Origin of the sequence: uncultured Senegalimassilia sp. (assembly GCF_902464545.1) — a bacterium.
Lineage (GTDB): Bacteria > Actinomycetota > Coriobacteriia > Coriobacteriales > Eggerthellaceae > Senegalimassilia.
This window is the reverse complement of sequence record NZ_CABQJR010000019.1, coordinates 1-44,163: the sequence shown is the minus strand read 5'-3', so window position 1 is coordinate 44,163 and position 44,163 is coordinate 1. Positions and strand designations below refer to the sequence as shown.

Here is a 44,163-nt window from a genome sequence, read left to right as displayed (position 1 = left end):
CAGAAGGAGGGTCGCCCCTTTATTCCCTGCTTGACAAAAAAGCTCTCATATAAGCCGGTAGCTAACTCGTATTTCAAAATTACTTGCAACTAACCAAGGAAAGGGAGCCGGTATGGCAAAGGGAAAAGTGGGAATTGGAAAAGGTTGCCTATACGCGTTTCTAGCGTTAATCGTCATTTCCTTCGCAATCGCGGCCCTCGCGTTCGTCGCGTGCGTTGCCGCCGGCGTTGGCCTGTGGTTTCTCATACGCTATGGCTGGCGCAAGCTCGTTGCTTCGTCGCCCGACAGCAAGCTCGTCAAGGCCGGCATGTCCATGCCGCCTCTCGCGCGAAAAATCGCCGCCGGCGTGCTGTGCGCCTTCGTAAGCCTCTGTCTTATCGGAGCCGTCGGCGGCAGCAGCTCGACGAAGCAGTCCGATACGGTCGATGAGCCGCAAACACCCTCAGTCGAGCAGCCGGCAAACCCCGAACCTGATCAATCGCAATCCAAGCAGGAAACGCCCGAAAAGCAAACCGAACAGCCTGCCGCTGCGACGCCTGCGGCCGCGTCGTTCGACTACTCCCAGGTTCCCGCATTCGACGGCACCGCGTCGGTGCAGATGAACGGAAACGTTCCCTACTTCACCGCCGATGACGTCCAGTACGCCAAGGACAACCCGGGCTATGAGCACTACGGCGAGCAGGACCGTCTGGCCCGCTGCACGGTCGCTTCCGCATCGGTGGGCAAGGAGACCATGCCCGCCGAGGGGGAGGAGCGCGGCGAGATCGGCCAGATAAAGCCGACCGGCTGGCACACGGTTAAATACGAATCCGTTTCGGGCAAGTATCTTTACAATCGCTGCCACCTCATCGGTTGGCAGCTGACCGATGAGAACTCCAACATCAACAACCTCATCACGGGCACGCGATTCATGAACGTCGACGGCATGCTCAAGTACGAGGACGACGTGGCCGCATACGTCAAGTCAACCGGCAACCACGTCCTTTACCGCGTGACGCCGATGTTTCTCGACGACGACCTCGTCGCGCGCGGCGTGCTCATGGAGGCGCGCTCGGTAGAGGACGAGGGCGCGGGTCTGCAGTTCTGCGTGTGGGCGTACAATGCTCAGCCCGGCATCACTATCGATTACGTCGACGGCAACTCGGAGGAAACCCCGCTGCTCCCCGCAGCCGGCGAGTCATCGGCATCTGGGTCCGAAGGCTCGTCTAATGCCGGCTCTGCGGCATCAGACGCATCGTCTGCGCAGGTGAAATCGTACGTCCTCAACACCAACACGAAGAAGTTCCACGTTCCCGGCTGCTCTTCGGTCAACAAAATGAAGGCCGCCAACCGCCAAGACGTGGAGTCCACCCGCTCCGACCTCTTGGCCCAAGGTTACGAGCCGTGCCAAAAGTGCAATCCTTGATTCCTAGCCAATCTTTGCAACTCGCCTGGCGCGCAACCGTGATCGAGCACGCCGTCTTAATGAAATCATGACAAATCGACATGCTTGCGAAGGGGCTGGCTCGAGTCATCGAACCCCGCATAGCAATATGCAACGCGTCGATGGACCCATGCTTGCTGAAGCTGAGATCTTGCTTTAAGCCCAGTGAATACGGCTGGGGCCTTTTCGGCGCTGATTGGTATGCATGCAAAACGAGGAGGTGTGTCCATGGAGAACAACAAACTCGCTATCGACATCGTTGAGGATGCGCTTGAAAAGGCTCGCGGCCTTAAACAGCTGCTGGAGGCCGTCGTCTGTGGGGCGGATTGCTGCCCGCCTGGTCGGGAGGGCTTGACGGTGCTGCTCGCGGCAAGCGAGGCTATCGTTTCCGACCTCGAGGGCATCACCGATTTTGCTGGCCTAGACCTTGCTGACGACAATTCCGATAGCTAGCCGTTATCGGGCTAGCGCCCGATGCATTCGCTTCGCTTCATGCGTTGTCGGCCTTGCGTCCGACGCCCCGCCGCTTCTGGGCGGCGGGGCCCGCTCCGGCTCCATTCGAAGGCTCCCCATAGGTCGCCTTCATTGCGCCTGAGCTCTCGCTACGCGCTCCGTTCGATGCCTCCCATAGGTCGGCATCACTGCGTGCTCCGCTCACGCCGCCGGGCCCCGGCGAACGGCTCTGGTGACGTCGCCGTGTCGCCGGATACCCGGCTGCAACCGCGGGTCGGCGCGGCAACGCCCGAACGCTCCTTCGGGTCGCGTTCTCGCTCGCCGCGCCTCAGCCGCGGTTGCGATACCCTACGCCTTGCTTCGGGTATGCCAGGATCGACTTTGTACGTACAAAGTCACCTGGGTTTCGCCGCCGAGGGGCGGCGAAACGGGCCGAACGGTCGACTTCGCGACCGTTCGGGGAACACCCAGCAAAACGCCCCGGGGCCCTTACCCGGGGCGTTTTGCTGGGTGTTCGGAATCTTCTTGCGGCCGCTCCTGCACGCGTAGGACCCAACCCTTTGCGACCCCGGTGCACCCTCGACAGGCTATGCGCGTCAAGGCGGCGAACAACTTCCAGGAAACTTTTCCTCCATGCTGCGCATCTCGTAAAACTTTCCTGCAACTTCTTCGCCTTCGTCCTTGACCCGCGCTGCCGAGGGGGTGCGGCTCGGGCAAGCCGAGCGAAGCCGCGCAGGGCATGGCGCAAGTGCAGCGCCAAAGCCCAAGCGCAACTTGCTCGGGCAGGGCGGGAACGAGGAGAAAGGAAGCGGCACTATGTTGAGCAGGATCCAGCGTTTCGAGAAGGCTAAGCGCGAGAGGGGCATCAAGACCCGCAAGGACTTCGCAACGGCCTATGACTACATCGCTTGGTGGAACGCGAAGGCCGCGAAAGCCAGGGCGGACGGCTTCGCCGTTTTCGACGGCGAGGTTTGCACGAAGAAATTGCACCCGTGCGAGTTCAGCGAGTTCCTCTGCTACGTGGCGGAGTACGGCGAGGAATGGAAGCTAGGCGATGCGGCGTTGTCGCGCTGACGTCAAAACGCTGCGCCGCAAATTGCGGCGCAGCTCCTTCGGGGGGAGTTCGAAACGAAAAGGGACCCCAATCCGTTCTCCCGGGGAGGAGCGACGCTTTGCTTTAGTGGCCAAGGCCGCGCGTTTGCGTCTGCTCATCGATTGCTTGCCTTCCCAGGGATATCGACCTCCCGAGCGCATCGCGCGCGAACGCCTTGCCCAGGGTCGCACCCTTGAAGTAGAGCTTGCTCCCTTCGCGCGCGTACTTGAAATCTCCGTTGGCGGCGTGCGCCATGCGCACGCCGCGAGAGGCGAGCTCTTCCTTTAGCGTCGTGCCGTTTGCAGCCGCCGCGTCAGCCGACTCCTTCAGCGCCCTGCGTATCGCCGTCTTGTCGAGCTTGCGGCCTGACATGGCCTCGCGGTACTCCCTGTAGCCAAGCCCCTTCGCCGCTAGGCGCGAACGCTCGAAGGCCTTCAGGCGCTCGCGCTGGCGCTCGGCCGAAGGGGTTGACGTCTTGTAGCGTGCCGAGCGCTCGCGTGCGGGGCGTCGCTCGAAGTCGGTGCGCTTCGTGGTCAGCCTGTTCACCTTCTTCCCTTCGGTATCGTAATAACGCTGCTGCTCGTTCCAACCCCGCTGCTTGCACATGTCCTGTGCCACATCGTGGTTTCTGCGCACGTCCGCGTTCGCTAGTTTCATCTTCCTACCTGTTTCAAGGTTTGGCGCGTTCACGTAGACGTGGGCGTGAACTATCCCGTTTTCGCCGCGTGCGAGCCTTTCGGTGCTGTCATCGTGGACAATAATCGCCGCCTCGTGGTCGGGGAAGCACTTCGAAGCCCATTCGCGCCCGAATTTGAGCATCTGCTCGGGCGTCACGTTGTCTTCGGGCGACGGCGAAAGGACGAACTCCCTGGCAACGACGTCACCTCTGAGGTGGTAGCGGTCGGTGGTGCGGTCGAGCTCGTTCCACCACTTTGCCTCGTCGTTGACGTTTTGGGTGGCGACGCCGAGCTCTCGGCCGTCCTTCTGCAGGTACTCGGCCCTTTCCCGAGCGGTCGAGAACCTGCCGCCGCGCTTAAACGTCTGTGGCTTGACGATCACCTCGGCCCCCTCGCATCGTCGATCAGCTGCTCGAGGCCGCGCGCGGCTTCCTTGTGACGATTGAGCGCAGCCATGATCTCATCGCTTGATACGATGTCGCTCCTGTTCAGGCGGTACGCTATCTGGTTCATGTTCGTCCCCAGCTTCTTCACCTGGTGCAGGAGCTCGTTGAGCTGCTTCGCATCGACCTGCGGCGGATCGTAGCCGTTCCCGAGCGCGGCGGCGCGCACGTAGGCGGATGCGCTCATGCCAGCGTTCGCCGCCATGGCCTCAACAGTCCGCTTCTCCTTTTCGGTCAGGCGCGTTTCGAGCCGTTCGGTTTTCCGGGTGCTGCTTTGCTTGCGGGCACGCGGCTTTTTGCCGTCATCAAAAGCCGAAGAAGTCATCGAAATCCTCCTTGTGCTCTTTGCTGTCGGTTTCGGCGTTTGCGCTGAAGTCCGGCGTCCAGGCCGGCACGGGTTCCTCGCGGCGCGCATTCGCCGCCTTACGGTCGAGCTCGTCTGCATGCTCCTTGAATAGGCGTGCCTCGAAATCCCGCGAACCGAACGTTCCCAGCAGGTCCGCAAGCGGTGTGGCGCTCGGGTCGGGGCCGAGCTTGGGCTCGAAAAGCCCGCTTTCTGAAGGGTTGCCGGTCTTTTGCCACAGAAGCATGCCGTCCTTCTCCGGATCCCTGCGCATCACGTCGTTGACGGTCCACACGGGCACCCTCGACTCCGAGTAGCCTTCGCTGGCGGACCCGTTGCCGAACAGCCCGAACTGCTTGCTGGTTCCCTCGTTCCTGAACTTGGAGAGGCGCTCGCCCGACAGCTCGGACCACCATTTGGCGTCGTCCTTGTCGCCGCACGACACCATGAGTTTGCCCGTGCAGTTCGCTATGATCGCGCGCTTGCCGTCCTCGATGGGTGTCGAGTACTGGTCGAGCCCGTTCAGACCCTGCGCGTATATGCCCAGGTGAGCGCCGTACTTGCGTCCCTGCTCCGATATGAGCACCGCTGAAAAGCGGGGGATTGAGTGCATCTCGTCGATAAGGAAATACGTCTCCCTGCCGGTGCCGCGCCTCTCGCCGCTCTTCTCGAGCTGTGCGTAAACCATGTCGATGAGCAGGCTCGCTACCTTGTTGGCCGGCGCGCCTGGCTTAGCGGTACGGACGATGAGCGCGGCGTGCCTCGACGTCAACGTTGGTATGTTGGCATCGTCGCCGCTCAACAGGTAGCGCATGCCTTCTGTGACGAAGGGCCTGAGCCCGTTGTGCAGCGTGCCGAGGATGGACGATAGGTACTCCTTCTCAGCGGTCATGAAGGTGGCCGCTAGCGTGGTGGCCGGGTCGTCAGCTCCTCTGGCGAGCAGGTAGCGTTTAAGGGCCGCACCCTCGTTCTCAAGGGTGCCGTTGATCAGCGTCTTCGCAACCGACCAGAGGTTCTTCTCTTTTTCTGGGATGCCGTCATCTGTGGCAACGATGTAGCAGATCGCGGCGAAAAGGCCTGCGCACGGCTGGGTGAACGAGTCTTCCTTGCCGCCCGTAGACGGGTAGAAGGCTGTGCCGATTTCCGAGGCCTTGTCGGAGACCAGGTACGAGAGCCCTTCGGCGTTGAGGGCGAGCAGGGGTGCCAGCAGGTTGACCCGCGCCCCTCTGAAGGGGTTCACCAGGTCGACGTACAAGACTTCCATGCCGCAGCGTTCGAAAAATGGTGCCAGGTGGCAGTGCAGCTCGCCGCTGGGGTCGGTGATCACGAGATTCCCGCCGCCGGACGCGATGTTGGCGGCGGCGGCGCTTATCAGCCTCCTCGACTTGCCCGAACCGGTGAAGGCGCACGTGAGAAGGTGCGTGCACGGGCTTACGAGATACCTGCCCTTGCGGAACCCGACGACAAACCCCGGTTTACCGGGTCTGCCAGGTGTCCACGCAGGGCAGGCTTTCTCGATTTTTGCCTGGCTCTTCTCTGATTTCGCGTCCCATGCGTCGCCGCTCCCGTTCACCTCGCGCTTTGCATCAAAGCTATACGCAGCCGTGATGTAGAACATAACGACGAAAGTGACTGTCCCGTAGGCCGCAAGGTTGACGATTCCGCCCTGCGATGCTGTGGCTTGAAAGGCCTGTGCGGAATAGTAGACGATGGCAGCGCCCGGATCCGGGGGCGCGCATATCAGGAGCTTGACGGGGTTGGCGCCCGCCATGATCGGTCCCGCAATCGGATAGGTTGCTAATAGCCAAATTAGCGAAAAGACGAGAATCTTGCCACGGTTGCCTCGCCACAGTTCTGCGATTGACTCGATTAGGTTCATTGCCCCGCTTCCATCTCGTCATCGAGAAAGCCCAGGTAGTTCGAGGTGACCGGCAAGGCGGCAGACTCGAGATACCCTGCATAAACCTGGTAGGTGAAGCCTGCGCTGGCGTGCCCAAGGAGGCCGGAAAGGGTCTTGGCGTCCACGTTGAGGCGCGCGTTCATCGTGGCGAACGTATGGCGAAGCGAGTAAGGGCGTCGGTGCTCGATGCCTAGTTCTTTCAAAAACCTTCGCCATCTGGAAACGAGGGTGTTGCTGACGGTCTTCTGCCCGTCTTCGCAGCAGACGAGCCATGAGCCCGTGAAGACGAGCCCGTTATCCTTGGCAAGTTTTGCCCTGCTTTGCTTCCAAGATGCGAGCAGGGCCGCTGTTTCGGGGTCGAGGGGAATCGTCCGGTACCCGTTCGACGTTTTGGTCCTTTTGACGACGTGAAGCCAACCGCCGCCGTCTTTGATGGTGATGTCGTCGAACGTGAGCGAGAGAACCTCGCAAGGGCGCATGCCGCACATCATGAGCAATTGGAACTCGACCTTACGGCAGCTCAAGGGGAGCTTCGCGATATTTGTATGGATCAGCCGCGCCTCGTCCTCGGTCCAGTTGTCGATTTTCGGTTTGCTCCTGGGGTAGCTCTTCGCAAGGCGTTTGCTGGCGGCGGCGTTCGCCTTCACGAGCCCCATGTCCACACCGTAGTTGCCTGCTTCCCTCAGCAGGCACAGCGCCTTGTGCATCGTCGGCATGCCTGCGACTTTCACAGGCTTGAACTCCGGGTACTTGCCTACGTACGGGATCTTCCCGGCGGATCGGAGGGCCTCCTTCTGCGCCCTGTTCTCGATTTCTCGGGTGCGCTTCTGCTCGTTGAGCCTGCGGGAAAGCTCGGGGATGGAGTCGAGCGCATTCTGGATATCGGACAGCTCCAGGTCGTCGAACGGGATTTTGCCGATGGTGGGCTTTATGTAGCGCTCGAAAAGGTCCCTGCTGTCTTTCGCGTACTGCGACACCGTAACGGGCTCCCTTGATTTCAGGTAGGCTAGGACCAAGTGCTCGACGGTGACCGGTTGGCCGTCGATGGGGAGGCCCTTTTCGCTGGCCGCAGCCTCGATCTTCTTGCTTGTCGCCTGCTCGAACTCCGCGACTTGGCGTGCGAGGTCGTGCTTCTTGTTGACCGCGTAAACGACTTTGACGAACTTCCTTTTGCCGTCGAGGACCTCGCGCTGCGGCTCGCTTAGGCGAATCGTCAACTCGTAGGCCGTCGAGCGCGAGTCCTTCCTGCGTCTCCTCGGCTTGCCCCGCCTTTTGTCGGCGGCGTCGAGATCATACGGTTTGTCGCATCTAACTCTGGTATCGATATCGCCCTGCAAGGCTGCTCCTAGTTCTCGTTTTCCTTCAGAAACTTGATGAGGGCGAATTTGCTCACGCGCCAGGTCGACCCGCTTTTCACGCCGCGCAGGGTGCCTTCGCGCAGGAAGCCCGTCACCGCCTGCCTGGTCTGGCCGAGAAACTCGGCGACGTCGTCTGCCCTCATCATGTAGGGGTATGGGGCGAGCGCTTCAACATACTCGTTCTCGGGATCAAGCTTGTGCAGGGCTTCTACATCGACGACGGCCCGATTTTCCATCGCAAACTCCTTTGCTCGAAATTAACAAGGCTGTCATAAGGCCGATATAAGTATAGCAAGGACATTGACCAGCCACAAAATCAAAAGTTATAATAATTTCCAGGATGAAAGGACGGTGCCTGTGAATGTGAACAGGTTCATCGGGGCCAAGGGGCCGGTCGTGCAGATCAGGCTCTACCTGAGAAACAAGGCTTTCAAGCGCTTCGTCGACCGAAGGATCCTCGATCTTGCGGCGATGGACGGGATTACAGCTGCCGACGAGATGAACGAGCACCTCGCGCGTACGCTTTTGCCCGCTAACGAGAGGGCCGCCGAGTACGTGTACCGCATCTGCACGAGCGAGGACTACGGCGTCGTGCAGGCGATGGGCGAGATTTTCCGCGAGAACGTATCGAAGGGAAGCGGGGATAGAGCCGCGTACGCCGGGATGCGGGAACTTGTGGAGTTCTTTAGCAAGATAATCCTGTGGCAAGGGGCTCAGTGGCCGTCCCATCCGGTTGACAGGGCCGAATCTTGCAGGAGCTGGCGAGCGCTCGTCCAGCGCGTGGAGGATTCCGCGAAGGGAGCTCCCGTCGACATCAAGTTCGATGTGTTGGAGTCTGCCGGGGACATGGGGGAGCTCGTGCCCGTCATGGAAGGCGGCAGCCATCCAGGCACCCCGTATTATTTCGCAACGCTGATCCTGGACAACTGGCGTGTCCTCAGGGGTTTTCGACCTACCTACAGGTTCCTTGCCGGTCTTGTTGACGCGTGCAGTTTCCCGAGGTGCGACGAATCCCGTCATCGAATCGAGTTCCAAGAGGTCGCGGACCGCTTGCTTTCTCGCTGGGATGCGGGCATCGATGAAGACGAGCCCTCCGCTTCTCGCGCCAAGATGAGGCAGGTTGGGATTGCCGACGGCGGCTACGTGCGCGTACCCAGGGAGTTCGTGCTGGTCAACCAAGAAGATGCCGCTACGTGCAAAGACGCCGTGGTCGTTGAGACGATGGGGGCAGACGTTCCCCACTTCGTCTACTTCTGCGACGATGCTGCAGCCCTCGTCAAGGACAACGCGCTTCGCAGAAGCGTGGAACACAGGATCGCCTCCATCCAAGAGGGATTCGATAGGGTCCTGTCCGACGACACGTGCTGTGTGGGCTTCTTCTTGCTTCCGGATGCCGCGAAGTGCAAGGAGCGACCGCCGTATGGGGCTGCCCTGTACCGCCTCGGGTCCGAGGGCCCTTTGCTGGGCCGAGGCTGCTGAGGTCCCTTTGAGACCCGACGGGAGTTTACTCTCGATGGGTTTTTGGTATGCTGTTTCTTGAACTTTGAAATCAAGGCTCTGGGTCGTGGACGGGTTTAGCGGGGGTTTCCCGCTATCCGTCCCGTTGGGAAGCGGATCGAGCTTCCGAGAATACGAGAAACCCCAGTTCAGAATCTTTTCCTTACACAATCGAATAACTAGCTGTTGCAGGCGATGCAGACCGACCACCCCGGCTCGATGACCACCGTGCATGCCAACGACCCGGGCAATGCGCTGAGCCGTCTGCGCACCATGGTGGGTTACGCCAATGCCGATCTGGGCCGTGACGTCATCGTACAGCAGATCGCGGAGTCGCTTGCAGGGGGTTTGATCGTCCATGTGGAGCGCATGCGCGACGGAGGGCGGCGCGTTACCAGCATCGTGGCGGTCGACCAGATGCCCGAGGGCTCGACGGTCATCCCCCGCGCCGAGCTGTTCCGGTTCGAGCCGCGCGGGGTGGATGCGTTCGGCCGCATCACGGGAACTTGGCGCGCGTGCGGCGTCCAGCCGCAGCGCATCAAGCAGCGTATGCTCGCGGCAGGGGTGAGGTTCGATCCGTCTTGGTTTTTCGGGTCGTAGGAAGGCGATGGCTATGAAGGGATTCTTCTCCGGGGCGCTTGCCTTCGGCGTGCTTTTTGCGGCAGCGGCGGTGGCGTGCACCGCCCTGTCCTTGAGGTTGCGGCAAAGGGCCGAGGAAAGCGATGCCCGAGCGTCGGACCGGGCGTTGTACGAACTGGGCAGGCGCGATGCCGAGTCGGCGAAGGCGGATGCCGAAGGACCGCTCGGCAGGATGCTGCGCGATGCGGGCATCGAGGCGTCTCCGGTTTCATGGACGCTGTGCTTGGGCACCGTGGGCGCGTTCGCTGCATTTTTCGGCATACGGATAAGCGGCCCGCTCGGTGCGATGCTGGGTATGGGGCTGGTTGCCATCGCCGCGGCGCTGTACGTGCTGCGCGCGCGGGCGAAACGGCGCGAGCTGCTTTCCCGGCAGTTTGTGCGGCTCGTGCCTCAGCTGTCGGCCAGCGTGAAAAGCTCGCTGACCCTTGAGCGCGCGCTGCGGGTTTCGGCCGACCATGCTCCGGAGCCGCTGCGCTCGGAGCTGATGGCGGTGCTCGCGCGCGTTTCCTATGGCATGCCGTTGGTGCAGGCCCTTGCCCGTATGGCGCAGAGCACAGGCGACGCCGATGTTGCGGCGTTGGCGTCGGCCATGCGCATCCAGCAGCGTTTCGGCGGGTCGATGGGCGCGGTTCTCGATCTGATCGCGGAGCATGCCCAGGGCCGTGCCCTCATGCAACAGGAGCTGCGCAGCGAACTTGCAGGAACGCGTATGGCCACGGTGGTGGTGGCGTGCGCCATGCCCGCGATCTTCGCGTTCGTGTTCGCCACGAACCCGGCGTTCTCCCTGTTCTATCGGGAAAACCCGCTGGGGTGGGCCGTGCTTGCCGGTGCTGCGCTCATGGAGGTGGCGGGTATTGCGGCGTGCCGTCGGATCACAAGGTTCTCGTATTAGGCGCGCTCGCGCCGGTTAGGGGGTGATACATGCAGGGTCTGACGTTTTGCGCGATCTGCCTGCTGGCGATTGCTGCGGGGTTGGCGGTTTACGAGGCGCTCAACGCTTGGGCCGGGGTGAAAGCGCGCGGGCTTATGCCGGCGTGGGCAAGATCCGATCAAGCCGGCGGTCCGTCGAAGAATCGGGCCCATGCGGGCGCGGCTCGCTTGTGGTCGCGTGCCGTAGAGGCGTTTGCGGATTTCGCCCCGCTTTCAATGAGGGAACGGGAGCGGTCAAGGGAACGGCTTCGATGCGCGGGCATCGCTTTGGAGCCCGAAACGTGGCGTTGCGTATGCTTTGCCGCGGTTTCGGGCTGCGTGGTCGTCGCCGTTGCGACGTGCATCGCGCTTCGTGCGACGCCGGCGGTATTCGCCTTCGTCGTTTGCGGGGCGGGGTTTGCGGGCTGCGGGGGCTTGCAGCTGTATTTGCGATCGAAGCGCCAAGCGCGCCGCGCCGCCATCGATGCCGGATTGCCCGACGCCATGGAGCTGCTTGGCGTGGCGATAGCCGCCGGATCTCCGGTGGAGCAGTGCTTCCGTCAGGTTGCCGAGAGTTTGAACGGTCCGCTTGCCGATGAGTTCCGCCTGGTGGACCAAGAGGTCAACCTGCTGGGGCATTCTCGCGCGAAGGCGCTTTCGAACCTTGCGCAGCGCTGCGCAAGCCAGGAGGTCACCGCGTTCGCCGCTCAGCTGACCCAGGCCATAGAACAGGGCGCATCGGTGGCGCAGGGGCTTGCCAATCAAGCCGCGCTTGCCCGTTCGCGCGCACAGGCGGCGGCGCTCGAACATATCAGGAAGATGCCGACAAAGCTTGACGTGGTGCTGTCCGTTTGCTTTTTGCCGCCTACCACGTTGCTGGTGCTCGTTCCCGCGGTGGTGGATCTGCTGGCGTTTCTGGGAGGTGGGCTGGCTTGAGGTCGTTTCGATGGGCGCCGCAGGAAGGAAGGGCGGGGCGATGGTGAGGCAGAAACGTAAAATCGCGATGCGCAATCGAAGGCGCCGCGTTCCCGCATCAGGCGCTGCGTCAACGGGGGATGGGCGTGTGCTCACGCGCCGTGGTTTCGTGTTCGGTTTAGGGGCGGTCGCTGTTGGACTGATTATGTACAACCCTCGAATGGCGTTTGCCGATGAACCTTGGTGGGACGGGTCCTTGATTTTCCGCGGATATGGCGCGCGTTATGCCAGCAGGTTTTGGAGCGAAATCGGTTCGGTGCAGGCGGGGGCAGGTGCTGAGCAGGCGGGGAATATGTACACCGGTTTGCAGGTATCGGCGAAAACGCCTTGGGTTGAATGGGATATCTCCTCACGGCAGTTCATCAGGGTGGCCACCAAGATCACCATGGCATGCGATTTCACGACGGAGCTGTATTACCACATGAGGGGCAAGCTCGAGATAGCGTGCGGAAGCTATAACGAGCTGAATCCCTCGTATAACCTGTGGCACACGGATTCGGGCGATGATACGCGTTTCACCCTGTTCCACACCGTCGACGGTGCGCCTAAAGGGGGCGTGGAAGAGGGATCGAAGGTTGTCGTCATCGACAATGAGGCAGGAGCGGGCATCCATAGAGACGGTTGCCATGTGTGGACCGATTATCGCGAGTATCCTGGATCGGATTATTCGGTCTGGATTCGGCGCATCGACCGTGATGCGATGCATGGATTTCAGCTGAGGTCGTGGTTTTGGAACTATTACTACTATGGGAAGGACTGGTACTACCAGCGCGCCGACGATCCCCCTATCGGCTTTTCCACGAAGTGGGTTAAGCAGCGTGCGAAGCGGGTGGGCATTGCGAGCGAGGCGCAATGGGCCGGTCGCGTGCTCGTCATCTCCCCGGCAACGGTGCCGTCGCTGCAGTTGGGCGTCGACGGGCCTCGGACCGGCCAGGGGTGCGGCGTGTTCGCCGCTGCGTCCTCGACGAGGCGTCATTGGATAGCGGTGGCGCACGAAGACGAGCGCTTTGCCGGAACGTTTCGCTTCGTGCCCGTTTGCGCCGGCGATGGCTCGCTTTCGTTGGGCCAGGCTGGCGGCGGGCCGCGTTTCGATGCAAGCGCGGCGGAGCTCCAGCATTGCGCGGGGGGCGATCGCGCGCAGGCGGTGTGGGTGCATGGGCGAGGGCCGCGCCAATGGCTTTTCAGCGATTGCTCCGGCATGGCGCTCGATCGCGTGGGGGCTTCGCAGGAAAACGGCGCGCGCGTGCAGTTCCATTCGAACGGCTATGCCGATGGGGAGTGGGGCAACGAATCGCATATGTGGCATCTCGAAGATGCTCGTTTCGGCACGGAGGACGGCGGCCTGTTCGACCTTGAGGGCGCTGCAGACGGCTCGACGGTTGCCGTGGGCGCTTCGCTTGGCGTTCCCGACCCCCGGACCGCGTTCAGGCCCGGAGGCGCATCGGCCGATGCGAAGGGCATTCGATACGAATACCTGTGGTTCGCCGATGACGGTCAGGGAGAAGCCGTCTCCGAGATTCCCGAGGTCACGGGCCACGCATGCGTGTCGTTCGGCGGCGGGCGCCTGTGGCTTGATGCGCAACCGGCGGCGAACGTGGTGGGAACACGCGGGCGTGCTGGGGCTTTGCGTGCTTTGAACCTATCGGCCGAAGGAAGCGGGCTGGGGCTTGCCGTGCAAATCGTCTCGTCCGGGGCGTGGCGCGATGCCTCTCAAGAGGGGGCCGAGGCGCAGGGTCTCAGCATAAAGCTCGGCAGGGATGCCGCTTTGCGCTTTCATGTGCGTTATCGCGTGTGCGGGAAGGATGGGAGCTGGTCCGAGTGGGTCCAAGACGGGCAGGAGGCATCCTGCGGCGGGATGCCGCTTCATGGCGTAAGCGCCCGAATCGTGCCAGCGGGGCTTCTTGAGGAGACGGGGCGGACGCTTCAGATCGGCGAGCATTTGGCGGGAAAGCGGCTGGCGTGCATCGTGCGCGCGACTACCGCATACCTGCATGCCGCGTATCTGGGATGCGCCGTTTCAAAGCCGTTGCAGGTAGTGAACCCCTTCACCACGGTGCGCTATTTCGTGGATGGCGAACGAGAGCCTTGCTGGTCCGAACGCGTCGACGAGTCGTCCTCGTACAGCGCCTCCTCCGATGCGCGCGCAATTGCCTTGAAACCCGGGTGTGAGAAGGTGGAGGGGTGGTTCGTCGATGCCGCGTGCACCGTTCCGTTCGCGGATGGGACGGTGGTGCAGGGGGCGACGTTGGATCTGTTCGGGCACAATATCGCCGAGGTCCGCTATGCATTGACGGATATGGCTCGGGAGTTGTTCTCTGAGCGGCGGTGCTTCGCCGATAAGCAGCTTGAAGCCGAGGTGGACGGAGAATCCATGCTGCCGCCTGCGCAAGAGGTGGCCTACGGGGAGGTGCTGTCGTTTTCGCGGCGTCCCAGCGTATGGTACGAGGCCGAGGGGCGTGCAAGGGAGGCGGTCGGCGTTATCGGCGCATATGCCGATGCTTCGGCGTCCCAGCCGCCGGCGCCGAAGCTGAAGGTGACGTGCTCCATGACGGCATACCTTGGATGGGCCTTGCCAAGGTACGAGGGCATTTGGGTCTCGTAGGCGTGGAATGCGGATCGAGCCGCCATCGGTTGGCGGCTCGATCCGGGGTGCGGTGCGCGCTGGGCGCTTGATAAGGTGCGCGGTAGCGCCGCTCCGCAAAATGAGAGATAAGGCCGATTTGCCTTTCCTGCACGTTCTCGTTGAAAAATCTCGAGATGATGCGCAGGGCGAGCGGCTATCGGCTACTGGCTATCAACCTGCTTCTCGAAGCTGTCCTCGGCTTGCGCCTGAAGCTGCTCCTCGATGGCCTGGTATGCGGCAAGGATTTGCTCGCAATCTTCGGTCAGTCGGCTTCCGTGGGCGCCATCGCGGTAAAGAAGCTGCACGTCAAGGGCTGCTTCTGTGTCCTTGATGATGCGCCATGCCTTGCTATATGCCATGCCCATGCTCTTGGCTGCGGCATTTAAGGAGCCGGTGTCGCGCACGCCGATGCACAGGCTGGCGATGCCGCGGCCGAACACCGAGTTGCTTTCCGTATCGGGGTTGACCACGGAAAGCCTGACGATCGGTTTAAGCTTGGATAGTTTGCTCATGAATGGTCCTTCGGTTCCCCTCGTGTGTGCTGCTATTCGTTGCCCAAGTCAGCGAGAAACCGCTCCGTCGCGCTCTCGATATCCTTGGTGGTGCCGTCGATGACTTCGGTGAACCTGATGGGCAGACCGTCGAGTTCCGCCAGGCCGCGCGGCACGTCGTGGTGGCCTGATTCGTCAGCGACCAGGTCGTTAAGGCCGCAGCCGGAAAGCGCGGCTACGTTTTCCGGCAGGGGCTGGCCGGGTTGTATATCGTGCAGGGCGCGGTACACGTTGTTGCCGAACTTGGCCCAGTGGGCGGTGCTGGCGATGAGCACGGGGTTTTCGCCGCGCAGGTTCTGTGCGGCGCGATATGCCACGGCGGTATGCGGGTCGAGCAGGTAGTCGTGCTTGTCGAGCACTTCCTTGATGGTGCGCAAGCACTCGGCGTTGTCAACGCTGTCGGCGGCGAAGTGCTCGCGAACGGCCTTGAACGTGCCCTCGTCCACGCGGAAGCAGCGCTGCTGCTTCAGGTCGGCCATCCAGCCGGCGATCGCTTCGGAGTTGCGGCCCGTCAGCTCGAACAGCTGGCGCTCCAGGTTAGAGCTGACCAGGATGTCCATGGAAGGGGAGGGAGTCAGCACGAACGGGCGGTCGGACACGTCGTAGGTGCCGGTGTTGATGAAGTCGGTGAGCACGCGGTTCTCGTTGCTGGCGCAGTACAGCATGTCGATGGGCACTCCCATGCGCTTGGCGTAGTACGCGGCAAGGATGTTGCCGAAGTTGCCGGTAGGCACGCATACGTCAAGCGGCGCGCCAGCTGCGAGCTTGCCATCGGCGACCAGCTGCGAGTAGGCGGACACGTAGTACACCACCTGCGGCAGCAGGCGGCCCCAGTTGATGGAATTCGCGCTGGAAAGGGATACGCCGTGCTCGGAGAGCAGCTTCTCGGCGAAGGTCGCGTCGCCGAACACGTTCTTAGCGCCCGTCTGACAGTCGTCGAAGTTGCCGCGCACGCCCCACACGTTGACGTTGGATCCGCGCTGCGTGGCCATCTGACGGTACTGGATGTCGCTCACCCCGCCGTCGGGATACATGACCGAGATAGAGACATGGGGCAGGTCGCGGAAGCCTTCGAGGGCGGCCTTGCCGGTGTCTCCCGACGTTGCCACCAGGATAAGGAAGTCGTGGTCGAGCTTGCCCTGCTCGCGCAGCTGGGCTGCCGATGCGCTGAAGAAGCGCGGCAGGCACTGCAGCGCCATGTCCTTGAAGGCGCTGGTGGGGCCGTGCCACAGCTCGAGGACGTGGGTGTCGGCGTCAAGGGAGGTGATGGGGCAGATGCGCTCATCGTCGAAGTTGTCGCCATAGGCCTGGGCCATCAGCTCGTCGATCACCTGAGCGGGAAGATCGACGCCGAAGGCCTTGTAGATGCGCGCTGCGCGCTGCGCATAGGGCAGCTGAGCCAACTCGCAGATCTCATCGAGCGTAAGCTCGGGGATATGCTGCGGAACGTACAGTCCGCCGCCATCTGCCAGGCCGTTGATAACGGCTTCGGTGAATTCAACGGGCTGGTCGACGCATCCTCGCGTATCGATATAACGATTCTCTTGCATGGGCTTGGCGCCTCCTTCGGCATTGCGAAAAGGGGGGATTATTCACGGTACGCATAATATTCCTGTGAAAGTACAGATGGAAGATGATTTTCCCGTTCTTCAGACAAACGGTGGCGAACGGCGTTCTCGGCAAACGGGCTCGACGCCGGGGCACGTGTCGCCTAGCCGTAGGAGACCTGTTTTCGGCCTGTGCGGGAAATACCTGTGAACAGTTTCGGCGGATGCGGGTAGCGAAGGATGCGGGTAGGAAAGGTGCGGAGAGCGGGTTTGCAGTCGGAACGCTTTCCGTGCCCGCGTACCCGGCGCCTTCGGCCGCGCTTTGCTCGTTGCGAAGTAAATGTGGTGAAACTTTGAAAAATTACCCTTAGCGTACAAAAAGTTGCCCAAAGCTTCCATTAAAAGTCACTATGAGGTAACATCCTTCTGTTGTATGCGTCTAACAAATGAAGGGAGATCATCATGGAGACTGCGATGGCGAGCGCTACGGCGAAGGCCGCGCGAACTTCGAGCGTGTCCGTCCAGCAGATGCCGCTTTCCTTTCTGAAAGAGGGCGAGTCCGCGCGTGTCGTCAAAGTGCGCGGGAAGGGCGACCTGCAGCATCATTTGGAAAACCTTGGCTTTGTGGAAGGAGCCGAGATCAAGGTGGTCTCGGGCGTTGCAGGCGACCTGATCGTCTCCGTCAAAGGCGCCCAGGTGGCCATCGGCCGCCAGGCGGCGTCCCATATCATCACCTCCGCGGCAACGGCATAGCCGATCTGCCGTTGCAACAGGCGAACCCGGCCGCAGCGGGATAGCGCTGCGGCCGTTCGTGCGGTTGCCTTGCAACCGCCGTCATACGGGCATGGAAAAGAACAAAAGAAAGCGAGGATAGGGCTAGATGGCCGAGACTCAGGGCAAAACGCTGCGCGATGTGCAGGTCGGCGAATCTGCTACGGTGCGCCGCTTGAGCGGAGAAGGCGCGCTCAAGCGCCACATCATGGACATGGGTATCACGAAAGGCGTCGGGGTGTACGTGCGCAAGGTAGCGCCGCTTGGAGATCCCATCGAGGTGACGGTCCGCGGTTACGAGCTGTCGCTGCGCAAAAGCGAGGCGGAGTGCATCCTCGTCGACTAGCGCGATGCGCCGGCGTAGCAAGCCGGCGTATCGGCAATCGACGGGCAATGGCGCAAGTGCGCCGTTTTTTACCGGAATGAGTTACCAATAACTAACTCAAAATGGCTTCTGAACTGGGACGATGTAAAACAACGAAACCCAAAACAACGCAAGAAGCCGAATCGATTCGCAAGAAAGGTAGATCATGGGAATCTGCATTGCCCTTGCCGGCAACCCGAACTGCGGCAAGACGACGATGTTCAACGACCTGACGGGTGCCAACCAATACGTTGGCAACTGGCCGGGCGTCACCGTCGAGAAGAAGGAGGGCAAGTACACGCGCGACAAGGACGTGACCATCACGGACTTGCCGGGCATCTACTCGCTGTCCCCGTACTCGCCCGAGGAAATCGTGGCGCGCGATTACCTGCTCGAAGGCGGCCCCGACGCCGTCATCAACCTGGTGGACGCCACCAACCTTGAGCGCAACCTGTATCTGACCAGCCAGATTCTGAATCTGGGCGTTCCGGTCGTGATCGCGCTGAACATGATGGACCTGGTGGAGAAGAACGGCGACAAGATCGACGTCGACGGTCTTTCCCGCGAGCTGGGCTGCCCCATCGTTCCTACCTCGGCGCTGAAGGGCCGCGGCATGGAGGATGTTGTCAAGGCCGCCATCGACGCAGCTCGAAGCAAGAAAACCCCTGCATCGCAGATGAAATTCGACGCCGCCGTCGAGGAGGCTCTCGTCAAGATCGAGAGCGTGCTCGGCGACAAGGTGGCCCCCAACGCGGCCCGTTGGTATGCCATCAAGCTGTTCGAGGCCGAGGACAAGACCATCGCCGACCTCAAGCTTTCGCAGGCGGACCTCGATGCCATCTCCGCCATCCGCACCTCCATCGAGGACAAGCTCGACGACGATGCCGAGTCCATCATCACCGCTGAGCGCTACGATGCCATCAGCCACGTTGTCGACAAGACCGTCAAGCGCACGCGCACGGGCCTGACCACCTCGCAAAAGATCGACCGCGTGGTCACCAATCGCTGGCTGGGCCTGCCCATCTTCGTCGTCATCATGTTCTTCGTGTACTGGCTGGCGGTTTCCGTCGGCGGCGGCGTGGTGACTGACTGGGCCAACGACGGCATTTCCGGCGATGGCTGGCTCTACACCGGCAACGCCGCGTTCGACGAGGCCACCGAGGAATACGAGGACGCTCATTCCCAGGTTGTGGCCTATGTCGAGAACATTCTGGGCGAGGACGAGGAATCCGAGCTGCCTTCCGACGAATCGCAGGAAGTGCTCGACGCCTTAGCCGCCGAGGAGCCTGAGGCGCCCGAAGACGACGCCGATGCGGATGCCGTGGCCGAATATGAGGAGGCCATGGCTGAATACGAGGAGGCGCAGGCCATCGTCGCCGACTTCGACGAGCAGGCGCAAACCTCGCATGCCGTGGCTTCTATGGAGGTAGAGGACGAGGACGGCAACGTGGAGGAGCAGACCATCACGTTCGCCGATTACCAGAAGGCCCTTGAGGTCGAGGAGCCCGATCCGGCCGACGGCACGTGGGGCCTGTGGATCCCGGGTCTTGGCGCCATCATCGCCGATGCCATGGAAGCGGCCGATGTCGCTCCGTGGCTGCAGTCCCTCGTCAACGACGGCATCGTCTCCGGCGTCGGCGCCGTCATCGGCTTCATCCCGCAGATGGTCATCCTGTTCCTGCTGCTGGGCATCCTGGAGCTGTGCGGCTACATGTCCCGCGTCGCGTTCATCATGGACCGCATCTTCCGCAAGTTCGGCCTGTCCGGTAAATCGTTCATCCCGATGCTCATCGCTTCCGGCTGCGGCGTGCCTGCCGTCATGTCCACCAAGACCATCGAGAACGAGATGGACCGCCGCATGACCATCATGACCACCACGATGATCCCGTGCGGCGCCAAGATGCCCATCATCGCGCTCGTGTTCGGTGCGCTGGCATCCGGCGACTCGTCGGCAACGTGGTACGTGGCCCCCATGTTCTACTTCTTGGGCGTCATCGCTATCATCCTGTCCGGCATCATGCTGAAGAAGACCAAGCTGTTCGCCGGCGAGGCAACCCCGTTCGTCATGGAGCTGCCCGAGTACCATATGCCCACGGTGAAGTCCATCCTGCTGTCCATGTGGGAGCGCGTGAAGGGCTACATCATCAAGGCAGGTACCATTATCTTCCTGTCCACCATCGTCATCTGGTTCCTCATGAACTTCGGCGATGCGGGCGAGGGCTTCGGCCTGCTCGACCCCGATGCCCCCGACTACATGGAGCACAGCCTCATGGCCGGCTTGGGCAACCTGCTTGCCTGGATCTTCGCGCCGCTGGGCTTCGATAACTGGCAGGCTACGGCGACCGCCGTCACCGGCTTGGTGGCCAAGGAGAACGTCGTCGCTACCGTGGGCATCATCACGCAGCTGGCCGATTACGGCGAGGCTGACCCGCAGCTGTGGTTCGGCTTCCTGCAGATGCTCGGCGGTTCCACCGCTGCCGTCGTCGCCTTCTGCGCGTTCAACCTGCTGTGCGCTCCGTGCTTCGCTGCTATGGGCACCATCCGCCAGCAGCAGAACTCCCCGAAGTGGTTCTGGATCACCATCGGCTACCTGTGCGGTTTCGCCTGGTGCGTGGGCACCATGCTCTACCAGTTCGTCGGCCTTGCGACCGGCGAGGTCGAGTTCAACGTGTTCACCGTGGTGGCCATCGTCATCGCAGCCGCCATGCTGTTCCAGATCTTCCGCCCCATGCCCAAGCGTGAGGAGAAGCAGGAGAAGTAGCGCTGCGCCCATCTTGCAAGACCGGTATCGGGCCAGAAAACCATCGATGACGGTTTTGCGAAGACGTGAGCTGCTTTAAGCGGGACGCCGCCTTCGGGTGGCGTCCCGCTGTCGTTCGTAGTATTATCCAAGGGAAACATTTTTCGCGCGCCGGCATCGGTGCGCAGCGTTGGGAAGGAGTCAGACCGTGATCTTGGGTTTGGAATTCAACCTGTCGACCGTGGCGGTCCTGCTGATCGTGGTCGCATGGGCGGTATGGGCGGTGCGCCGTCTGTGGAGCCGAGGCATGTGCGACTGCCATGCCGACAGCCCGCGCGGTTGCTCGGGCGGCTGCGGCGGGTGCACGGGGTGCAGCGCCGCGGCGCGCATGGCCGCCGACATGGGCAAGGCCGTGTCCGGCAGATAGGCGAACCGCGTGCACGTCCGCGGTATAGAAGATGCGACCAAGGGAAGGGGCCGGCTTGATGCCGGCCCTTCGCGTATTCGATGGTCTTGCGGTCGGGGAGAGCCGGGCATGTGGCGCAGCCGTTCCGCGATATGAAGGCGAAGCGTGCGACGCAGCCGTCCCGCGATATCCGGGCGGCAGGGGAGGTTCGCTTGGGAAGCGTTCGGATGGGCTTGGGAATCAACCGGCAACGGGAAGCCCATCCGCACCCGTGTCAAACGCAAACGAAACGCTCGGGTGGGCTCGTGAATCAAGCGCGCAAAATGAGAAGATTGCTTAGGAAAACTTTTCTCAAAAAGTTATTGACGGTTTACTAAAGTTACCCTATACTGACAAATGTCGATGGCAAGCGTTTCCCCCTTCGCAAAAGCCATTCGACTCCTCTCTTTCTTTTGCTGACCCGGCGGCAGGGCTCTTCTCGTCTGGCCCCGCCGTATCAGCAGGCCGACGAGGGTTCCATACCCCCCCTCTCCACCCTCGTCGGCCACTTTCTCCTCTTCGGGTTTCCCCGCGAATTCACAAGCCGTTTGAGCAGCCAGAATGCGCAGCTATGCGCTTTTCGGCGTTATGCTGTCGCCCTGTGGTACTATGAGGGCAACTATGAAAGGAGGGCCCAATGGAGAAGATGTCCAAATCGCACGAGGATTACCTTGAGGCCATCGTAATGCTTGGGGGCACCACGGAGGTGTCCGTCCGATCTGTCGACATCGCCAACAAAATGGGCGTTTCCAAGGCTTCTGTGAACAAGGCGGTCACCGCGCTGAAGGAGAAGGCGCTTGCCGAGCAGCCGTATTACGGCGACGTCACCCTTACCGAGGCTGGTTTCGTATATGGCACCGCCATATACGAGCGCCACTGCATGCTCTCGAAGTTCTTGCATAAGGAGCTGGGCATTCCTGCCGACGTTGCCGAAAACGAAGCCTGCCTTATGGAGCACGCCATCAGCGACGACTCGTTCGAGAAATGGAGAGCTTATATTAAAAAGCTCGACCTCTAAAGGCGCGAAGACGTCCATCGCTAAAGCTAAACCGCATGCCAGCCGCCCGTTTTCTCTTCGGAGACGGGCGGTTTTCCGTCTTGGGCGCCGGCCGCGCGGCGTCGCTCGATGTGCTATCCTACCGAATGCTTCTTGCATCAAATCACACACTTAATCGAACCACATGCGCTAAGGGGCGGTCATCCATGTCACGGCAAGCTCATATCCTCTCGTTCGACGACGTCAAGCGAGGCGGTTCCCGTTACCCGGAACATCAGCATCGCGATCGAGCGGAGCGCCCGCAGACGGGTCGCACCCGCGCGGGTCAGCGTCCCTCGCAAGCCCCGCGCCGTCAAAGCTCGCCTTTGCTGTCCTATCTTTCCGAAGACGCGTTCGCGCAGCCTTATTTCGACGAGGAGGCCTTGCGGCATCCTGCACAGCAGCGCCGCGGCGCATCCCGTTCCGCCCGTAAGCGCGGCGAAGCCGTCGCCGAGCTGCGCCGTTCCTCTCGCGTTTCCTCGCAAGAGCGTGATGAGCGTGCCGAAGAGCCGCAGGAGGGTCGGATCACGGCTGCCGATCGCCGACGCGCCAAGGCGAAGGCCCGCGCCAAGGCCAAGGCCGGCCGCGCGTTCGAGAAGCAGTTCGGCGGGCAGGCGCCCGAGAGCGACGATTCCCCGCGCGCAGCCGTGTACAAAGGGCAGATGGGCGCAAGCCAGCGTCGTGCCCAGCGCATGCAGGCCGATGAGGCCGCGCCGTCGCGCAACCGTCGTCATGCGCGCTTCTCCAAAGACGCCCTTATGGGCGTCATGGGGTCTCGCAACTTCATGATCGGTGCCGCCGTGGCGGCATGCCTGGTCATGTCTACGGTGTTCCTGTATCCCACCGCGCAGCGCTACTATTGCAGCGTGCGCGACCACGACAAGCTGGTCATCGAATACGATGCGCTCGTCGATCGCAACCAAGCGCTGCAATCCGACGTCGACTCCCTGCAAACCGATGCGGGAGTCGAGCAGCGTGCCCACGAGCAGCTCGGCTGGGTGAAGAAAGGCGAGGAATCCGCCAACGTGCGCGGTTTGAACCTGGAGGAAACGCAGCAGGGCTCCAACATCACGCCCAACATCTCCTCCGATAGCGTGCAGGCGCCCGATACGTGGTACTCGCCGCTGCTCGATCTGGTGTTCGGCTACAAATAAGCAGGCAAGGGGGTTGCCATGACCGAAAGCCGCACGCAAGGATTTGCCGCGGGGCGCTATGCCGCCATCGACATCGGAACGGTCACGTGCCGTATGCTCGTGGCCGATGTCGACGCCGCGGGCGCCATCCAGGAGGTGGATCGCGAATACGCCATCACCAACCTTGGCGAAGGCGTCGATGCCACCGGCATGCTCTTGCCTGCCGCAATCGACCGCACCGTCGAAACGGTAGGGGGCTATTGCGCCGTGCGCGACCGCCTTGCCGAGCAGGGCGCCCCCATCGCCAAGACCATCGCGGTCGCCACCTCGGCATCGCGCGATGCAGGAAACTCCGATGGGTTCGTGCGGCGTCTGGCGGACTTGGGCATCGTCCTTTCGGTCATCCCCGGCTGGAAGGAAGCGGGGCTGTCGTTTTCGGGTGCATCGTGCGATTTCCCTGGTCAGGACCTTATGGTGGTGGATATCGGCGGCGGTTCCACCGAGATGGTGGTGGGCCGTGCGGGCCAAGCGCCGGCGTGGGCGCACTCCTTCGATATCGGATGTCGTCGCGTCACTGAGAAGTTCATCCGCACCGATCCTCCCATACCCGCCGAGCTTGAAGCAGCGCGCGAATGGATAGCGCAACAGCTTGCCGAGCATCTCGGGGAAGCTGGGAGGGCAGGCGTGGCGCCTGAGCGCCTGGTGGCGGTCGCGGGTACGGCTACCACGGTGGTCGCGGTGCGCGACCGGATGCGGGTCTACGATTCGACGAAGGTGCATAAGGCGCACGTGACGCGCCAGCAGCTCGATCGGCAGTACTCGGAGCTGGCTGCCATGCCCCTGGAACGGCGCAGCCAGGTCGTGGGCTTGGATCCCGGCCGGGCGCCGGTCATCGTGGCGGGCCTGGTCATCATGCAGGCGGTCATGGATGCCGTCGGCGTGGACGGGTTCACCGTCAGCGAGACGGATATCCTGCACGGCATCATCCTGGACGCGGCCAAGCTCGGATAGACCCGCCTTCCAAGCAATACGGTGCGGGTAGACGCTTTGCGGGCGGTCCCGCGGCATGCATCGGACGTGCGTGAACATGCTAAAACGGCCCGAATCGGTGAACCGATCCGGGCCGTTGCCGTATCCGCATGGTAGGAGCGGTGGGATTCGAACCCACAAGCCTTGCGGCGGCGGATTTTAAGTCCGCTGCGTATGCCGATTCCGCCACGCTCCCATGTTAGCGTGCCCACCATCATATCAGAAAAAGCCGCGAGGACGTCTTGGCGGCGGTCAATTTGAAGTTCCTTGGCTGATTGCGCCGCTTGTCCGGAGGGGCGCGTGAGCGCAAGGCGCTTGTGGTACCATGACATGAAGCATGCAAGCGATTCGAATCAAGAAAGCGCTATGAAGAACATCAACGAGATCATCGCAGACGTAGCCGAACCCCCGAAAACCTTCGAAGGCTATCTGATGGCCTATGCCGATCAGGTAGGGGATCTGGTGAACACCTATCTTCCCACGGGAACGCATCCCGACATGGATCGTTATCTGTACACGCCCCTGAAGCGGTACAGCGAAAACGGCGGCAAGCGCCATCGCCCGCTCATCTGCTTCGCCGCATGCCTGGCAGTGGGTGGCGACATGCGCCTGGCCACCAGCGCGGCGGCCGCTATCGAGCACTTCCATACCGCGGCTCTCATTCACGATGACATCGCCGACGAGGCGGAGCTTCGCCGCGGCGAGCCGTGCATGCACTGCACGGAAGGCATCGGCCTTGCCATCAACGCGGGCGACCTTGCCTTGTCCCTGGTGAACGGCACGGTCGTGGAAGACCCCGACCTTGACGATCATACGAAGGTGCGCGTTATCTCCGAGCTCATCGAAATGACGCGCCGTACCATCGAGGGCCAGGCCCTTGACATCGGATGGGCGCGCGACGGTCGCTACGATATCACCCCCGAGGACTATCTTGTTATGGCCACGCATAAAACCGCCCATTACTCCGGTGCGGTGCCGCTGGCCGTGGGCGCCATCATCGGCGGCGGCACGGCAGAAGAGGTGGAGGCCCTGCGCAGCTACGGCCTTGATACGGGCCTGGCGTTCCAGATCCAGGACGACCTGCTCAACCTCATCGGCAGCGAGGAGTCCACGAAGAAGGATTTCCGCAGCGACATCACCGAGGGCAAGCGCACGTTGGTGGTGGTGCACGCCCTGGCCAACGCCGCCCCTGAGGCGCGCGAGCGCCTTATCCAGATCTTGTCCGCCAAGGAGAAGGACCCGGCGGTGCTCGCCGAGGCGGTCGACATCATGCAGGCCACGGGCAGCGTCGAGTATGCGCGCAGCTACGCCGAGAACCTAACCAATGCCGCGAAGGGCCGCTTGGTGGAAAAGGTGGGGCCGTCCCTGTCGCGCGACATGCTGATCTCCATGGCCGATTGGTTCGTGAACCGACTGAAGTAGGTGGGTGCAATGGAAACCATTAAACTCAACGATTCCGGAGCTGCCGTCGAGGACGTGCAGCACCGTCTCTCCCGTATCGGGCTTCTGGACGAGGCTTGCGTCGACGGCCTGTTCGGGCCTGAAACGGCGAAGGCAGTTGCCGCTTTCCGCTCCCAGGCGCAGCTCGAGTGCGGCGAAGAGGTGGACGAGAAAACGTGGGCTGCCCTGGTGGACGCATCGTTTTGCCTGGGCGACCGCACGCTGTACCTGCGCATGCCCCATTTCCACGGTCATGACGTGCGGCAGCTGCAGAAGGCGCTCTCCGCGCTCGGCTTCGCCTGCGGCGACATCGACGGCATCTTCGGCGCGTTCACCGAGCTTGCCCTGCGCAAGTTCCAGACGAACCTGGGCCTGCCCACCGATGGCATCGCCGGTGCGTACACGTATGCCGCCATCCGCAACCTGCATCATTCCTGGGAGGGCAAGGAGGCCGTGCGCGGCTCCTCTCACCTGGGCTTCGCGCGTGCGGCCGGCGTGCTCGAGCGCAACGCGCTGTGCCTGTTCGGCACGCAGGAGTTCACGCGCAGCGTGGCTTCGCGTATGAGCAACCTGGCGCTTGCCACCAACCCTGCATCGAAGATCGTCAGCGCCGATAACCTGCTGGTGGCGCCCGACGAGCAGATGCTGCTCGTGCACATCGTGCTGCCCGAGGAGCAGACGGGCAACGCTCCTCGCGTGGGGTTCGCCCCCGAGGAAACGCTGTCCATGCGCCTGGAGTCGGCGCTCGAGGCGGCCATGCAGGCCGATCCGGCGCGCATCGCCGTCGAGCTTCCCGGCAGCATGTGGGAGGACGCCGGCGTGGGCCGTTCGGCTCAGCATTTCGCCATCACGCTGCTCGACGCGCTGTGCACGGCGCTCGCGAAGCGGTAGGGGCGTATAGCGAAAAGAAGCAAAGGTAACGGGCGGTCCACGGGGCCGCCCGTTTTGCATCGGGATGGCAACGGTTTGCCTAAAGCGGTTGGGCGTTGCGTATACTGGGGATATCGAAGCGGGGTCCGAACGCGGCCCCTGCAATCAAGAGAAAGGTCCGATCATGACCGAGCATAACGATAACCCCATTCCGCAGACCGAGCAGCCGGCTTCCCCGCAGACGCCCGCCCAGCCTGTTCCTCAGCAGCAGCCTCAAGCTCAGCCCGGCGACCAGCCGCAAAGCGGCCCCGGCGCTTCCCAGGTGCCTCCGACCCAGCCCCAGCCCGGGCAGCCGTATGCGCAGGCACAGCAGCATCAGCCCTACGAACAGCCCATGTATGCGCAGCCGGTGTATCCCCCGGCGCCGCTCATGAAGCTGTCGGGCGGCATGAAGTTCGCCTGGTTCGTCATCGGCGCGTTGGTGGGCATCCCGGGCATCCTGCTTGCCTGGGTGTGCAATGCAGATAAGTACCCCCAGGTGAAAAATGATGCGGTGAAGTTCTCCGCCATCGGTTTCGCCGTATGGATGCTCGCCGGCATCATCTTCACCGTCATGATAGGCGGCATGCTCGCTGCGTTCGTGGCCGCTGTCGATCCCAGCTACTACGGCGCCTATGCCGGAACCTGGTAGCGTTGAGCTTCGCGGCGATGGCCGTCCGCGACGCACGGTATCTCGGACGGCCGTGTTCGGGCCCTTGCCGGGTCTAGCTTCAGCAGCCGGACACGCCCTTCGCGTTAGCAAACGTAAACAATATGTTACGAAGAAGAGCCCCATCGGGGCTCTTCCATATTTTCGGGAATCGCCGGTGGTACAATCAGCCAGTTTTTCAAAACGCCCGGTATGCGGGCAAACGAGGCTGCAAATCGAAGGAGCGAACATGGCACGTCCCATGACTATGGCCGAGAAGATCTTGGCCGCCCATGCGGGGCTTGACGAGGTCGAGCCGGGGCAGTTGATCGAGTGCAATCTCGACCTGGTGCTTTCCAACGACATCACGTCGCCTATCGCCATCAAGAATTTCAAGCAGATCGGCGTGGAGAAGGTGTTCGACCCCACCAAGATCGCCCTGGTTCCCGACCATTACGTTCCGAACAAGGACATCAAAAGCGCCGAGCAGGCCAAGCAGGTGCGCGATTTCGCCCGTGAACAGGGCATCACGCATTACTACGAGGTCGGCTGCATGGGCGTCGAGCACGCGCTGCTGCCCGAGCAGGGCGTCGTGGGCGCGGGCGATCTGATCATCGGCGCCGATTCCCATACCTGTACCTATGGCGCCCTCGGCGCGTTCTCCACCGGCGTGGGCTCCACCGACGCCGCCGTGGGCTATGCCACGGGCAAGGCGTGGTTCAAGGTGCCCGAAAGCCTGCTGTTCAAGATCGACGGCCAGCTTGCCCCCGGCGTCACCGGCAAGGACGTCATCCTGTACATCATCGGCATGATCGGCGTTGACGGCGCGCTGTACAAGGCCATGGAGTTCACGGGCAGCGCCATCCGCAGCATGTCCATGGACCAGCGCCTTTCCATCTCCAACATGGCCATCGAGGCCGGCGGCAAGGCGGGCCTTATCGAGGTCGACGACATCACGCGCGCCTACATGGACGGCCGCACCGAGTGCCCCTATACCGAATATCATTCCGACCCCGACGCCGTGTACGCCCACGTGTACGAGATCGACGCCGCCGACATCCCAGCTACCGTTGCATGGCCGCACCTGCCGTCCAACACGCGCCCGGCGGCGGAATCCCGCGACGTGAAGATCGACCAGGCCGTCATCGGCAGCTGCACCAACGGCCGTTTGGAGGATATGCGTCAGGCCGCCGATGTGCTGCGCGGCCGCAAGGTGCACCCCGACGTGCGCTGCATCGTCATCCCGGCAACGCAGGCCGTGTACAAGCAGTGCATCGCCGAGGGCTTGATGGACGTGTTCCTCGATGCCAATTGCGCCGTTTCCACGCCCACGTGCGGCCCGTGCTTGGGCGGCTACATGGGCATCTTGGCCGCCGGCGAGCGCTGCGTGTCCACCTCGAACCGCAACTTCGTCGGCCGCATGGGCGACCCCACGTCCGAGGTCTACCTGGCAAGCCCGGCGGTTGCCGCGGCCAGCGCCGTGCTCGGCCACATCGGCCTGCCCGAGGATATTGCGGAATAACGGATAAGGGAAGGAACCGATCATGCATTTCAAGGGTACCGCGCATCGTTACGGCCGCGACATCGACACCGACGTCATCATCCCGGCCCGTTACCTCAACTCCTCCGACCCCGAGTGGCTGGCAGCGCACTGCCTGGAGGATCTGGACAAGGACTTCGTGAAGAAGGTGCAGAAAGGCGACATCATCGTGGCCGACGAGAACTTCGGCTGCGGATCTTCGCGCGAACATGCGCCCATCGCCATCAAGGCCGCAGGCGTGGACGTGGTCATCGCCAAGTCCTTCGCGCGCATCTTCTACCGCAACTCCATCAACACCGGTCTGGCCATCATGGAATGCCCCGAGGCCGTCGACGCCATCAAGCAGGGCGATGTCGTGGACGTCGATGCCGATGCGGGCGTCATCACCAACACCACCACCGGCGAAACGTTCAAGGCCCAGCCGTTCCCGCCGTTCATCCGCGAGATCATCGAGGAAGGCGGCCTGATCAACCGCACCCGCAAGGTGCTCGGCATCGAATAGCTTTTAGCGGTGCCGACTCGTGAACAGGGGACGGAGGTGTGTTCACGGTTGGCTTTCACGATGCAGAAGGAAGCTCGTGAACACACCTCCGTCCCCTGTTCACCGTCCCCCCCCTCCGAGGGGGGAGTGGGGTACCAACCGCAAACTGAGAAGAGGGCGGCTTGCGCATGGCAAGCCGCCCTCTTGCTTTCAGGGCAGGCAATGCTCCCTGGACGCGTCCGCGTTCTCTGTTTGCACACGTGAACGCGCTTCTACCCCGGTTCGCACCTGCTTTTGGCTGCGAATGCGCCTGCGCCCCCAGTTCACCAACCGTGAACGCACCTCCGTCCCCTGTTCATTTGCGGTTCAGGGATGTGCGGCGGGACGCGTCTACTCCCCGAACATCCTGCTGAGCAGGCCTTTACGGCGCGGTTTCTCTTCCCGGCACGTGCCTTCGCCGGCCGTTGCCGTTTGGACGGCGCCCCCGTTGCCGCCGATGCGGACGATCTTGTACAAAAACGGCGATTTCGCGTACTTCACTTCGATGGGCGTTGCATGCACGGTGCTCTCGGCGGACAGATAAAGGCCGGGGTTGAGCGGCGCCTGCACGTGGATTTCCTTTTTCTCGCTGAACACCACGGCTGCGGCGCGGCCCGTCTGCCCGTTCACGGCTATGCGTACCTGCTCGCCATCGCGCCCGTCCGAGGCGGGACGATCGACGTAATAGACGGGCACGAGCATCAACCCCGATGCGTGTTTGCGCACGCTGCGGGCCCATTGACGCATGCTCTTCTTGCCGTAGCCGAACGCCTTCTCGGCATCGTTTCCCGCCAGCGAATACGTTAGCTTGTCGATGACGGCGCTCTTCTTCAGCAGGCCTTCGACGGCTATGACGCGGAAATCGCCTTCCTGCATGGCGGGGTCGAACGGGGCCACCGTCGAGAAGTCCCACGGTTCGAGCAGGCCCATGAGCGGTATGTCGACGAAATAGGTCTTCGGCCATGCCCAATCGAGCACCTCGAAGTACACCTGCGATTCCTTCCCCGGCATCTTGCCGGGGAAGGACGCCATCATACGCAGGTCGGCAAGCTCCACGGGCACGTACGTGAGCGCCATCTGCTCTCCGATGGCCTTATCCGCGTCGTGCCCGGCGAAGGCCTCGGGGTGCTGGTGTACAAGCGCAAGGGCGTTCGCGCGCGCCTGCTGGGCGGAGATGCGGCAGGGAAGGGCCTGCTCAGGGATGTATTCCGCTCCCGTTCCCATGGAAAGCCGCTTGCTGAACGTGCCGGGTTTGAGCAGGTCGGCGACGCCGATCTTGTTGCCGCACGAGGGGCACTCGAACACGCTTTGGGTGGATTTGCCCTCGAAGGCCGCCCCGCAAAACGGGCAGGGGACGCTCACGTGCTCGGCGTTTTGGAACTCGTCGGCGGTTGCGGGGTCTTCCCATAGCAGTCGCTCGAGCAGCGACATGTTGCGCCAGTAGGGCTTGTAGTAGTACCAGTCGGAATCCTGCGCGGGCTCGAGCTGCGAGACGTGCGTCAGCTTCAGCAGGCCGTCGACCACCTGAAGCGGCGTATGGCGGATGCCCATGGCAGGTGCCGGCTCCGGTCCGCCCTCGGTCCAGGGCGTGCTCGCCCCGCAATAGGCGCAATCGAAGCTGCGGGTTTGCTGGTGGGAGTACATGGGGCCGCCGCAGTTGCGGCACTTGATGGCGAAGAACCCTTCCATATAAGGCCTCCTTGGGCGTAGGGGCTGTTGCTTGCGAGTATGCCTGAGCCGCCGTGCCTGCGGCAAGCCCCGCGCGGCCCAAAAAGCAGCACCTCCGGCAATGGAGCGGCCCATTTCGCGAAAACGCCCGGATGACGGCGCCGCCGCTTCGTCGCCAAAGCGCGCATCGTCCTGCGTGGACATATCCATATTTCCCACGGGAATAGGCTGTTTGGAAGCCCTACTGCGTTACTATGTGAACGTAACCGAATCACTTTTTGAAAGAGGCTCGCATCATGACGAAGCAATACGACATCTGCCTGCTGCCGGGCGATGGCATCGGCCCTGAGATCATCGCGGAGGGCGTGAAGGTCCTCAACGCCGTCGGCGCGAAGTACGACACGCGCTTCGATTGCAAGGAGTCGCTTATCGGCGGCGCCGCCATCGACGCGGAGGGCGATCCGCTGCCGGCCGCAACGCTCGAAGCCGCGAAAGCCGCCGATGCCGTGCTGCTTGCCGCTGTGGGCGGGCCGAAATGGGATACCACCGACCCGGGCGCACCGCGTCCCGAGGCGGGTCTTCTGGGCATCCGCAAGGGACTGGGCCTGTACACCAACCTGCGCCCCGTGCAGATCTTCGATGCGCTCGCAGGCGCTTCCACGCTTAAACCCGAGGTCATCGAGGGCGTCGACCTCATGATCGTGCGCGAGCTCACCGGTGGCCTGTACTTCGGCAAGCGCGAGCGCTTCTACGACGAGGAAGGTGCCGGCACCGACGGCGCCAAGGGCCAGCGCGCCTACGATACGCTCGAGTACCGCGAATACGAGGTGGAGCGCATCGCCCGCCAGGCGTTCGAGGCGGCTCGCAAGCGCCGCGGCAAGGTGACCAGCGTCGATAAGGCCAACGTGCTCGAGACCAGCCGCATGTGGCGCGAGATCGTGCACCGCATCGGCGAGCAGGAGTACCCCGACGTGCAGATCGAGGACCTGCTGGTGGACAACACTGCCATGCAGCTGATCAACCGTCCTGCCGACTTCGACGTAGTGGTCACCGAGAATATGTTCGGCGACATCCTCTCCGATGAGGCCGCTCAGATCACCGGCTCCCTTGGCATGTTGGCATCCGCAAGCCTGGGCGACTCCACGGCGCTGTACGAGCCCAGCCACGGCAGCGCCCCGGATATCGCCGGCAAGGGCATCGCCAACCCGCTGGCGCAGATCCTGTCCGTCGAGATGATGCTGCGTTACAGCTTCGGTATGAACGAGGCGGCCGACGACATCCGCCGCGCGGTCACCGAGGTGCTCGACGAGGGCTGGCGCACGGGCGACCTGAAGGATGCCGCGACGCCCGCCGACAAGGTGGTCGGTTGCGCCGGCATGGGCGATCTGGTGGTCGCACATCTGTAAGCACCGACCGGCGGGGGAGTTCCCGCTGCAACAGGATCACGGGGTCGCGGTGCGGCCCCGTGCGGTAAACTGTTCGTGCGGATCGGCGCCGCGCCGCCGCACCCCTTCGACGAAAGGAACCTCAAATGGCCGATGACTGCCTGTTCTGCAAACTCATCTCCGGGGAGATCCCCACGAACAAGGTGTACGAGGACGATATCTGCTTCGCGTTCGACGACATCGAGCCCGAGGCTCCCGTGCATACCCTGCTTGTCCCGAAGAAGCACTACGACGACCTGTGCGACGGCATCCCGGCCGAGGTGCTCGGCCATATGCTTTCCGTGGTGCCGAAGGTCGCCGAGCTCAAGGGCGTGCGCGAGTCCGGCTTCCGCACGGTCATGAACACCGGCCCCGACTCCGCTGCAACGGTCAAGCACTTCCACATCCACATCCTGGGTGGCGTGAAGATGGGTCGCTTCACGTTCGAGAACTCCCAGCGCGTGCAGGGCTAGCGCCCGCAACCGCAGCGCAATAGGCTTCGATCGCAGAACGCCGCTTGCCGTAAAGGCAGGCGGCGTTTTCGTTTCGCTATAGACTCTTCGGGGACGTAGCGTTAAGCGTCCGGTTCAGAAGCCCTTTTTGCTATAACGCATCCATCGATGGCGGGAAGCCGTCGGCCAGCAGGTCGGCGGCTTCTCCCATACTCTGGTAAGCTATTCGCCAGCATTTGAAAGGATGGTTCAGCGTGCAAAAGGTTGCGGGAAAAGAAGGCTTGTGGCGGCTTGAGCCGCACGAGAAGCTGTTGGGCGCGCGTTGCAAGGTTCTGCGCGATGCCGTGCCCGCGCTCGCCGATGGCACGGTTTTTTCCGGGGCGTTCGGCGTCGTGGGCGGCCGCGTGATGCGGCCGAAGCCGAAAAGCGGCGGCATGTACCTGGTGCATCTGGAGGGCGATTCCCCCAGCGACCAGGCCATGCGCATCGTGGCGTACCTGGACAGGTACGGGCGCGTGTTCGCCTGCGACGAGCCGCAGGTTGCTCCGCCGGCGCGCACTCCCGACATGGAAATCGCCCGATTCTCCGACTTGGCGCAGGATGCCGTGAAAACCGCCGGGTACGTGTATGTGCATGACGGCGAGGGCGACGTGGCGCGATGCGTGGCGGCCTACAAGGGAACGGCCGATCTATATAAGGTATCGGACACGTGGTATCGCTTCGACGAACGCAAGGCCATGACCTACAAGGAGTTCATGGCCCGCGCGTACTTTGCGCTGTGCTTCCGGCCGGCCATGGGCGCGCCGGCCGTCCCTAGCCGCGGCGTCATGGGCGTGTTCGACGCTTTGGGGCCCGAAAAGCCCTTCGAGGCGCTGCGCGAGCTTGCGGGCCAGGTCCAGCGTGCGATGGCGGACCCCCAGCTTGACGCCCCCGGTGCCGTCAAGCTTCTGCTGGAGCACCTTGAGCAGGCCGGGCTGTTCGCCATCCACGAGCGCGGCGTCTCCGACGAGGCCGTGCGCCTGGTGCGTTCCACGAAGTACGCGCACCTGGCCTATCTGGTCCGCAACCTGGAGGATGCCGACATCTCCGACCAGGAGCTGTGGGGGATAGAGGCGGCGCTCAACCGCTTCATCCTGCTGTGCGAGCGCATGGGCGATCGCGCCGATGCCGCGGGGCTTGACGAGTGCCGTCAAGCCGATGCGCAGCTGTTCGTTGCGGTGGGCGAACAGGACCTGGCGGGCGGCATGCCCGAGGGCGCCCCGTCCGGGCATGAGGGCGGCGAATGGGGCACGCGCTGCCGTTTGGCGCTGGCCATCGAGCAGCTGCGCCTTCCCGTGCGCGTGGATGTGGAGCTGGCGGGTGATATCGGCGCCGGTCAGGCGGCGTTTTGCCTGACTATGCCGCCGGAGGGCATGGTGCCGGGCGCTGCGGGCGGCGAAGAGGGGGCCGCGCTTCCCTACGTCATGCGCGTCGGCCTGCTGCTCGTCGACCACGCTTTCGCCACCGAGCCGGGCATTGCCCAGGTGAAGCTGATGGCGTTCCCGCTGCCCGACCCTCAGGCTTCGCAGGATGCGCCTGCCGCAGGACCCAAGCAGGCTGTTCCCGCCGTGCTGGGCGCGCCCGCCGCATCGGAACAGCCGCGTGATGCCCGGGAAACGGCGCTGTTCGAGGTCGATCTGGATCGTGCGCTGCATGCCGAGCGCGGCGGTTTCAAACAGGCTATCGCGGGCGAGCCTCGCGAACTGCTTGATGCCGCGGGAGCGCGTTATGACGTTGCCGACGCCCAGGTGCCGCGCCAGCGCGTCATGCACCCCGTGTTCGAGTCGTGGAGCGCCGATGACCAAGCGGGTGAGCTTCCGGCGTGGGCGCAAGGACCCCTGGGCGCGAAGTGCGAGCGCGATCTCGATATCGAATACGACACGGCGTATCGCCGCATGGCCGAGGGCCTGGCGGATTCGCTTGTGGAAGCGCAAAGCGCCACCGAGGCCATCGCCGCCGTGCGCCGCGTGCAGTCCGCCGCGCTCGAAGCGAAGGACGAGCGTGCCGTATCCGCCTGCACGCGCCTGATGGCCGCGCTTGCCGAGGGATCCATCGACGCCGCCGACCAGAACGCGGTGGTGGGGCGCTTCTTGGGCGATGACCGCTGCTTGGTAGCGCTCGGCCGCGCGCATTCTCTTGCCGAGACCGATCCCGCAGCCGCCGTGGAGGCGCTCACCGGCGCCATTGCCGAGGCCCAGCTGCTCGACGGTTTCGCCGATGGCTCCCAGGAGGTGTACCGCGCGTTCGACAGCTACAGCGCCAGGGTGCTGTACAACGTTTCCCGTGCAACACAGATGGTACCGATTGATGGCAATCCCGTCGACTCTGGTCAGGGGCCTGCAGTCGATCCGGCATCCGAAAGCGTCGCGGTTCCCGATGCCGCTGCCGACGCCGGCAAGCGCGTGCGCGTGGTGCCCGACTCGTTCTACCTGTGCCATCTGGAGGTCACGCACTTGCTGGAGCGTTCGTTCGAGCGCGCCGACGAGGCGCTGCGCTACGGCCGCGCCGCCGTGGCCATGGGCCCGTCGTGCGCCATGGGCTACCGGGTGCTCGGGCGCGCCTATATGCTGCAAGGCGATATGGGCCGCGCCTTCGACGCGCTGCGCGCGGGCCTTCGCGTCTCCCTGCAGCCCACCGACATCGCGCTCATGTACTACCAGCTGGGATACGTGATGTGGAAGCGCGGCAGCGCCGACGCGGGCGTGGCGTGCTATCTGAAGGCGGTCGAGGCATCGCCGTCCATCGCCATGCAGGCCACGGCCGAGCTGCGCGAGCTGGTGGCCGAGACCGGCGCATCCATCCCGCCGGCAGGCGGTGTGGAGGCGGCCCTTGCCGCCGAGGGCATCCCTTGCGCACCCGCGTCCGAGACGCTCGACGTCATCGATGCGGCCCTGTCCGCCGCCTGCGATGCCGGCCTTGCCAACGTGGCCCGCAGCCTGCTCGCCACGCGCCTGCGCCATCGTCCCGACGACGCGCTCATGGGTGTGCTACGCAGCTTCGGCGAGCCCGCGTAACGTCGCTCGCCGCCGCTTGTGGGCAACCGCTGCGCTTGCCGGCCGCTGTCTGCGGGCAACTGCCGCGCCCGTCAGCCGTTCCGCGGCCGCGCTGCCTGCGTGCGGCCGTTGAGCCCGTCGGCCGCCCTGCTGCCGCGCTGATTGCGTGGGGCTGCGGCCGGCGGGCCGCCGTGCGGCCGCGTCTGCGCTACAATGCAAGGGTTAACCGTTTTCAACCGTCCGTACCATCGGAACATGAGTTATCGGAAGTAAGGAACCGTCATGGCAATCAACTCCCCGGAGGGAACGCGCGATCTTCTGCCCGATGAGGCGAAGTTCTGGGCGCATTTCCGCGACACCGCGTTCGGCATCTTCGCCCGTTACGGCTATCAGCCCATCGAGACGCCGCTGTTCGAGCAGACCGACCTGTTCGTGCGCGGCATCGGCCAGGCCACCGACGTGGTGTCCAAGGAGATGTTCACCGCCATCTCCGGCGAGAACTTCAAGCGCGTCATCGACGGCGGCACCATCAAGGCGAAAAGCCGTCTGAGCCTGCGCCCCGAGGGCACCGCTGGCGTGGTGCGCGCCGTGGTGCAGCATGACCTGGTGCCGCAGGGCGCGGCTCCGGCCAAGCTCATGTACGCCGGCCCGATGTTCCGCGCCGAGCGCCCGCAGAAGGGCCGTCAGCGCATGTTCAACCAGGTGGGCATCGAATGCCTGGGCGCGGAGGACCCCAGCGTCGACGCCGAGGGCATCATCATGCTCATGCGCTTCTACGCCGCCATCGGCGTCCCCATGGACGCCACGCGCCTGCTGGTGAACTCCATGGGCTGCGAGCAGTGCCGTCCGAAGTACCGCGAGGCCGTGCGTGAGTACATGAACGCCCATGCCGAGCATATGTGCGAGGAGTGCATGCGCCGCGCCGAGATCAACCCGCTACGCGCCTTCGACTGCAAGAACCCCGGCTGCGCCGAGGTCATGGAGGGCGCCCCGAAGATCTCGGACTACCTGTGCGATGACTGCCGTGAGCATTATCAGGCCGTGAAAACCTACCTGGACGGCGCGGGCATCTCCTATATCGAGGACCCCACGCTGGTCCGCGGCCTTGACTACTACACGCGCACCGTGTTCGAGGTGCAGGTCGATCAGGGCATGGGCAGCCAAAACGCCATCGGCGGCGGCGGTCGCTACGACAAGCTGGCCGAGGAAGTGGGCGGTCGTCCCACGCCGGGCTTCGGCTTCGCGCTGGGCTACGAGCGCTGTGCGCTGGCCATCCAGGCAGCGGGTCAGGCGTTCCCGAGCGCCCAGCATTGCGACATCTTCGTGGCGTGCGTGGACGATTCCGTGCGCGCCGAGGCGTTCAGCCTGGTGCAGGCATGCCGCGATGCGGGCGTGACCGCCGAGATGGACCACCAGCACCGCAGCCTGAAAAGCCAGTTCAAGCTGGCTGACAAGGTGGGCTCGCGCATGGTCGCCGTGCTCGGCCCCGACGAGCTGGCCGCAGGTCAGGTGAAGGTGCGCAACATGTCCACCCATCACGAGCGCCTGGTGAAGCTCGATCAGGCCAAAGCACTGCTGGCCCAGTTCGGTGGCGAGCCTTTCGGAGGCGCGCATGCCAGCATCGAGGACGTGTTCGCCGGCGAGGAATAACCCGCAATCGCCGCGCAGCCACGTGAACAGGGCATGAACAGGGGACGGAGGTGTGTTCACCCGATCATCTCCTGGTCATTCCGAAGGCGTTTCCGGTGAACACACCTCCGTCCCCTGTTCACCCCGCGGCGCTGCAACCATGGCATTTTCAAAGGAGCTGGAAGCCGGTATGGTTTCCGGCTCCTTTCGTGATGTACAATGGCTAGGTTTGAGCAACAACCCGGGCCCGCGCTTGCGGCCGGGCGCCCATAAAGCATTGCAAGGAGCAAGAGAGAATGACGGATTACATCAACGAGTTTTGCATGCACGACGCAACGTGCGGCGAGCTGCGCAAGTCCGACGTGGGCCGCGAGGTCACGCTGTGCGGTTGGGCGTGGCACAACCGCGATCACGGCGGGCTGATCTTCTGCGACCTGCGCGATCGCACCGGCTACACCCAGGTGGTCGTCGACCCCGATTGCGTGCCCGAGGAGGACTTCCACAAGGCCGAGCATCTGGGCCGCGAGTACGCCCTGCAGATCACCGGCACGGTGCGCGATCGCGGCGCCGACGCCGTGAACCCGAACATGGCCACCGGCGAGATCGAGGTGCTGGCCAGCAAGGTCAACGTGCTCAACGAATCCGTCACCCCGCCGTTCTCCATCGAGGACGGCATCGAGACCGACGAGACCACGCGCATGAAGTGGCGCTACATGGACCTTCGCCGTCCGGAGATGTACCAGTCCCTGCACCTGCGCCACACCGTGGCCCAGGCCATGCGCGCCGCGCTGAACGAGCGCGGCTTCATCGAGGTGGAAACGCCTATCCTGGCCAACTCCACGCCCGAGGGCGCTCGCGACTACCTGGTGCCCTCCCGTCCGAACCCCGGCAAGTTCTACGCGCTGCCGCAGTCCCCGCAGCAGTTCAAGCAGATGCTCATGGTCGGCGGCATCGAGCGCTATTACCAGATCGCCCGCTGCTTCCGCGACGAGGACCTGCGCGCCGACCGCCAGCCCGAGTTCACGCAGGTCGACATCGAGATGTCCTTCGTTCAGGAAACCGACGTCATGGACCTGATGGAAGGCGTGTTCAAGGAGGTCCTGGCCGCCGCGGGCGTGCAGCATGAGTTCCCGCTGCAGCGCATGCCGTGGAAAGAGGCCATGGACCGCTTCGGCTGCGACCGTCCCGACGTGCGCTTCGGCATGGAGCTCGTCGAGCTCACCGACATCGTGCGCGGCTGCGGCTTCGGCGTGTTCTCCAAGGCCGTCGAGGCGGGCAACGTCGTGAAGTGCATCAACGCCAAGGGCGCCGGCAACTGGTCGCGCGGCGACATCGAGAAGCTGGCCGACGTGGCTGCCGCCAATGGCGCGAAGGGCATGGCCTGGATCGCCTACACCGACGCCGACGCCGAGCTTGCGGGCAAGAGCCCCATCATCAAGTTCCTCGGCGACGAGGTCCACGGCGCCATCAAGCAGGCCGCCGGCGTCGAGCCGGGCGACTTGCTGCTGTTCGCCGCCGATACCTATGGCACTGCTTCCGCCGTGCTCTCCGCCCTGCGTCTGCACATGGCCGAGGCCCTGAACATCCCGCGTGAGGGCCACGCCCTGCTGTGGGTCGTCGACTTCCCCATGTTCAAGTATGACGAGGAGGAGAAGAAGTACGCCGCCGAGCATCATCCGTTCACGATGATCCCCGAGGCCGATTGGGACAAGATCGAGACCGATCCGCTGGCGTGCTCGAGCTACTCCTACGATATCGTCATGGATGGCTTCGAGATGGGTGGCGGCTCCATCCGTATCCACAACGCCGAGCTGCAGAAGCGCGTGCTTCGCCGCCTGGGCGTGGAAGATGAGCAGATGGAAGAGAAGTTCGGCCACCTCATCCACGCGCTCGAGCTGGGCGCCCCGCCGCACGGCGGCATCGCACTGGGTCTCGATCGCCTGGTCATGCTGCTGGCCGGCAAGCAGTCCATCCGCGACGTCATCGCCTTCCCGAAGACCTCCAGCGCTTCCGACCCCATGACCGGCGCCCCGAACGCCGTCACCGGCCGCCAGCTCAAGGAAGTCTCCCTGCGACTGCTGTAATAGGTTGCGCTGGCCTAACGGCCGGCGCAATTGCTTGAAGCTGTGGGCCGCTGCGGCACCCCGCCTTTGCGTTCGCGCGAATGCGGGGCACCGCAGCGGCCTTCGCTGGCTTTTACGCCACCTGCGATTCTTGAATTCTTCGTTCCTGAAAGGACCCTCATGAAAGCTCAACGTCCGTATCCTCGCGCCACCATCACGCCGAAGGGCGAGCATGCGTTGGCCAAGGGGCATCCGTGGGTATACGAGGCCGAGGTGCTGTTCATGGAGGGTGCGCCGGGGCAGGGCGATGAGGTTGCAAACGGCAGTCTCATCGACGTGGTGAATCGCAAGGGGTCGTACCTGGGCACGGGCCTGCTGTCGAAAAGCAGCAAGATTCGCATCCGCCTTATCACGCGCAACGCCAACGACGCGTTCGATCGCGCGTTCTGGAAGCGCAAGGTGGCGTGGGCGTGGGAGTACCGCAAAACCGTCATGGGCGAAGACGCCAGCTGCTGCCGCGTGCTGTTCTCGGAGGCAGACGGCTTCCCGGGCCTGGTGGTGGACCGCTTCAACGACGTGCTGGTGGCAGAAACGCTGTCCGTGGGTATGGAGCAGCTCAAGCCGGTGATCTTCCCGGTGCTGCTCGAGGTGCTCGCCGAGGACGGCGTGGCCATCCGCGGCTTGTACGAGCGCAACGATGTGGCAACCCGCAAGTTGGAGGGCCTTGAGCTCACGGCCGGTTGGTTCGCGGGTGCGGCCGACGAAGGCGGCCAAGCAAGCCTCGATCCGCTGGCACCGGGCGCGCCGGGCACCGAGGGCTTCGGTCCCACCGCCACGCAGATCGTCGAAAACGGCGTGCGCTACGAGGTGGATTTCGAGAACGGTCAGAAGACGGGCTTTTTCCTGGACCAGAAGTACAACCGTCGCGCGGTGGCCAAGCTTGCCGCGGGAAAGCACGTGCTCGACTGCTTCACGCACACGGGCAGCTTCGCGCTCAACGCCGCCCATGGCGGCGCGGCGTATGTGAACGCCGTGGATATCTCCGAGCTCGCCGTGGCGCAGGCGCGCAAGAACGCGCAGCTCAACGGCCTGGAGGAGCGCATGGACTTCACGGCCACGAACGTGTTCGACCTGCTGCCGGCGCTTGAGGCCGCGCATGACCGCACGTACGATTTCATCGTGCTCGATCCGCCGGCGTTCACGAAGAGCCGCAAAACCATCCAAAGCGCCTCGCGCGGCTACAAGGAGATCAACTACCGCGCCATGAAGCTGCTGCCGCGCGGCGGCTATCTGGCAACCTGTAGCTGCAGCCACTTCATGGACACCGAGCGCTTCAAGCATGTGGTTGCCAGCGCCGCGCACGATGCGGGCGTGCAGCTGCGCCAGATCGAGGAGCGTCAGCAGGCGCCCGATCACCCCATCGTCTGGGGCGTCCCCGAAACCGACTACCTGAAGTTCTTCATCTTCCAGGTGGTGTAACGCAAACGGGCGCGGCATGATGCCGCGCCCGTTTTTCGCCGTTGCGCAAAAGCCGCTCGCAACCCATATCGAGCCGTTTCGACAGCTTTCCTGGAAAATAAACAGGTGGGAAGTAATCTACGTTCCCCAAATGCGGTGGGATTCTGGTATTCTGCAATCGACCGTTTTGCAACGAACGAGGATAAGTATCCACAAAATGGTCCGATGTTGATTAACGTATGAAGCTATCGCAGCAGCGATCTCGCTAAGACGAACAAGGGCAGCCGCATGCCGGCGAGTAACCAGGAAACGAGGGGTATAAGGTGTCAGACCCGATTGCGCCGAAGGACGAAACGACGGCAAAAGACCTGCGCAGGTCCACCGATCGCCGCGTGGTACGCACGCGCAAGGCCATCCGCGAGGCGTTCTTCAAGCTGATGGAGAACCAGGACTACCACAAGATCACCATCGCCTCCGTGGCGCGCGAGGCCGATATCGACCGCAAGACGTTCTACCTGCACTATCGCTCGGTAAGCGACCTGGTGGACGAGGTCATCCGCGACGAGGCCCAGAAGATCGTCGCCAGCTGTCGCGAGGCGCTGCGCTCGGATGGCGACAAGGGGCTTGACGTGAGCAAGCTGTTCCAAAGCATCAGCCTGGCCTTGGCCCCTGATATGACGCGCAGCAAGCGGGTGCTGCAGCATGTGTCGCTGCAAGACGTGCTCGACCGCCTGGAGGCAAGCCTGGTCGATGTGCTCATGGAGGACAACGTGCTCGGCCTGCGCCGCGACGATCCGTATGTGCCTTACATCGTGTCGTTTTTTTGCGCTGGCCTGGTGGCGGTGTACCGCCGCTGGCTCATCGCCGATTCCGAGATCCCGCTCGAAAGCCTTGCCGGGGTGACCAGCGCGTGTTTGTTCGACGGCCTCAACGGCGTGCTGCCAAGCGTCAAGTCGGTGTAAAGCGCCTGTGTACATTTGGTAACGCTTGCGCCCTGCGCCCGCAGCGGGAGCGGGGCGCCGGTATACTAGCCCAAGTCGAAACGAGCATCTTATATGGGTCGGGGCGGCGCCAAGTTCCGAACCTGGTCAGGTCCGGGAGGAAGCAGCCATAAGGGGCCTCTGACGAGCGCCCTGTCCCATATAGGATGCTCTTTTTGCGCCCAAAAACGGGAGGGCTGCGCCCCGGATGCTTGCAAATCGGGGTGAAACGGCGTTCGAAAGGCACATATGGGTATCATCGATTTCTTCCTTAACCTCTTAAGCGACCCGCGCGGCGCCATCGCCGGATGGATCATCACGCTGGGCGCGGTGTGGGTGTACACGCCGCTGTTCTTGATCGTGTTCGTGGAAACGGGCTTGGTATTCTTCCCGTTTTTGCCTGGCGACTCGCTGTTGTTCGCAGCCGGCGTCTTCTCTGCCGATGGAGGCGGGCTGCACCTGGGCGCCACGCTGCTGGTGTTTTACGCGGCGGCCATCTTGGGCAACACTTCCAACTACTGGATCGCGCGCTTCTTCGGCAAGCGCATCATCGACTCCGGCAAGGTCAAGGCGCTCACGCCCGAGCGCATGGCCAAGCTTGATAGCTTCTTCGAGAAGTACGGCGGGCTTACCATCGTCATCACGCGCTTCATGCCCTTCTTCCGCACGTTCGCCCCGTTCATCGCCGGCACCGGGCACATGAACTTTGCGAAGTTCACGATGTTCAACGCCATCGGCGGCATCTCCTGGGTCAGCCTGTTCGTGCTGGTGGGCTACTTCTTCGGCGGCGTGCCGTTCGTGCAGGAGCACTTCGAGGTCATCGTGCTCGGCATCGTGGCCGTGTCGGTCGCGCCGGCGGTCATCGGCGCGGTGAAGGCGGCTCTGAACGGCCGCAAGAAGAAGGCGTAGCGCGGCATTCGCGCCTATTCGCGGGAATCTTCGTTGACGCATCCGTTGCAGGATGCGCCATGATGCGCCCGGGGCTTGCAGGCTCCGGGCGTTTTTCGTGTTCGGCGGCGTCTGGCGCGCGGCCGTAGCGGGATGCCCGTATAATGGTGGCAGACCATAACGCCCGGGCTTCCCGGGCTTTCGCATATCCGCACGCAGGGCAAGGAGCAACCACATGGCAGAGGCGCTGTACCGCAAATACCGTCCGCAGATCTTCGAGGACGTGGTGGGGCAGGAGCAGATCGAGCGTACCATCAAAAACGCCATCGAGCAGGACAAGGTCAGCCATGCCTACCTGTTCTGCGGCCCGCGCGGCACGGGCAAGACCACCACGGCGCGCCTGCTTGCCAAGGCGCTGCTGTGCGAGAAGGGCCCGACGCCCGACCCGGATGGCGCCTGCGAGGATTGTCAGATGATCGCCGAGGGCGTGCATCCCGACGTCTACGAGCTCGACGCGGCAAGCCGCACGGGCGTGGAGAACGTGCGCGAGGAGATCATCAACCGCGTGCAGTTCGCGCCCACGCGCGGCCGTTACAAGGTCTATATCATCGACGAGGTCCACATGCTGTCCATCGCGGCGTTCAACGCGCTGCTCAAGACGTTGGAGGAACCTCCCGATCACGTGGTGTTCATCCTGGCAACCACCGACCCGCAGAAGGTGCCGGAGACCATCCATTCGCGTTGCCAGCGCTTCGATTTCCGCCGCATATCCAACGAGTCCATCGTCTCGCGCTTGGGCGCGGTGTGCGTGGCCGAGGGCGTGGAGTTCGAAGGCGACGCGCTCGATCTGATCGCCCATCACGCCGGCGGCGGCATGCGCAACGCGCTCACCTCGCTTGAGCAGACCATCGCGTTCGGCGAGGGCAAGGTCACGCTGGCCGTTGCCGAACGCATGCTCGGCGGCGTGGACTCCGGCGATCTGGCCAACATCGTGCAGGCTCTTGGCAAGCGCGATGCCGCGGCATGCTTCAATTGGGTGGCGGAGTTCGTCGAATCTGGCTCCGACCTGGCGCAGTTCGCGCGCGAGCTTGCTCAGCACGTGCGCAATCTGTACGTGATGAGCTTGGCGGGCACCGACGTGGCGCTTGATGTCAGCGCGTCGGAGCGTCGTCAGCTTGCCGATGAACTGCCCCTGTTCGGCACCGATCGCCTGGCACGCATGCTGCAGGTGCTCGGCGACGTCATGGCCGAGCTGAAAACCTCTACCAACCCGCGTCTGTCGTTCGAGATCGGCTGCACGCGCATGGTTCGCCCGGAAGGCGATCTGACGCTTGCCGCGCTTGCGGAGCGCGTCGAGGCTTTGGAGCGCTCCGGGGTCGCCGTGGCCGCTTCGCCGGTCGCTGCGGCGCATGCTACCCCGGCGGCGCTCGTTTCGGCCCCTGCCCCCGCGGCCCCTGCGCCCGCTGCCGCTGCGTCTGCTGCTGCGCCGGCTGCGGCTCCTGCAGCCCCTGCGCCGGTTGCGGCTCCGGCGGCCGCACCGCAGGCGGTTCCTCGTCCGACTG

Annotated in this window: 37 protein-coding genes, 1 tRNA gene and 1 other RNA gene; 30 read left to right on the top strand and 9 right to left on the bottom strand. The window is 63.3% G+C overall.

Going from position 1 to position 44,163, the window contains the following annotated elements; translation table 11 throughout:
- Positions 1-112 precede the first annotated feature (112 nt).
- The 3 genes from RDW26_RS06560 (at position 113) to RDW26_RS06550 (ending at position 2,950) form a co-directional block, all read left to right on the top strand.
- The gene (locus tag RDW26_RS06560; protein WP_298628629.1) at positions 113-1,405 is read left to right on the top strand and encodes a DNA/RNA non-specific endonuclease; all 1,293 of its coding nucleotides are present in this window, start codon (positions 113-115) and stop codon (positions 1,403-1,405) included.
- A gap of 246 nt (positions 1,406-1,651) precedes the next feature.
- The gene (locus RDW26_RS06555; protein WP_298628628.1) at positions 1,652-1,876 is read left to right on the top strand and encodes a hypothetical protein; all 225 of its coding nucleotides are present in this window, start codon (positions 1,652-1,654) and stop codon (positions 1,874-1,876) included.
- A gap of 816 nt (positions 1,877-2,692) precedes the next feature.
- Positions 2,693-2,950, top strand: a complete 258-nt coding sequence (locus tag RDW26_RS06550; RefSeq protein WP_298628626.1) for a hypothetical protein — start codon at positions 2,693-2,695, stop codon at positions 2,948-2,950.
- A 103-nt stretch (positions 2,951-3,053) separates the two neighbouring features.
- On the opposite strand, the gene RDW26_RS06545 is transcribed toward RDW26_RS06550, so the two are convergent.
- The 5 genes from RDW26_RS06545 to RDW26_RS06525 all read right to left on the bottom strand — a co-directional run bounded on the left by RDW26_RS06545 (position 3,054) and on the right by RDW26_RS06525 (position 7,926).
- On the bottom strand, positions 3,054-4,028 hold the full coding sequence (locus RDW26_RS06545; RefSeq protein ID WP_298628624.1) for a relaxase/mobilization nuclease domain-containing protein: 975 nt from the start codon (positions 4,026-4,028) through the stop codon (positions 3,054-3,056).
- Positions 4,025-4,414, bottom strand: a complete 390-nt coding sequence (locus RDW26_RS06540; RefSeq protein WP_298628623.1) for a hypothetical protein — start codon at positions 4,412-4,414, stop codon at positions 4,025-4,027. The genes RDW26_RS06545 and RDW26_RS06540 overlap by 4 nt, the downstream gene beginning before the upstream one ends.
- Positions 4,395-6,203: a type IV secretory system conjugative DNA transfer family protein gene (locus tag RDW26_RS06535; protein WP_298628622.1), complete on the bottom strand. Its 1,809-nt coding sequence runs from the start codon at positions 6,201-6,203 to the stop codon at positions 4,395-4,397. Before RDW26_RS06535 ends, RDW26_RS06540 begins: the two co-directional genes overlap by 20 nt.
- 104 nt (positions 6,204-6,307) lie before the next feature.
- Positions 6,308-7,669: a site-specific integrase gene (xerC, locus tag RDW26_RS06530; RefSeq protein ID WP_307982973.1), complete on the bottom strand. Its 1,362-nt coding sequence runs from the start codon at positions 7,667-7,669 to the stop codon at positions 6,308-6,310.
- 8 nt (positions 7,670-7,677) lie between these two features.
- Positions 7,678-7,926, bottom strand: a complete 249-nt coding sequence (locus RDW26_RS06525) for a helix-turn-helix domain-containing protein (RefSeq protein ID WP_298628619.1) — start codon at positions 7,924-7,926, stop codon at positions 7,678-7,680.
- A gap of 127 nt (positions 7,927-8,053) precedes the next feature.
- Between RDW26_RS06525 and RDW26_RS06520 the strand changes: the two genes are divergently transcribed.
- The 5 genes from RDW26_RS06520 (at position 8,054) to RDW26_RS06500 (ending at position 14,312) form a co-directional block, all read left to right on the top strand.
- Positions 8,054-9,169 carry a hypothetical protein gene (locus tag RDW26_RS06520; protein WP_307982972.1) on the top strand — a complete coding sequence of 372 codons (1,116 nt, stop codon included), beginning with the start codon at positions 8,054-8,056 and terminating at the stop codon, positions 9,167-9,169.
- A gap of 213 nt (positions 9,170-9,382) precedes the next feature.
- A complete protein-coding gene (locus RDW26_RS06515) occupies positions 9,383-9,787 on the top strand; it encodes an ATPase, T2SS/T4P/T4SS family (RefSeq protein ID WP_307982971.1) in 405 nt (134 codons plus the stop codon).
- A gap of 7 nt (positions 9,788-9,794) precedes the next feature.
- Positions 9,795-10,718: a type II secretion system F family protein gene (locus RDW26_RS06510; protein ID WP_307982970.1), complete on the top strand. Its 924-nt coding sequence runs from the start codon at positions 9,795-9,797 to the stop codon at positions 10,716-10,718.
- 305 nt (positions 10,719-11,023) lie between these two features.
- Complete coding sequence (locus RDW26_RS06505) at positions 11,024-11,671, top strand: type II secretion system F family protein (protein ID WP_307982969.1); 648 nt, start codon at positions 11,024-11,026, stop codon at positions 11,669-11,671.
- 331 nt (positions 11,672-12,002) lie between these two features.
- Positions 12,003-14,312, top strand: coding sequence for a hypothetical protein (locus RDW26_RS06500; RefSeq protein ID WP_307982968.1), 2,310 nt, complete (start codon positions 12,003-12,005; stop codon positions 14,310-14,312).
- 182 nt (positions 14,313-14,494) lie between these two features.
- Here the strand turns inward: RDW26_RS06500 and RDW26_RS06495 are convergent, their stop codons facing one another.
- Entirely contained in the window at positions 14,495-14,845 is a 351-nt protein-coding gene (locus RDW26_RS06495) for a LysR family transcriptional regulator (protein ID WP_307982967.1), read from the bottom strand.
- A 32-nt stretch (positions 14,846-14,877) separates the two neighbouring features.
- Positions 14,878-16,434: a threonine synthase gene (gene thrC / locus RDW26_RS06490; protein ID WP_307982966.1), complete on the bottom strand. Its 1,557-nt coding sequence runs from the start codon at positions 16,432-16,434 to the stop codon at positions 14,878-14,880.
- Between the two features lie 459 nt (positions 16,435-16,893).
- Between thrC and RDW26_RS06485 the strand changes: the two genes are divergently transcribed.
- The 7 genes from RDW26_RS06485 to RDW26_RS06455 all read left to right on the top strand — a co-directional run bounded on the left by RDW26_RS06485 (position 16,894) and on the right by RDW26_RS06455 (position 23,931).
- On the top strand, positions 16,894-17,184 hold the full coding sequence (locus RDW26_RS06485; protein WP_307982965.1) for a FeoA family protein: 291 nt from the start codon (positions 16,894-16,896) through the stop codon (positions 17,182-17,184).
- 127 nt (positions 17,185-17,311) lie between these two features.
- Positions 17,312-17,548, top strand: coding sequence for a FeoA family protein (locus tag RDW26_RS06480; protein WP_307982964.1), 237 nt, complete (start codon positions 17,312-17,314; stop codon positions 17,546-17,548).
- Positions 17,549-17,732: 184 nt separating this feature from the next.
- A complete protein-coding gene (locus RDW26_RS06475; RefSeq protein WP_307982963.1) occupies positions 17,733-20,327 on the top strand; it encodes a ferrous iron transporter B in 2,595 nt (864 codons plus the stop codon).
- A gap of 187 nt (positions 20,328-20,514) precedes the next feature.
- Entirely contained in the window at positions 20,515-20,733 is a 219-nt protein-coding gene (locus RDW26_RS06470; RefSeq protein ID WP_294416572.1) for a hypothetical protein, read from the top strand.
- A gap of 655 nt (positions 20,734-21,388) precedes the next feature.
- A complete protein-coding gene (locus RDW26_RS06465) occupies positions 21,389-21,769 on the top strand; it encodes a metal-dependent transcriptional regulator (protein WP_307982962.1) in 381 nt (126 codons plus the stop codon).
- Between the two features lie 185 nt (positions 21,770-21,954).
- Positions 21,955-22,941, top strand: a complete 987-nt coding sequence (locus RDW26_RS06460; protein WP_307982961.1) for a septum formation initiator family protein — start codon at positions 21,955-21,957, stop codon at positions 22,939-22,941.
- An 18-nt stretch (positions 22,942-22,959) separates the two neighbouring features.
- Entirely contained in the window at positions 22,960-23,931 is a 972-nt protein-coding gene (locus tag RDW26_RS06455) for a Ppx/GppA phosphatase family protein (RefSeq protein ID WP_307982960.1), read from the top strand.
- Between the two features lie 129 nt (positions 23,932-24,060).
- Here RDW26_RS06455 and RDW26_RS06450 read toward each other — a convergent pair.
- Positions 24,061-24,145 (bottom strand) — tRNA-Leu (locus RDW26_RS06450).
- 170 nt (positions 24,146-24,315) lie between these two features.
- On the opposite strand from RDW26_RS06450, the gene RDW26_RS06445 reads away from it, so the two are divergent.
- The 5 genes from RDW26_RS06445 (at position 24,316) to leuD (ending at position 28,989) form a co-directional block, all read left to right on the top strand.
- Positions 24,316-25,371: a polyprenyl synthetase family protein gene (locus RDW26_RS06445; RefSeq protein ID WP_294416565.1), complete on the top strand. Its 1,056-nt coding sequence runs from the start codon at positions 24,316-24,318 to the stop codon at positions 25,369-25,371.
- Between the two features lie 9 nt (positions 25,372-25,380).
- Positions 25,381-26,280, top strand: a complete 900-nt coding sequence (locus RDW26_RS06440) for a peptidoglycan-binding protein (protein WP_307982959.1) — start codon at positions 25,381-25,383, stop codon at positions 26,278-26,280.
- A gap of 163 nt (positions 26,281-26,443) precedes the next feature.
- Positions 26,444-26,950 (top strand): hypothetical protein, encoded by a 507-nt coding sequence (locus tag RDW26_RS06435; protein ID WP_294416563.1) that lies wholly within the window; start codon positions 26,444-26,446, stop codon positions 26,948-26,950.
- 247 nt (positions 26,951-27,197) lie between these two features.
- Positions 27,198-28,469: a 3-isopropylmalate dehydratase large subunit gene (leuC, locus tag RDW26_RS06430; RefSeq protein ID WP_307982958.1), complete on the top strand. Its 1,272-nt coding sequence runs from the start codon at positions 27,198-27,200 to the stop codon at positions 28,467-28,469.
- A 22-nt stretch (positions 28,470-28,491) separates the two neighbouring features.
- A complete protein-coding gene (leuD, locus tag RDW26_RS06425; protein ID WP_298626807.1) occupies positions 28,492-28,989 on the top strand; it encodes a 3-isopropylmalate dehydratase small subunit in 498 nt (165 codons plus the stop codon).
- Between the two features lie 369 nt (positions 28,990-29,358).
- Here the strand turns inward: leuD and RDW26_RS06420 are convergent, their stop codons facing one another.
- Positions 29,359-30,696 (bottom strand): hypothetical protein, encoded by a 1,338-nt coding sequence (locus tag RDW26_RS06420; RefSeq protein WP_307982957.1) that lies wholly within the window; start codon positions 30,694-30,696, stop codon positions 29,359-29,361.
- A 275-nt stretch (positions 30,697-30,971) separates the two neighbouring features.
- On the opposite strand from RDW26_RS06420, the gene leuB reads away from it, so the two are divergent.
- The 10 genes from leuB to dnaX form a co-directional block, all read left to right on the top strand.
- Positions 30,972-32,081 (top strand): 3-isopropylmalate dehydrogenase, encoded by a 1,110-nt coding sequence (leuB, locus tag RDW26_RS06415; protein ID WP_298626803.1) that lies wholly within the window; start codon positions 30,972-30,974, stop codon positions 32,079-32,081.
- A 125-nt stretch (positions 32,082-32,206) separates the two neighbouring features.
- Positions 32,207-32,572 carry a histidine triad nucleotide-binding protein gene (locus RDW26_RS06410; protein ID WP_302798565.1) on the top strand — a complete coding sequence of 122 codons (366 nt, stop codon included), beginning with the start codon at positions 32,207-32,209 and terminating at the stop codon, positions 32,570-32,572.
- 233 nt (positions 32,573-32,805) lie between these two features.
- Positions 32,806-35,604: a hypothetical protein gene (locus tag RDW26_RS06405; protein WP_307982956.1), complete on the top strand. Its 2,799-nt coding sequence runs from the start codon at positions 32,806-32,808 to the stop codon at positions 35,602-35,604.
- Between the two features lie 261 nt (positions 35,605-35,865).
- Positions 35,866-37,233, top strand: coding sequence for a histidine--tRNA ligase (gene hisS / locus RDW26_RS06400; RefSeq protein WP_307982955.1), 1,368 nt, complete (start codon positions 35,866-35,868; stop codon positions 37,231-37,233).
- A gap of 275 nt (positions 37,234-37,508) precedes the next feature.
- Positions 37,509-39,296: an aspartate--tRNA ligase gene (aspS, locus tag RDW26_RS06395; RefSeq protein ID WP_307982954.1), complete on the top strand. Its 1,788-nt coding sequence runs from the start codon at positions 37,509-37,511 to the stop codon at positions 39,294-39,296.
- A 159-nt stretch (positions 39,297-39,455) separates the two neighbouring features.
- A complete protein-coding gene (locus RDW26_RS06390) occupies positions 39,456-40,754 on the top strand; it encodes a class I SAM-dependent rRNA methyltransferase (protein WP_307982953.1) in 1,299 nt (432 codons plus the stop codon).
- Between the two features lie 302 nt (positions 40,755-41,056).
- Positions 41,057-41,695, top strand: a complete 639-nt coding sequence (locus tag RDW26_RS06385) for a TetR/AcrR family transcriptional regulator (protein WP_307982952.1) — start codon at positions 41,057-41,059, stop codon at positions 41,693-41,695.
- A gap of 90 nt (positions 41,696-41,785) precedes the next feature.
- An RNA gene (gene ffs / locus RDW26_RS06380) (signal recognition particle sRNA small type) lies at positions 41,786-41,881 on the top strand.
- Between the two features lie 81 nt (positions 41,882-41,962).
- On the top strand, positions 41,963-42,622 hold the full coding sequence (locus RDW26_RS06375; RefSeq protein WP_042434784.1) for a VTT domain-containing protein: 660 nt from the start codon (positions 41,963-41,965) through the stop codon (positions 42,620-42,622).
- Between the two features lie 214 nt (positions 42,623-42,836).
- Positions 42,837-44,163, top strand: a 1,327-nt coding sequence (dnaX, locus tag RDW26_RS06370) for a DNA polymerase III subunit gamma/tau (RefSeq protein ID WP_307982951.1), incomplete at its 3' end; no start/stop codon positions are given.

What these genes read in the sequence shown, in the direction of transcription:
- RDW26_RS06560 (WP_298628629.1), top strand. Translation starts at nt 113, where the DNA reads ATGGCAAAGGGAAAAGTGGGAATTGGAAAAGGTTGCCTATACGCGTTT.
- RDW26_RS06555 (WP_298628628.1), top strand. Translation starts at nt 1,652, where the DNA reads ATGGAGAACAACAAACTCGCTATCGACATCGTTGAGGATGCGCTTGAA.
- RDW26_RS06550 (WP_298628626.1), top strand. Translation starts at nt 2,693, where the DNA reads ATGTTGAGCAGGATCCAGCGTTTCGAGAAGGCTAAGCGCGAGAGGGGC.
- RDW26_RS06540 (WP_298628623.1), bottom strand. Translation starts at nt 4,414, where the DNA reads ATGACTTCTTCGGCTTTTGATGACGGCAAAAAGCCGCGTGCCCGCAAG.
- RDW26_RS06535 (WP_298628622.1), bottom strand. Translation starts at nt 6,203, where the DNA reads ATGGCGGGCGCCAACCCCGTCAAGCTCCTGATATGCGCGCCCCCGGAT.
- RDW26_RS06525 (WP_298628619.1), bottom strand. Translation starts at nt 7,926, where the DNA reads ATGGAAAATCGGGCCGTCGTCGATGTAGAAGCCCTGCACAAGCTTGAT.
- RDW26_RS06515 (WP_307982971.1), top strand. Translation starts at nt 9,383, where the DNA reads ATGCAGACCGACCACCCCGGCTCGATGACCACCGTGCATGCCAACGAC.
- RDW26_RS06510 (WP_307982970.1), top strand. Translation starts at nt 9,795, where the DNA reads ATGGCTATGAAGGGATTCTTCTCCGGGGCGCTTGCCTTCGGCGTGCTT.
- RDW26_RS06500 (WP_307982968.1), top strand. Translation starts at nt 12,003, where the DNA reads ATGTACACCGGTTTGCAGGTATCGGCGAAAACGCCTTGGGTTGAATGG.
- RDW26_RS06495 (WP_307982967.1), bottom strand. Translation starts at nt 14,845, where the DNA reads ATGAGCAAACTATCCAAGCTTAAACCGATCGTCAGGCTTTCCGTGGTC.
- thrC (WP_307982966.1), bottom strand. Translation starts at nt 16,434, where the DNA reads ATGCAAGAGAATCGTTATATCGATACGCGAGGATGCGTCGACCAGCCC.
- RDW26_RS06485 (WP_307982965.1), top strand. Translation starts at nt 16,894, where the DNA reads ATGGAGACTGCGATGGCGAGCGCTACGGCGAAGGCCGCGCGAACTTCG.
- RDW26_RS06480 (WP_307982964.1), top strand. Translation starts at nt 17,312, where the DNA reads ATGGCCGAGACTCAGGGCAAAACGCTGCGCGATGTGCAGGTCGGCGAA.
- RDW26_RS06475 (WP_307982963.1), top strand. Translation starts at nt 17,733, where the DNA reads ATGGGAATCTGCATTGCCCTTGCCGGCAACCCGAACTGCGGCAAGACG.
- RDW26_RS06465 (WP_307982962.1), top strand. Translation starts at nt 21,389, where the DNA reads ATGGAGAAGATGTCCAAATCGCACGAGGATTACCTTGAGGCCATCGTA.
- RDW26_RS06460 (WP_307982961.1), top strand. Translation starts at nt 21,955, where the DNA reads ATGTCACGGCAAGCTCATATCCTCTCGTTCGACGACGTCAAGCGAGGC.
- RDW26_RS06455 (WP_307982960.1), top strand. Translation starts at nt 22,960, where the DNA reads ATGACCGAAAGCCGCACGCAAGGATTTGCCGCGGGGCGCTATGCCGCC.
- RDW26_RS06445 (WP_294416565.1), top strand. Translation starts at nt 24,316, where the DNA reads ATGAAGAACATCAACGAGATCATCGCAGACGTAGCCGAACCCCCGAAA.
- RDW26_RS06440 (WP_307982959.1), top strand. Translation starts at nt 25,381, where the DNA reads ATGGAAACCATTAAACTCAACGATTCCGGAGCTGCCGTCGAGGACGTG.
- RDW26_RS06435 (WP_294416563.1), top strand. Translation starts at nt 26,444, where the DNA reads ATGACCGAGCATAACGATAACCCCATTCCGCAGACCGAGCAGCCGGCT.
- leuC (WP_307982958.1), top strand. Translation starts at nt 27,198, where the DNA reads ATGGCACGTCCCATGACTATGGCCGAGAAGATCTTGGCCGCCCATGCG.
- leuD (WP_298626807.1), top strand. Translation starts at nt 28,492, where the DNA reads ATGCATTTCAAGGGTACCGCGCATCGTTACGGCCGCGACATCGACACC.
- RDW26_RS06420 (WP_307982957.1), bottom strand. Translation starts at nt 30,696, where the DNA reads ATGGAAGGGTTCTTCGCCATCAAGTGCCGCAACTGCGGCGGCCCCATG.
- leuB (WP_298626803.1), top strand. Translation starts at nt 30,972, where the DNA reads ATGACGAAGCAATACGACATCTGCCTGCTGCCGGGCGATGGCATCGGC.
- RDW26_RS06410 (WP_302798565.1), top strand. Translation starts at nt 32,207, where the DNA reads ATGGCCGATGACTGCCTGTTCTGCAAACTCATCTCCGGGGAGATCCCC.
- hisS (WP_307982955.1), top strand. Translation starts at nt 35,866, where the DNA reads ATGGCAATCAACTCCCCGGAGGGAACGCGCGATCTTCTGCCCGATGAG.
- aspS (WP_307982954.1), top strand. Translation starts at nt 37,509, where the DNA reads ATGACGGATTACATCAACGAGTTTTGCATGCACGACGCAACGTGCGGC.
- RDW26_RS06390 (WP_307982953.1), top strand. Translation starts at nt 39,456, where the DNA reads ATGAAAGCTCAACGTCCGTATCCTCGCGCCACCATCACGCCGAAGGGC.
- RDW26_RS06375 (WP_042434784.1), top strand. Translation starts at nt 41,963, where the DNA reads ATGGGTATCATCGATTTCTTCCTTAACCTCTTAAGCGACCCGCGCGGC.